The sequence below is a fragment of the Pseudomonas sp. NY15372 genome (genome assembly GCF_048068215.1).
Lineage (GTDB): Bacteria > Pseudomonadota > Gammaproteobacteria > Pseudomonadales > Pseudomonadaceae > Aquipseudomonas > Aquipseudomonas guariconensis_A.
The window spans coordinates 1-57671 of sequence record NZ_JBLUPY010000019.1; the positions used below are offsets into that span (position 1 = coordinate 1).

General features: G+C 62.2%; 37 protein-coding genes and 1 pseudogene (1 of these 38 running past the window's edge). 25 read left to right on the top strand and 13 right to left on the bottom strand.

Annotation, left to right across the window (positions count from 1 at the left end):
* Positions 1–467 precede the first annotated feature (467 nt).
* Together ACNFG0_RS14620 and ACNFG0_RS14625 are read left to right on the top strand one after the other, a co-directional pair.
* On the top strand, positions 468–1076 hold the full coding sequence (locus ACNFG0_RS14620; protein ID WP_196154206.1) for an SCO family protein: 609 nt from the start codon (positions 468–470) through the stop codon (positions 1074–1076).
* On the top strand, positions 1076–1558 hold the full coding sequence (locus ACNFG0_RS14625; protein ID WP_416765379.1) for a copper chaperone PCu(A)C: 483 nt from the start codon (positions 1076–1078) through the stop codon (positions 1556–1558). The genes ACNFG0_RS14620 and ACNFG0_RS14625 overlap by 1 nt, the downstream gene beginning before the upstream one ends.
* A gap of 146 nt (positions 1559–1704) precedes the next feature.
* On the opposite strand, the gene ACNFG0_RS14630 is transcribed toward ACNFG0_RS14625, so the two are convergent.
* The gene (locus ACNFG0_RS14630; protein WP_043206911.1) at positions 1705–1932 is read right to left on the bottom strand and encodes a hypothetical protein; all 228 of its coding nucleotides are present in this window, start codon (positions 1930–1932) and stop codon (positions 1705–1707) included.
* Between the two features lie 530 nt (positions 1933–2462).
* Between ACNFG0_RS14630 and speD the strand changes: the two genes are divergently transcribed.
* From speD to dinB, 5 genes are read left to right on the top strand one after another with little or no spacing between them, the layout of a single operon-like run.
* Positions 2463–2852 carry an adenosylmethionine decarboxylase gene (speD, locus tag ACNFG0_RS14635; protein ID WP_196166229.1) on the top strand — a complete coding sequence of 130 codons (390 nt, stop codon included), beginning with the start codon at positions 2463–2465 and terminating at the stop codon, positions 2850–2852.
* Positions 2830–4242, top strand: a complete 1413-nt coding sequence (locus ACNFG0_RS14640; protein WP_416765381.1) for a coproporphyrinogen-III oxidase family protein — start codon at positions 2830–2832, stop codon at positions 4240–4242. The genes speD and ACNFG0_RS14640 overlap by 23 nt, the downstream gene beginning before the upstream one ends.
* Before the next feature lie 15 nt (positions 4243–4257).
* The gene (locus ACNFG0_RS14645; RefSeq protein ID WP_416765382.1) at positions 4258–5475 is read left to right on the top strand and encodes an MFS transporter; all 1218 of its coding nucleotides are present in this window, start codon (positions 4258–4260) and stop codon (positions 5473–5475) included.
* Complete coding sequence (locus ACNFG0_RS14650) at positions 5453–7534, top strand: ornithine decarboxylase (protein ID WP_416765384.1); 2082 nt, start codon at positions 5453–5455, stop codon at positions 7532–7534. The genes ACNFG0_RS14645 and ACNFG0_RS14650 overlap by 23 nt, the downstream gene beginning before the upstream one ends.
* Positions 7527–8615 (top strand): DNA polymerase IV, encoded by a 1089-nt coding sequence (gene dinB, locus ACNFG0_RS14655; RefSeq protein WP_416765385.1) that lies wholly within the window; start codon positions 7527–7529, stop codon positions 8613–8615. The genes ACNFG0_RS14650 and dinB overlap by 8 nt, the downstream gene beginning before the upstream one ends.
* Positions 8616–8629: 14 nt before the next feature.
* Here dinB and ACNFG0_RS14660 read toward each other — a convergent pair whose 3' ends face one another.
* The 7 genes from ACNFG0_RS14660 to ACNFG0_RS14690 form a co-directional block, all read right to left on the bottom strand.
* Entirely contained in the window at positions 8630–9463 is an 834-nt protein-coding gene (locus ACNFG0_RS14660; RefSeq protein ID WP_416765387.1) for an AraC family ligand binding domain-containing protein, read from the bottom strand.
* Positions 9460–9774 carry an AzlD domain-containing protein gene (locus ACNFG0_RS14665; RefSeq protein WP_196143554.1) on the bottom strand — a complete coding sequence of 105 codons (315 nt, stop codon included), beginning with the start codon at positions 9772–9774 and terminating at the stop codon, positions 9460–9462. The genes ACNFG0_RS14660 and ACNFG0_RS14665 overlap by 4 nt, the downstream gene beginning before the upstream one ends.
* Positions 9771–10472: an AzlC family ABC transporter permease gene (locus ACNFG0_RS14670; RefSeq protein WP_196166234.1), complete on the bottom strand. Its 702-nt coding sequence runs from the start codon at positions 10470–10472 to the stop codon at positions 9771–9773. Before ACNFG0_RS14670 ends, ACNFG0_RS14665 begins: the two co-directional genes overlap by 4 nt.
* Before the next feature lie 176 nt (positions 10473–10648).
* A complete protein-coding gene (locus ACNFG0_RS14675; protein WP_230381093.1) occupies positions 10649–11326 on the bottom strand; it encodes a sel1 repeat family protein in 678 nt (225 codons plus the stop codon).
* Positions 11327–11503: 177 nt separating this feature from the next.
* A complete protein-coding gene (locus tag ACNFG0_RS14680; RefSeq protein WP_416765390.1) occupies positions 11504–12598 on the bottom strand; it encodes a hypothetical protein in 1095 nt (364 codons plus the stop codon).
* 41 nt (positions 12599–12639) lie between these two features.
* Positions 12640–13269 carry a LysE family translocator gene (locus ACNFG0_RS14685; protein WP_196143558.1) on the bottom strand — a complete coding sequence of 210 codons (630 nt, stop codon included), beginning with the start codon at positions 13267–13269 and terminating at the stop codon, positions 12640–12642.
* A gap of 2 nt (positions 13270–13271) precedes the next feature.
* On the bottom strand, positions 13272–14048 hold the full coding sequence (locus ACNFG0_RS14690; protein WP_416765392.1) for a YqcI/YcgG family protein: 777 nt from the start codon (positions 14046–14048) through the stop codon (positions 13272–13274).
* A 157-nt stretch (positions 14049–14205) separates the two neighbouring features.
* Here ACNFG0_RS14690 and ACNFG0_RS14695 point away from each other — a divergent pair, with 157 nt between their 5' ends.
* The 10 genes and pseudogenes from ACNFG0_RS14695 (at position 14206) to ACNFG0_RS14740 (ending at position 37445) form a co-directional block, all read left to right on the top strand.
* The gene (locus tag ACNFG0_RS14695) at positions 14206–15126 is read left to right on the top strand and encodes a LysR substrate-binding domain-containing protein (RefSeq protein WP_196154200.1); all 921 of its coding nucleotides are present in this window, start codon (positions 14206–14208) and stop codon (positions 15124–15126) included.
* A gap of 144 nt (positions 15127–15270) precedes the next feature.
* Entirely contained in the window at positions 15271–17631 is a 2361-nt protein-coding gene (locus ACNFG0_RS14700) for a DNA polymerase II (RefSeq protein ID WP_416765394.1), read from the top strand.
* Positions 17632–17713: 82 nt separating this feature from the next.
* Positions 17714–22279: an NEL-type E3 ubiquitin ligase domain-containing protein gene (locus ACNFG0_RS14705; protein WP_416765396.1), complete on the top strand. Its 4566-nt coding sequence runs from the start codon at positions 17714–17716 to the stop codon at positions 22277–22279.
* 128 nt (positions 22280–22407) lie between these two features.
* Positions 22408–27042, top strand: a complete 4635-nt coding sequence (locus tag ACNFG0_RS14710; RefSeq protein ID WP_416765398.1) for an NEL-type E3 ubiquitin ligase domain-containing protein — start codon at positions 22408–22410, stop codon at positions 27040–27042.
* 95 nt (positions 27043–27137) lie between these two features.
* The gene (locus ACNFG0_RS14715; protein WP_416765399.1) at positions 27138–31679 is read left to right on the top strand and encodes an NEL-type E3 ubiquitin ligase domain-containing protein; all 4542 of its coding nucleotides are present in this window, start codon (positions 27138–27140) and stop codon (positions 31677–31679) included.
* Positions 31680–31890: 211 nt separating this feature from the next.
* Positions 31891–32442, top strand: coding sequence for a DUF4174 domain-containing protein (locus ACNFG0_RS14720; protein WP_196143564.1), 552 nt, complete (start codon positions 31891–31893; stop codon positions 32440–32442).
* Positions 32443–32609: 167 nt separating this feature from the next.
* Positions 32610–32879, top strand: a pseudogene (locus tag ACNFG0_RS14725) (hypothetical protein); the annotation flags it as partial.
* Positions 32880–33012: 133 nt separating this feature from the next.
* A complete protein-coding gene (locus tag ACNFG0_RS14730; protein ID WP_196143565.1) occupies positions 33013–33846 on the top strand; it encodes a DUF692 domain-containing protein in 834 nt (277 codons plus the stop codon).
* A complete protein-coding gene (locus ACNFG0_RS14735) occupies positions 33839–34543 on the top strand; it encodes a DNA-binding domain-containing protein (protein WP_416765402.1) in 705 nt (234 codons plus the stop codon). Before ACNFG0_RS14730 ends, ACNFG0_RS14735 begins: the two co-directional genes overlap by 8 nt.
* Before the next feature lie 334 nt (positions 34544–34877).
* Positions 34878–37445: an EAL domain-containing protein gene (locus ACNFG0_RS14740; protein WP_416765403.1), complete on the top strand. Its 2568-nt coding sequence runs from the start codon at positions 34878–34880 to the stop codon at positions 37443–37445.
* Between the two features lie 54 nt (positions 37446–37499).
* On the opposite strand, the gene ACNFG0_RS14745 is transcribed toward ACNFG0_RS14740, so the two are convergent.
* Entirely contained in the window at positions 37500–38315 is an 816-nt protein-coding gene (locus ACNFG0_RS14745; RefSeq protein ID WP_416765405.1) for a protein phosphatase 2C domain-containing protein, read from the bottom strand.
* Between the two features lie 123 nt (positions 38316–38438).
* On the opposite strand from ACNFG0_RS14745, the gene ACNFG0_RS14750 reads away from it, so the two are divergent.
* The 4 genes from ACNFG0_RS14750 to ACNFG0_RS14765 all read left to right on the top strand — a co-directional run bounded on the left by ACNFG0_RS14750 (position 38439) and on the right by ACNFG0_RS14765 (position 40385).
* Complete coding sequence (locus ACNFG0_RS14750; RefSeq protein WP_416765406.1) at positions 38439–38924, top strand: VOC family protein; 486 nt, start codon at positions 38439–38441, stop codon at positions 38922–38924.
* A gap of 159 nt (positions 38925–39083) precedes the next feature.
* Entirely contained in the window at positions 39084–39440 is a 357-nt protein-coding gene (locus ACNFG0_RS14755) for a general stress protein (protein WP_196143570.1), read from the top strand.
* A 193-nt stretch (positions 39441–39633) separates the two neighbouring features.
* Complete coding sequence (locus ACNFG0_RS14760; RefSeq protein ID WP_196143572.1) at positions 39634–40098, top strand: hemerythrin domain-containing protein; 465 nt, start codon at positions 39634–39636, stop codon at positions 40096–40098.
* 68 nt (positions 40099–40166) lie between these two features.
* Positions 40167–40385 (top strand): hypothetical protein, encoded by a 219-nt coding sequence (locus tag ACNFG0_RS14765; RefSeq protein WP_196143573.1) that lies wholly within the window; start codon positions 40167–40169, stop codon positions 40383–40385.
* A gap of 171 nt (positions 40386–40556) precedes the next feature.
* On the opposite strand, the gene ACNFG0_RS14770 is transcribed toward ACNFG0_RS14765, so the two are convergent.
* Complete coding sequence (locus ACNFG0_RS14770) at positions 40557–41612, bottom strand: M42 family peptidase (RefSeq protein WP_416765409.1); 1056 nt, start codon at positions 41610–41612, stop codon at positions 40557–40559.
* 339 nt (positions 41613–41951) lie between these two features.
* Between ACNFG0_RS14770 and mqo the strand changes: the two genes are divergently transcribed.
* Both mqo and ACNFG0_RS14780 read left to right on the top strand, forming a co-directional pair.
* Entirely contained in the window at positions 41952–43535 is a 1584-nt protein-coding gene (mqo, locus tag ACNFG0_RS14775; protein WP_196154190.1) for a malate dehydrogenase (quinone), read from the top strand.
* A gap of 200 nt (positions 43536–43735) precedes the next feature.
* The gene (locus tag ACNFG0_RS14780) at positions 43736–44782 is read left to right on the top strand and encodes a class I SAM-dependent methyltransferase (protein WP_196154189.1); all 1047 of its coding nucleotides are present in this window, start codon (positions 43736–43738) and stop codon (positions 44780–44782) included.
* 66 nt (positions 44783–44848) lie between these two features.
* On the opposite strand, the gene ACNFG0_RS14785 is transcribed toward ACNFG0_RS14780, so the two are convergent.
* Positions 44849–46093, bottom strand: coding sequence for a saccharopine dehydrogenase family protein (locus ACNFG0_RS14785; protein ID WP_196143577.1), 1245 nt, complete (start codon positions 46091–46093; stop codon positions 44849–44851).
* A 33-nt stretch (positions 46094–46126) separates the two neighbouring features.
* Complete coding sequence (gene nspC / locus ACNFG0_RS14790) at positions 46127–47224, bottom strand: carboxynorspermidine decarboxylase (protein WP_196143578.1); 1098 nt, start codon at positions 47222–47224, stop codon at positions 46127–46129.
* Positions 47225–47750: 526 nt separating this feature from the next.
* Here nspC and ACNFG0_RS14795 point away from each other — a divergent pair.
* Positions 47751–55340 (top strand): neuraminidase-like domain-containing protein, encoded by a 7590-nt coding sequence (locus ACNFG0_RS14795; RefSeq protein WP_416765412.1) that lies wholly within the window; start codon positions 47751–47753, stop codon positions 55338–55340.
* A 117-nt stretch (positions 55341–55457) separates the two neighbouring features.
* Positions 55458–55628, top strand: a complete 171-nt coding sequence (locus ACNFG0_RS14800) for a KGG domain-containing protein (RefSeq protein ID WP_196154187.1) — start codon at positions 55458–55460, stop codon at positions 55626–55628.
* Positions 55629–56017: 389 nt separating this feature from the next.
* Here the strand turns inward: ACNFG0_RS14800 and ACNFG0_RS14805 are convergent, their stop codons facing one another.
* On the bottom strand, positions 56018–57671 hold the 3' portion of the coding sequence (locus tag ACNFG0_RS14805) for an amidase (RefSeq protein WP_196143583.1). It continues 50 nt past the right edge of the window; 1654 of the gene's 1704 nt are visible here — the last part of the coding sequence; its start codon lies beyond the right edge, outside the window — the gene reads right to left on this strand; its stop codon occupies positions 56018–56020.

A 57671-nucleotide genomic window follows, 5' to 3' on the forward strand; every position in this document is an offset into this window, starting at 1 on the left:
TGGCTTTGGGTAAAGGGTTGTCTTCATCGCCGGCAAGCCGGCTCCCACAGGGTGTGGTTGGCGCTGCACCAGTGGGAGCCGGCTTGCCCACAACCATAGAATCTCCCACAAGGACAGCGTTATTTCAGGATTGCGGTAATCCTGTAAGAGCGGGCTTGTCCCGCGATTGGGTCGGGCCAGATATCACCGTCGGCTGGCAAGGGCTTCGCCCTTGTTCGCGGGGGCGCAACGACCAGAGCGGCGCTGCGCTCCATCGGCGCTAGCAGGATATGTGCCGCACCCTGACGTGGAGCAACAAAGTGTTACGAGATCAACCCCTGCGACAACAAGACGCAGCCCGGAATTCAATGGCTTGCGCGGGGTTGGACCTCTGTCGGCTGGATGCCCGGGGGGTGTCATGCCAAAATGCCCCGGTTTTCAGCTGGCCCATCCCAGGGGCCGGCACCTTCCCTGTAAAGGATGGTTCCATGACTGATTTACTGACCCGGCGTGCTGTCGTCGCCGGGATGGGCGTGCTGGGGCTTGGCCTGCTGGCGGGCTGCAACCCGGCCCGGGGGCTCGAGTTCAAGTACGGCAAGAACATGAGCAACGAAATCCTCGGCCGCAAGTTCCGGCTCAAGGATACCCAAGGCAACGAACGCACCCTGTCGAGCTTCTATGGCTCGATGCCGATGATCTTCTTCGGGTTCACCCAGTGCCCCGCCGTCTGCCCGACCACCCTGGCGCGTGCCGCGCAGATCAGGAAACTGCTCAGGGGCCGCGACCGTGACCTGTTCCAGGTGGTGCTCATCACCCTGGACCCGGAGCGTGACACCCCGGAAGTGCTCGATGCCTACGTCAAGGCCTTCGACCCCTCGTTCACCGCGCTCACCGGCACCCCCGAGGAAATCGCCGAGGTGGCCAAGGAGTTCAAGGTGTTCTACGAAAAAGTCCCGGCGGGTGATACCTACACCATCTCTCATTCGTCCACCAGCTACGTCTACGATACACGTGGCACCCTGCGCCTGAGCCTCGGCCACTCCCTGACTGCCAAGGAATGCGCCGAAGACCTGGTCACCCTGATGGAGATCTGCTAATGGCTGTTTCACTGCAACCTGTCAAACGCGGCCTGGCCGCCCTGGCGCTGATGGGCCTGGCCCTGCCGGCACTGGCCCAGACCACCGTGAGTGATGCCTGGGTACGCGCCAGCGTGCCGCACCAGCAATCGACCGGGGCCTTCATGACCCTGACCGCCGATACCGACAGCAAGCTGGTGAGCGTTGCCTCGCCCGTGGCCAAGACCGCGCAGGTGCATGAAATGACCATGAACGGCGACGTGATGGGCATGCGTGAAGTGAAGGCTGTGGAGTTGCCGGCCGGCAAGGCCGTGAGCCTGGACCCGAGCGGCTACCACGTGATGCTCATGGGCCTGGCCAAGCAGGTCAAGGAAGGCGAACAGGTGCCGCTGACCCTGGTCATCGAAGACGCCAAGGGTGCCAAGCAGACCATAGAGGTGCAGGCACCCGTACGCCCGCTGGCCGCCGAAGCGGGGCATGACCACGGGCACATGCAACACTGATCGTTCAAGTACCGCTGGGTTTCCCGGCATGACGCAAGGCCGCACCTGCAGGCACCCGATGGGTGGCGTAGGGGCGGCCTTGTATCGTTTCAGGGGCGCGTAATGGCCCCATGTCACTTAGACCGGCGCTCAGCTACGACCGGCGCTCAGCTACGAAACCTGGGTAGCGGCCGTTCGATGGTCAACGACGTCAAGGTCTTGCGCACCTGGGCATCTTCGGCTTCCAGGGCCTTGAGGCTTGCGCGGATCTTGCCAGCAGCGGGCACATCGCCCTGCCGGTCGATCCAGTCTGCAATCTCCTTGCAAGCACTGCTCAAACAGGCTTGGCGCTGGTTCATCAGCGTCAGGAGGGTGGTGAGCTCTCTATCGGACATGGCAGGATCCTCCGTTCAGCCCACTCAGTTTAGCAGGGGTAGGGGGTTCTGCTCGGCGCAATGTCAGGCCTGCCAAACCGGTATGCGTTACAACCGTTCATCCGACGAATAGGCGGCAAAGGCTGTATGGGCCTGCGTGCGCTGCCTGTTTATTGAAGTTCGATATTTTGTAAGTAAAACGGTATTGATCTTGAAAGGCTTGAGGTTCTTGCGTTTAACTTTTTTCTTGTGAGTGGGAAGTTTCCTACTTGTTCGCGTGAAGCGTTTGTTGCAAAAGGTTTTGTTACAAGTAGTGGGTTGTTGGTGGTGCGTTGTACGTCTACCGTGGAGTTGCTCGCTCGTTGTGAGGGCGATTAACCAAGGAACACATCACTAAGTAGAGGGAGTTCGCTATGAAATCAGCTATCGAAATGTTCAAGGTCGATGTCGTGGGTGTAACAGGCAAGGGCGTATGCATGTGGTGAGGCGTATGCATAGGGGCGGTCATCGATCGCCCTCTCTTCTTTCTCCCGGGCGAAGGAGAGATACGCATGGAAGACGTCGGTTTCCATACACTGTGGGACATCACGGGTGCCAATACCGCCTTGCTACGTGATGAGCAGGTATTGCATCGGTTCTTTTATTCCGCGCTGCTGTCGTCCGGTTTCACGGTAATAGATGATCTGATGCATAAGTTTGAGCTAGGCGGCGAGGGTGTCACTGGGCTCTTCCTGCTTTCCGAATCGCACTTGTCCTATCACACGTATCCTGAAAATAACTATATCAGTATTGATGTCTATACCTGTGGCAGGAGCAATGACGCCATCAATAATGATATTCGGCGCTTTTTTGGCGAACAGGCGAACATCAACTGCCAAACATTCCGGCGCGGCAGCTGCCCGCCACGGCGCGAGGAGCATGGCTGTGAAACTTGTCGATAATGGGGTAGTTAAGTTTGATTATCAGTTTCCGCTTTATAATTTTTTCTTCCCGTCGCAGTCCTTGAACGTCTTCTCTCCCTCCAGGTCGCAGCTGGCAACGATACTCCAGGCCGGCAACGCGTCTGCGAGGTCGAGGGCGCTGTATTTTCATATCCCGTTCTGCGAGTCGATTTGCACGTTCTGCCCATTCACTCGTGGGCTATATAAAAACAGCGAGGTGATCGATCGGTATACCGAGGCGCTGCTGACGGAGATCGAGTACAAATCGAGCATCATGGACCTGCGTGCCGTCCCCGTTCGTGCCATTTTCTTTGGCGGTGGCACACCATCGTTGCTGTCGCCTCAGAACATTCATGCCATTGGCGAAGCGTTGCACCGTCATTTCGATATGGCGGGCGTCGAGGAGTTTTCCTTCGAGTGTCATGTCGGCAGCGTCACGCCCGAGCGCGTGGCGGCGCTTGGCGATATTGGCGTGAGCCACGCTCGCTTCGGTCTTCAGACGATTGACCCGCAGTGGCGTCGGCTGTTCAACCTCGAGCAAGACATCGGGCGGGTAGAAACTGCTGTGGAGTGTCTGGTTTCAGGATTTGAGCATGTCCCGTGCGACATCCTCTACGGCATGAATGGCAGCAGCGAACGCCAGACCCTGGCCGATATCGACAAAGCGATCACGTGGGGTGTCAGCAACATAGATATCTACCCGATCAACAATGTCGCCACCTCGGTCAAGCTGCACAAGCAGATCAGGGCCCGGTTCGCCGAAGTGATGCCGGCGCTACGCAAGCTGAACATGAGGCTGCTCTTCGACGAGCATCTGCGGCAAAAAGGGTATGTGCCTTACAACGGCCACGGCTACGTACATCTGCCTGGCGAGGCTGGGCGGCTGATCACTGATGAGTATTCGTTCATCTATCACGAACACGTTTACGGCTATGCCGACCATGACGTGCTGGGCTTCGGCGTCAATGCCATCTCGTCCCTGGCTGGCAACGTGATCACCAATACCCCGTTACGCGAGCAGTACATCCACCAGATGACCAGGGGCGAATGCCCCTGCCAGGTCAGCCAGCATGATCCTTTGCTAGATGCCGTCAAGCCGCTGGTACTGCGCCTGCCTTATCACGGCAAGGCCGAAAAAGGCCGGATCGCGCTCGATCGCATGCCTGCCGGTTTGATGGCGCGTCTGAACGGCCTGATCGAGGCCGGGCTCATCGTGGAGCACGCCGAGACTTATGAGCTGACCCACCTGGGCTGGCTCTGGTACAGCAACCTGATGTTCTACCTGACTCCCGAGAGCGAGCAGAACGTGCTCAAGCGCTTGGTCTACGAGCGTCTCGACACACCTGGGCGCGATATTACGGAAGACGAACTGATCTACTCGGCCGGCTAGGGAAGACGAAGCGACATGCAGGCTTTGAACTTGAACGCAGGCACCAGGGCGCTTGCGACCGGATACTGTTTCTCCAAATGTGGGGAGTTTGCCTTCGAGGCTGCCTTCGCTGTGGTGGTGGTAGCTATAGCCGAGGCGGATCTCCTGTTGATTGGCTTGGTCTACTTCTTTCGCTACTTGCCCAGCGCGGTCTTTTCGCCCATTGGAGGTTGGTTGGCGGATAACGGCGATCGCAAACGTACCCTGGTTTGGGTAGAACTGGGCAAGTGCCTCGTGGTGCTTTTGTTCTTCGGCGTGTTCAGTTTTACCGAGCCGGCCCTGGTGATGGTGACCGTGACGGCCATGTTCATGACCGCACTGGACTGTCTGTATGTCCCCACCTTCCGTGCTTATTTTCCCAGCATCGTCGAGCGGGACGTGCTCTGTTCGGTCAACAGTGGGCTTCAGGTGGTCGAAGATGCGGTGTCTATCGTCGGGCCGCTGGTGTTTTCCGCCATCGCGTTGCTGTACACCACCGAGGTGACCTTCCTGTTCTTTTCCGTCTGCCTGCTGTGTTCGGCTGTTGCCCTTGCCACGCTGTCACGGGTCGAAAAAGAGCAAATGGTAGCCTTCGATGGCATGAGCCTCGTGCGTGAGGCTGCGCATAGCGTCGGCCAGATGCGTGCCGGCAATGCGCCTCTGTTCGCCGTGATTTGTTGCACCACGTTTTGTGCAATGTTCGCGACCTCGGTGATTCGCTTCATCCTGCCGGCTTCGGTACTCGAGCATTTTTCTTCCGAAGCGGCGGTAGGCTACGTATTTTCCCTGTTGGCCACCGGGACCGTACTGGGAGGAGTGCTTTATACCCGGCTCAACAAGCGCACCACGGCGCGCTTGGTGATGCGCTACTGGGCGCTGTACGGTGCCTTGTTTTTCGCAGCCGCCGTAGCCCTGGAATACGCCAGCGGGCTGTTCCTGCTCATCCTGTTTTGCGTGGGGTTCGTGGGGGCGTTCGTGGATATCGCCATCGTGACCAATATCCAGTGCCTGTCTGGCGAGCACGAGGTCGGGCGCAACTTCTCGTTGTATTACTTCACCGCAGTAATCGGCGACGCTTTTTCAGGTTTGATCGCCAGCGTCGTCTATGTGCTGGTGGGGCCGGCGACCTTCATCGGGATGACACTCATGCTGGTCCTCGCGCCCTTACGTTGGATCACCCAAGGAGGTCTGGATGACCATCACGATCGTGCATAGTGCGGCCCTTTCCTCAAGCGAGTGGGGAGAGGCCGAAATGGTCGATTTCGCGCAATGCGCAAACCTTGCCCATGCCTCTGCGCTGGTACTCACTCCGCGGGATGCGGTCAGTGATCAGGTGGCTCAAGCCGTACGGCGCTGGAAGGTGCCCCTGTTCGTGATTGGCCAGGCGCACGAGCCGCTCCAGGCCAAGCATTGCTCGGAGCTGGGCGCCATCCGCTTGCCGAAGTCCCTGGGCAGCGATGAGCAGGCGCGGGTACAGGCCGCGGCCGAAGCGTACGAGCATCGCACGCTGCCGCCGTTCACGCGTGCTGTCGCCGCATTCAGCGCGCGTCGCAGGCCCACCTATGCCTGCCCGGGCCATCAGGGGGGACAATGCCTGGAGCTGCATCCGGCAGGGGTGCGCCTGCGACGCTTGCTGGGTGACGGAATCTATCGGGTGGACGTTCCACATGCCGCACCCGAGCTCGGTGATGTGCTGTGCCACCACGGGCCTGTCCGGGAGGCCGAGCAACTGGCCGCACAGGTATTTGGTGCCGATCGAACCTGGTTCGTGCTCAATGGCACGTCCACGGCCAACAAGGTGGTCACCAGCGCCCTGCTGACGGCGGGTGACCTGGTGTTGATGGACCGGAACAATCACAAGTCGGTGTTCCTCGGGGCCCTGGTGCAGTGTGGCGCGTTACCTGTCTACCTGGAGAACGTTCGCGACGAGCGCGGTATCCTAGGCGGCTATCGCCCCGGTGCATTGGATGAAGGCCGGTTGCGGCATAAGGCTGCACAACTCGATGAGCGCAGGGCTTGCCAGGCGCGGCCGTTTCGCCTGGCCATCGTTCAGCATGCAACGTGCGACGGGGTGATCGTAGACGCTGCGGCGCTACTCGACCGCATCGGTCATCTTTGCGACTACGTCCTGTTCGATGCGGCCTGGTCGGGATACGAGCCTTTCATTCAGCCATTGGCGCGGTTTTCACCACTGGCCGCGCCTTTGCACGAAGGGTCGCCCGGCATCTTCGTCACCCAGTCGGTGCACAAGCAGATGTCCGGGCTTTCGCAGGCTTCGCAGATCCACAAGAAGGACCGGCATGTGCAGGGGCAAACCAGGTATTGCCCAGGGCACGTGTTCAACAGCGCCTTCATGCAGCATGCATCGACCAGCCCGTCGTACCCGTTGTTCATGTCACTGGAGGTTAACGCGGCCATGCTCGTCGAGGGCGAGGGAGAGCGGCACTGGCAGGCGGTCGTTGGCCTGGCCGACGCATTTCGCCTCCAGGTCTTGCGTCAGTGCCGCTGTATAAAGCCGCTGCTGTGGCCGTCCAGCTGCGAAGGGCCGCAGGCGCACACGCTGATTGACGACGCAAGGGCGGTCGAACTGGAACCGGGCCTGCACTATCTGGACCCGTGCAAGGTAATCCTCCTGACCCGTGTGCAGCCCCTGAACCATGTCCCGGCATGCGTCGTGGCCCACTACCTGAGGGATCATGACTTCACCCCCGAGAAAGCGGACTTCTACAACTTCACCTTGCTGATCACGCCTTCTAGCACACAGGCCGGCCTGAGCAGGCTGGTGGACTGCCTTCAGGCCTTCGAAGCGGACCTGCGCGCGCATACCCCGGTATTGCAAGCCCTTCCGTCCTTACGCGATGCCGGTACACGCTATGAGGGCATGTCATTGGTCGAGCTGTGCCAGGAGATCAACGGCCTATACAGGTCATACGAAGTGGAGAGGCGACAAGCGGATATCTTCAGTGCCATCGATGTGTGCATTGCCGAGCTTAGCCCGCAGGCGGCGAACCAGCGTTTCATTCGCGGTGAGGCCAGATGGGTGAAGGTGGCGAATGTCATTGGCAAGGTGGCGGCGGAAGGTGTCATACCTTATCCGCCGGGCATCCTTTGCATTGCCCCCGGTGAGCGGTGGACACCAGCCCTGGTCGGTTATCTGCTGGCCATCGAAGCGATGGCCTCCCGGCATCCCGGCTTCGCGCCGCATATCCAGGGTGTGCACCCGGTCGACAATGACGATGGCACGGTTTCGTTCGGGGTGTTCGTGCTTGAATGACAACGTCGATAGCGATACCTGCCTTGAGCGCAAATACATCCATATCGACATGGACTCTTTTTTCGTCTCGGTGGAATTGTTGGATGCGCCCTGGCTGTGCTCACAACCCGTCGCGGTAGGAGGGCGAGCGAGCGAACGTGGCGTTATCAGCACGGCCAACTACATTGCCCGGCAGTTCGGGGTGAAGAGCGGCATGGCCACGGCTACGGCGCAACGGCTTTGCCCGGAGTTGGTCATGCTGCCGGTGCGTTTCGAGCGATATGAGGCTGTTACCCATGTCTTGGAAGGTATCTTTCGTCGATACACCCCGAGTGTAGAGTTTCTCTCCCTGGATGAAGCCACGCTCGATGTTTCCGGCCAACCCCACTGTGGCGGTTCAGCCACGTTCATGGCTCAGCAGATCAGGGCGAGTATCTGGCGCGAGTTGAGATTGACCGCCTCTGCAGGCGTCGCCCCGCTGAAATACCTGGCCAAGATTGCCTCCGAGGTCAACAAGCCCAATGGTCAATTCGTCATCGCGCCAGGCCAAGTGGGTGCGTTTCTCGCGACCCTGGATATCCGCAAAATCCCCGGAGTGGGGCCGAAGACCTGGGCGGTGCTGGAGAATCTCGGCTGTCGTCGCTGTGGAGACGTCACTGAAGAGCAGATCCCTTCGTTGTTGCACTATCTGGGCGTGCACGGTTTCTACGTATGGGAGCGGTGTCAGGGCAAGGAAGCCTACGAGGAGAAATCCAGTGACATACGCTCCCTGGGCGTAGAGCATACCTTGGCCCATGATTGTGTGGATTTCGAGACCTGCATCGACGAGCTCACGAACCTCTTGAGTGCTTTACGTACTCGTTTAGGCGAAATCGAGGACGGTGCATATATCGTCAGGAACCATGTCAAGCTCAAGTTTTCCGACTTTTCCATGGCCAGCGCCGAGGCCCCTGCGCGTGGCCTGGAACCGGACGTTTTTCAAGGGTTGTGCCGGATGCTGTGGGACACCAAGCGCCAGGGGCGAGGTGTGCGCCTGGTCGGAATTGCTGTCAAAGTCCGGCGCAAGACCAGAAATGGGCTGCAATTGGAACTGTCTTGGTGAGCAGTACGGGTAGCCTACGCAAAGCGGCACGCCTGCCGGTAGGCGCCGGGGGTGACGCCATAGGCCTGCTTGAACTGCCGGCTCAGGTGGCTCTGGTCGGCAAAGCCCAAGGAGAAGGCGACGTCCGAGGCGCTCAGGCCGCTCTTGAGGTATTCGCGGGCGCGGGCCAGGCGGCGTTGCTTGAGCCAGGCGTGGGGTGGCAGGCCGGTGGCCTGGCGGAATACTCGGGCGAAATGGAAGGGCGACAGGTTCACCGCTGCTGCCAAGGCCTCCAATGAGGGCGGGTCGGCCAGTTGGCTTTCCAATAGCTCACGGGCCCGTGCCACGGCCAGGGGTTCGTTGCCTGGCGCACGGGCCTGGGCGCAGTGGCCATGACGCTGGACCAAGGCCAGCACCGCCTGGCGCCAGGCGGTCTGCTGCTCCAGGGCGCTGGCGTCGGTTTCGGACAGTTGGTGCAACTGGCTGAACATGGCGGCTAGCGCCGGATCCTGGATGACGCTGTCCTTGAAGTGCGGCCTGCCATGCCGACCCAGCTCCAGTTCCTCCAGCACGCCGGTCACCCGCTCGTGCTCGGGGTAGAAGCCGCGGTAGCGCCAGCCTGCTTCGTGAGCGGTGGCCCCGGTGTGCAGTTCGTCCGGGTTGATCAGCACCATACTGCCCACCGGTGCCAGGTGTTCGCTGCCGCGATGCCAGAAGCGCTGGGCGCCGGACTCGATCACGGTGAACACATAGCCTTCATGCACGTGGGGGGCAAAGCGTTGTTGGAAATACCGCGCATGCAGCATCTCCACGTCGCCCAGCGCCGGGGCCTGCCAGAGGTGAGTCTGTTCGCGCAGGGGCGTGTTCATGCCAGCCAGCTGCGCAAAAGGAAGAAGATCAACATGCTGGCCAGCATGCTCAGCAACACGCTGCGGGTCAACAGCACCAGGGCGATCGCCACCAGCGAACCCAGCAGGTACGGGTTGGCCAGGCTCAGGTCGAGCTGGTGACCGGGCAGGAAAATGATCGGCCCACAGATGGCCGTCAGCATGCCTGGCACGGCGAAGCCCAGGAATTGGCGGGCATTGGAGCTCAGGCGCAAGGGCAGGCGTGGTTCGAGGAAGGCGTAGCGGTTGAGAAATACCACCAGGCCCATGGCGAAGATCAGCAACCACGTCATGGGCGGCCTCCGCCGAGCTTCTGGCAGGCGAAGCCGGCGCTCATGCCCAGCAGGCCCGCAACCACCAGGGCGGTTTCCCACTGCCAGTGACTGAACAGCACCGAGCAGAACAGCGAGACGGCCACGCACACCACAGTGGGCAGGTTACGCACCAGGGGTGCGATCAGCGCGACGAAGGTGGCGACGATGGAAAAATCCAGGCCAAGCTGGTCCAAATGCGGGATGTTCTGGCCAAGCAGGATGCCGGCTAGGGTGAACAGGTTCCAGGCCACATAGAACGTCAGGCCGACCCCCAAGGCATACCACCGGTTGAAGTGTTGCTGGTCATAGCGGCTGGTCAGGGCGAAGAACTCATCGGTCAGCAAAAAGCCCAATCCCAGGCGCCAGCGCAGCGGTTGGTTGGAAAGCACCGGGCGCATGGACAGGCCATAAAGCAGGTGTTGGGAAGTCAGCAGCAAGGTGGTGAGCAGGATCGAGAACAGGTTCGCACCGCCCTTGAGCATGCCGATTGCCACCAGTTGCGCGGCGCCGGCGAAGACGATAGCAGACAGCCCCTGGCCCTCCCAGGCGCTGAGGTTGGCCTCGATGGCCATGGAACCGGCCAGCAAGCCCCATGGGGCGACAGCCAGGGACAGGGGCATGATGGCGAGGGCGCCGTGGAGAAACGCTTGACGGGCGACGGGTGGGCTGCAGGACATGATGGTGACTATGAATCGACTGGGACAACCAGCATGCCAGAGGACGAGAGGGGAGGCTTGAACGTTCTTGCTACCCTAGTGTGGTGTTTTACCAACAACAACCCTGAATCGCGGCGCTTTTTGCGCTCATGCGGCGTTGTCACGCCTCGCCGTGGCTGGGCTACGACGCGTCTCGATCAGCGATGGCTGGTCAGGCGCTGTTGGGCAGCCGCGCAACCGTTGATCTCTACGGCCTTTTGCAGCAGTAGCTGCCGACGCTGCGGATCAAGGTCGCCGAGCAGGCGGTACACCTCGGCCTGATAGTCGCGCTGGCGCCCCCATTGCATTTCCAGGCCTTGCGGCTGGCTGCGGTTGCAGGCCAGGCGAACCGCAGGCTGTGGGTAGTAAGGCGCATACAGGGTGGCCATGCTGGGGATGGCCTCCAGTGCCTGGCGGTACGCGGGGCTGGCGTTATACGGTGGGCACCAAGTGGCGATCGCCGGCGCTGGCGGGGCGAAACCCTGTTGCAGGCTGGCTTCCAGCAACGGGCAGGCGGCATCTGGAATCTGCGTGGCAGGCAGGTACGTCATGTAGTACAAGGCCAGCCGGTACTGGGCTACGGGGTGGCCAAGTGCCACTGATTTCTTCAGCAAGGCCACTGCCGTGGGCAATGTGCGGGCCAGGGCCTGACCTTGGCGGCTGAGCTCCGGGTCGCCGCCTATCGCAGTGCGCAGGGGGCTGGGGGTGTCATCCTGGCTATCGGCCTGCTCGAGCAGGGGCAGGGCCTGGCGATAGAGCAGGTCGGCGTGTGGGTCGATCTGCACGTCCAGCGCCTGGGCAGTGTGCGCAAGCACGCCCAGGAGCAATGGCGACAAGAAGACAGCACGATTCACGGGCGGGTCTCGCAGGCAGGCCGGCCAAGGCAGGCGGCCAGGTGCAGCGGGGCAGCTTCGATGGTCATGGCGTTACACACGTGCCTCAAGCGAATCGGGAGCGACGACGTCGTATTCTAGCCACCCCGAAGGGCAGTCTGAAAGACCATTCCTACTTTGTCAGACGAGCTTGATGGTCGTCGCCTTGCGATTGGCCTGTTTTTCCTGGGCCAGCCCGAGTTTCGCGGTGATCACCTTGGCCAGGGCATTGTTGCCCCGATCATTGAAATGCAGGCGGTCGACGAACAACGGCTCGCTGAACACCGGGGAACTGCTCAACATGCAGTTCATGTCGTAGCATGGCACGGCCTCGGCCTGGGCCTTGATACGGCGGAAGAAGGCCATGTGCAGTTCGCTGTCGAACACGTCGGCCAGCAGCCGATCGAAATTGGTCGGCTGTTGTTGCAGGGTATCGAGCATGTCTTGCTCGGCGACAGGCAGGCTGTCGCGGCACCAGGGCAACAAGGGCTGGAGAATGAAGGTGAGGGTTGCGTGGCCATCGGCCAGCAGACGATCCCACTGCCGTAGGGTACGGCCGATCGTTTCGGCCGCGCGGGCCAGGCGCTTGTCGGGTGCCGACAGCGTCCAACTGGGCATGGGAGCCGTCCTGCGAGGCGCCAGGGCCTGGCCCAGGCGCTGCCAGAACGATGCGTTGCGAGGGCCTTCGGTGTGCTGCACGCCTTCGTTGAAACTGTTGAGCAGGCCCAGGTACGACAAAGCCTGCTCCGGGCCATGCTCGCAGGCCAGGACTTCATCCAAGGCTTCGTGGGCCAGGGTGTTCAGGCCGCTGAGCACCACTACATGGCCTATTTCGCCAAATCGATGCTGGTGGGTCAGGAACATCAACAACTCCTGGGTGGCGTTCAGCCCGCAGCCGGCCAGGCTCAGCCAGACTTCGCCGGTGAGTGCCGACAGGTACGAGGCCACTGTGTGTTCGTCGGAGCTGGCGCCGATGCCCAGGGTGGTGGAACCGCCCACCAACAGGTTGACCCGCTTCGTACCGTGGTGCTCGGCCACCGAGAAGCGCTTTCCGAGACAGTGGCTGTAGCGCATGCCCAAGCTGTCGGTATTGATGGTGCCGGAGCGATAGCCGCGCTCATGCATGTACAGCGTGTGCGGCGCGCGGCGGCTGCCCAGCAGCAGGAAGCGTTGGTAGTCCTGCTGCAGCGGAACAGGGTTGCCCGGAACGTTCGTAGCGTGGTCGATCGGTCTCATGGGCGCTCCTTTTGGCACACCAGGCTCGGCAGTGGCCCGGCTCAGCCGGCCAGTTCCTTGATGTTGTAGGCAAGGCCGGCGATGGCGATCAGCAACAAGGCGACGCCGGAGGCCAGGGTGATCAGGCGGTTGCTGCGCTGCGAGGCGATCTTGCCGATGGCGAAGATGTACAGGCTGAGCACGGCGAAATCGATGATGATCCACAGCAGCGACAACACCACCATGCTCTTGCCGAAGGATTCGGTGATCTGGATGAACTGCGGGAAGAAGGAAATGAAGAAGATGATGTCCTTGGGGTTGGAAATACCCACCATGAACCCTTGCAGCAAGCCACCTCGGCCGGGTTGTTCGGGCGTATCCGCCGGGGTTTGCACAGCGGGTGCCTGCAGCGCCTCGCGCAGGGTGGCGACGGCGATATAGCCGATGAACAGGCAGCCCAGCAGGCTCAGACCGCTGAGCCAGGCCTTGTCCACCGCGGCGCTGGTCATGATGATCCAGGCGGCGGCACCGATGAGTACCAGCGAAGCCCAATTGGTGCCGAGCGCGGTGAACAGGGCCTTACGCGGGCCGGAGGCGGCCGCGGTGTTGACGATCAATGCCACGACCGGGCCGGGTGTGGCGATCAGCAGCAGGACGGTGAGGGCATAGGTGGCGGCGAGTGCGGTATTCACGTTCAGTTCTCGATCAGGGTATCGGCTGGTGCATGGACATGGAACGGGCAGCGCGCTGGGTTCAGCGAGCCAGGTTCCTGAAGTTGGTATTGGCGCCATTCGAAATTGTCGCCCTGGCCGAAGAAGCCCAGGGTGTCCGGGACGACGCCGTCGTTGTAGTGGCGCACCCGCTCGCGGATCCGTGAACGGATGCGTCGCCCGCTTTCGGTGGCGGCGCTGGCCACCTCGTCGAAGCTTTCCCGGGGGTTGATGACGAAGGCGATGTGCTCGCCCAGGTTGCGGCTTCTCATTTGCCGGTGGGCAGGGAAGTTCATGTTGATGAACAACGGCATGCCCGCGAAGCAGAACGACCAGTGGGGGTCATGGGGGTCGTGGGGGACCTCGGCGGGCCAGGGACGCGGGTCGAGGCGGTGCACGTCCTGCAGCACTGCCCAGGCCAGGGCCTGTTGCTCGGCCAAGGTGCTGTTGGCATCGGTCTCGAGGAACGCCAGCAGCGGCATGCCGATACGTTGTTTCAGAGGGATCGGCTCGAGGGTGCGGACATAGTCGGCAAGGCCCTGGGCGATGTCGCTGGCCAGCGTTTGCGCCTGGGCGAAGACGATATGGCAGCTCTCGGCAGACACCGCCTTGCGCCCGAACAGGCAGGGGAAATCGGGAGCGGCGAGGAGGGTACGAAAGTGTTCGATGGTTACCTGTGTCCAATGTCGGTGTGTCTGGATATGTTCAGCGGCCAGCTCTAGCGCATCCAGGCGATAGCAGTTTCCATAACCTGTAAACATGAGTTCCCCAGGTGTTCAATGAACTTGACCGCGAGATCCACGCGGTTTCCCTTGATATTTATTCTTTAAGGGCATTTTCAGAGAACGATCCCACGTTGTAAAACGGGTGGAACTATGACCTACTATTAGTCTCACTCATGTTCTACTGGATGGCTCGATGACGGAAAGGATCCCCGCGCTGCACGCCCTGCGTGCCTTCGAAGTGGCGTCGCGCTACGAATCCTTCACCCGTGCGGCCGAAGAGCTGGCACTGACCCAAGGCGCGATCAGCCACCACGTCAAGACCCTCGAAGCCATGTTCGGCTGCGACCTGTTCGAACGGCGCGGGCCCAAGTTGCGCCTCACCGAGCACGGCCGGCTGTTGGCTCAGGAGCTCAAGGTCGGCTTCAAGATCATCGAAAATGCATGCTCGCTGCTGCGCCAGGACCGCTATGGGCTGCGTCTGAAGGCCCCTTCGACGCTGACCGTGCGCTGGTTGCTCAAGGCGCTGGACGGATTCAAGAAGGTCGACAACAGCTGCAGTGTGCAGCTGTCGAGCGTCTGGATGGACATCGACACGGTGGATTTCTATTCAGAGCCCTACGACTGCGCGATTCTGCTGGGCAGTGGGCGGTTCCCGGCCGATGTCGAGAGCCTGAAGCTGTTCGATGAATGGTTGATCCCGGTGTGTCATCCCGACTACCTGCAGGATCAAGCCACGGACCTGTCGGTGCTGCAGCGCTGCGAACTGCTGCATCCCTCGCCGGACCGCCGTGACTGGCGCCGCTGGCTGGCGCGGATGGACGCACTGGATATCAGTATTGGCCAGGGCCAGGTGTTCGATACCCTCGACCAGGGAATTTCCGCGGCCCAGCAGGGCCTGGGCATTTCCGTGGTCGACCTGGTGCTGGCCAGCAACGACTTGGCCGCCGGCCGCCTGGTGACGCCGTTCAAGCATGCCGTAGCCACCGGTGATGGCTACTACATGACCTGGCTCAAGGCCAGCCCCAAGGCGCGCCAGATGCAACGGCTGCGCGAGTTCCTGCTCGGCCAGGTGCCGCCACTGGCGTACAAGGATATCGACTATCTCTACGGTTGATGGGGCTGCTTTGCAGCCGATCGCTCAGGCCGGCTGCATCTTCTTTGTGCCACGGCGCAACCCTTCGCCGGCCTGGCCAGCGACGAAGTGCCATACAGCGGTAGAATGCACATTCGCTGATGAAAAACGATTCGAGGTCGACGCGTGGAGTTGCAGCAGGGCTTTGTCCTCACCCGGCATTGGCATGACACGCCAGAAGGCACCTGCGTGGAGTTCTGGCTCGCCACCGATCAGGGGCCGCGGCAGATACGCCTGGCGCCACAGGTGTCGGTGGCGTTCATCCCGGCGCAGCAAGGGGAGCATGCCCAGGTACTGTTGGCCAAGGAGCAGGGCGTCGAACTCAGACCCCTGGGCCTGCAGGATTTCGACCAGCGTCCGGTGCTGGGCCTGTACTGCCGGCAACACCGGCAATTGATGCAGCTCGAGCAGCGCCTGCGCAGTGCGGGTATCGAGGTGTTCGAAGCCGATATCCGCCCACCCGAGCGCTACCTGATGGAGCGGTTCATCACCGCCCCGGTGCTGTTCAGCGGCCAGCCGGATGACCACGGCGTGTACTGCGATGCCCAGCTCAAACCTCAGCCCGAATACCGACCGACGCTACGTCTGGTCTCGCTGGATATCGAGACCACCGAGCGTGGCGAACTCTACAGCATCGCCCTGGAAGGCTGTGGCCAGCGCCGGGTCTACATGCTCGGGCCCGCCAACGGTGATGCCAGCGAAGTGGATTTCGATCTCGAATACTGCGACGACCGTCGCCAGTTGATCGAGCGCCTGAACCAGTGGTTCGCCCTGCACGACCCGGACGCGATCATCGGCTGGAGCCTGGTGCAGTTCGACCTGCGCCTGCTGCACGAGCATGCCGCGCGCCTGCAGGTGCCGCTGGCCCTTGGACGCAAGGGTGCCCCACTGACCTTGCGCGCCCATGGCAGTCGTAGCCACGTGTTCGCCGACGCCCCGGGGCGCTTGCTGATCGACGGTATCGAGGCGCTGCGCTCGGCCACCTGGAGTTTCCCTTCGTTCAGCCTGGAAAGCGTCGCGCAAACCTTGCTCGGCGAAGGCAAGGCCATCGATACGCCCTACCAGCGCATGGATGAAATCAACCGCATGTTCGCCGAGGACAAGCCCGCCCTGGCGCGTTACAACCTCAAGGACTGCGAGCTGGTCACGCGCATCTTCGCCCATACCAAACTGCTGGAGTTCCTGCTCGAACGCAGCACCGTCACCGGTCTTGCGGTGGACCGCAGTGGTGGTTCGGTGGCTGCGTTCTGCCACTTGTACATCCCTTCGATGCACCGGCTGGGGTACGTTGCGCCCAACCTGGGCAGTCGGCCGGACGAAGCCAGCCCTGGCGGCTTCGTCATGGATTCACGCCCCGGCTTGTATGACTCGGTGCTGGTGCTCGACTACAAGAGCTTGTACCCCTCGATCATCCGGACGTTCCTGATCGACCCGGTGGGGCTGGTGGAAGGCCTGCGCCAACCCGATGACGCGCATTCGGTCGAAGGTTTTCGTGGTGCGCGGTTCTCCCGTAGCCGGCACGGCCTGCCGGCGATCGTCGAGCGGGTCTGGCAGGGCAGGGAGGCTGCCAAGCGAGCGGGCAACGCGCCGTTGTCCCAGGCCCTCAAGATCATCATGAACGCCTTTTACGGCGTACTCGGCTCCAGCGGTTGCCGGTTCTTCGACCCGCGCCTGGCCTCGTCCATCACCCTGCGCGGCCATCAGATCATGCGCCAGACCCGGCAACTGATCGAAGCCCAGGGCTACGACGTGATCTACGGCGACACCGATTCCACGTTCGTCTGGCTCAAGGGCCCCCATGACGAAGAGGCGGCGGCACGCATCGGGCACGCTCTGGTGGCCGAGGTCAACCGTTGGTGGCGCGAACACCTGCAGGTGGAAATGGGGCTCCAGAGCGCTCTGGAGCTGCAATTCGAAACCCACTACCGGCGATTCCTCATGCCCACGATCCGCGGCACCGATGAAGGCAGCAAGAAGCGTTATGCGGGCCTGGTCCGGCGCGCGAACGGCCAGGAGGATATGGTCTACAAGGGCCTGGAGTCGGTGCGCACCGATTGGTCGCCGCTGGCCAGGCAGTTCCAGCAGGCGCTGTACGGGCGCATTTTCCGGGGCCAACCCTATCGCGACTACGTGCGTGATTTCGTACGGCGCACCCTGGCTGGCGAGCAGAACGAGTTGCTGGTCTATCGCAAGCGCTTGCGCCGGCCGCTGGCCGAGTATCAGCGTAACGTGCCGCCCCATGTACGCGCTGCACGTCTGGCGGATGAATACAACACGCGGCTGGGGCGGCCACAGCAGTACCAGAACGGTGGCTGGATCAGTTACGTCATCACGACCTCGGGCCCTGAGCCACTGGAGAACCAGCAATCGCCGATCGATCACGAGCATTATCTGGCGCGCCAATTGCAGCCTGTGGCCGATGCCATCCTGCCCTTCGTCGGCGACGACTTCTGCGCACTGACCGATCGACAGCTGCTGCTGTTCTGAGCCGCTGGCAGTAGCTATCTACTGCTTGCGCCCGACGTTTTGTTCCTAGCCTCGCACGCTGTATTCCCGCAGAGGAAAGGACATGCAGGGTAATGATATCCAGGGCGGCAATAAGGCAGACCTGATCGCAGCCGAGCGCGCATTCCAGGACCACTTCATCCACGAGCGACTTCCGGCATGGCTGCGCCTGGCAAGCCCCGAACAACTGGCGACGATCACGCCTGCCTTGCGCGAAGGCCTGCGTCTGCGCAGGCAGATCGAACGTGTCCTGGCAGCGATCGAGCCACTGGACGGCTTTGTCCAGACGCGGCTGGAGCGAGCGCTGCACGAGCGTTTTGGCGTGGCGCTCGATGTACGCAGCAGCACGTTTCGCGTCGAAAGCCGGGAGCCTGTGATCAACCAGCAGCCGGTCGGCAGCCATCTGACCGAGGCGGTCTATCGGCAAATGCCATTGGTCGAAGCTGCGCTGCGCAACTTCACCCGTGACGAGGCCGAACCTGGGCGGCAACCGAAGGGCAATCGCCTGTCGGGCCCTGGCATTGACCTGGCGAGCTTGCCCTCGGCCACCGCGTTTGCCGCATTGTGCCGTGAACTCGATCTTGGGGCCCGATACCAGCAGCATCTACGCAATGTACTGCTGCAGCCTGACCCCGCGCAGTCGTTGCCATCGTTGCTGGCCAATGCCCGTAGGCAAAGCATGCTGGTGGATGCAGGCAAGGGATGCCTGGGCGGCGTCCTGACCCAGGGCGAGTTCGAATTGATCGCTCAATTGTGCACCCAGAACCAGCTGCGTTCCCTTGGCGGCGATCGGGTCGTGGCCAGACAACTGAGCCTGTTCGGTTGTACGCTCGAGCAGATCGTGGTGTTGGATGTCATCGACCGCGGCTGGCTCGGCGAGTACAGCAGGCGCCTGTTGATTCATGTACCGGATGATCCGTTTGGGGCCTGGAGCGTGTTCTCCAGCTTGCGCGAGCTGGCCTACGGATTGGGCCAGCGTTTGCGCGATCAGACGTACCAATATTTTTTCAGGCGCTTCGTACGTCGACGAGACAGCCAGGCGTTCTTCGACAAGGTGATCCCAGGCTATGCGGACCTGCCGCTGTGGGCCAATCTCGACATGCACGAACGGCTGAGTGCCCACCCCAAGCCGCTGTTCGTCTGGCTGGGGCATGCCCATGTCGAAAAGATCCAGGACGATGCTGCTGTGATTGCACCGCCTGTCGCGCAGCTCGACCGGGAAGTCCAGCGTGAGCATGACCTGCGACTGGCCGCCGAAGGTTGGTCGTTGGTCTATCTGGCGGGCATGTTCATCCCGACGCTGGGGGCCGTATTGCTGGCGGTCACGGCCTGGCAACTGCTGGGGGAGATTTTCCAGGCCATCGAGGATTGGCATGATGGCGATCACGAGCAAGCCTTGGACCATGTGATCAATGTCGCTACCGATCTTGCGTTGGTGGGTGTCACCTCGGTAGGCGTGGGGGCGGCGAGCCGGGCATGGCGGCGCTCGCCGCTGGTCGATGGCTTGGTGCCTGCCGAGCTTGAAGACGGCTCCAGACGGCTGTGGAACCAGGACCTGGCACCTTTTCGCAGTGCGCAACTACCGGCCCGGGCCGTTGCTGACGAGGCTGGCATCCTGCGTTTCGGGGAGGCGGCCTGGATCGACATGGAGGGTCATCGTTACCCGGTAAGCCTGCGCGATGGCCAATGGCGGCTCGATGCCCAGCGTCGCCCGGGCAAATGGCTGCAACCGCTAAAGCCCCGCCATGCTCCGCGGTTGCTCAACAATGGCGCCTTCGCTTGGCGACTGGAGACGCAGCAGCCGGTGTACTGGGACGATGTGTTGTATCTGTGGCACCGGCTGGGTGGGCGTTTTCGTGCGCTCGACAGGGAACAGGCCGAATGGGTGCTGATATTCCATGGCCTGGACGGCGACGACCTGAGGGCGCTGCATGTGTCTGGTCGAGCGCCGGATACGACGTTGGCGGACACGGTAGAACGCATCTTGCTGGAGCAGCGCATCCGCGACATGGTCAGCTGTTTGCGCTCCGGCATGCCAGTGAAGGACGTCATGGTTCGCCAGCACGCCGAATTGCTGGCCGGCGCGGTCCCGTTGCCTGACCAGGCGTTGGCCGAACTGGCCTGGGATCAGCGCAGGCGCTTGTTTCAACGCATCTACCAAAGCATCCAGGCGAGCGACGTCCCTGCGGTACGGGCATTGCGCAGGGCGTTTGCAAACCTGCCGCCGCGTGTTGCGCTGAACATAGTGGATTCGGCTAGCCAGGAAGATCAGGTACGCCTGCTCGAGCACGGCCGAGTGTCGCTGAACCTGGCCCAGGCCGGGCGGGCCGCATACTTGCGAATACGCACTGTCCGGGTCTATGAGGCGTTGCACCTGGACACACCGCAGGATGTCGACCTGGCCAGAGTCGTGCTAAGCCTGCTCGACCATCTGCCGGCGACAGGCATTCGCTGGCGCTTGTTCGACGAGGGCGTGCCGATCATGACGACGCAAGGGGAGCGCTCCTTCGACCTGATACACCTGAACGGCCGATTTCTGGTGCTCGATGCCGAGGGAGCGCCCGTTGGCGAGACCGGCGAGCTGTTCGAAACCATGGCTGGCGCCTATGGCGAGGCGCAACGTCATGCGTTGCAGATCAATGATCCCTTCGCCCATAACCTCAGGGTCCTGATATCGCGCCTGGCGGTGTCGCGGCGCCAGGACGTCGAGCGTCTGTTGCAGGCAACCGGGCCGCAAGACTGGTTCAAGGCCCCTCGCAGGCTTGGCGACGGTCGAATCGGTTACCCCTTGAGTGGGCGAGGCGCTGGCTGGCGTCCCGCACCTGCACCGTTCTCCTTGCGGGTGGAACTCAGGCGGTTCCATCCTCAATACACCGACGGCGAGGTAGCCGCCTGGGAGGCCCAGGTGCGCCAGGCAGGCAGGACGGTACAGGAGGCGTTGGCGCAGCTTGGCCGTGAGTTCGATGCGTTGAGACGGACACTCAACGACTGGGTGCTGGAAGGCCCAGCCGGTGAGACGCGGCGGGCCCGGACGCAGATCATGGACCAACTGCTGCGTCGCTGGCAGCGCATCACCGATGACATTCCTCAATTCAACCTGCGCGAAGGCCTTCACAGCGTGATCGTGCATTCGGTCAGGCCGGGTGTGTTACCGCGGCTTCCGGAACAGGTCAGTTTCGCCCACGTCGTGGAGCTTTCGCTGTGCGCCACGGATTTACGCAGCGTGCCAGCGGCCTTCGTCCGGGCGTTTCCGAATCTGCGCATCCTTCAGGTCGCACGTAACCGGCTGACCCGGATACCGCCATACCTGGAACAGCTGGCGCATCTGCGGGAACTGGACTTATACGATAACCAGATCGCGCTCAGTGGCACGCAAGGATGGAACCTTGAGCATTGCGAGCACCTGCGCCACCTCAACCTCTCCGGAAACCCGTTGGGCATGACCTTTTCCGTGAGCCGCATGGTAGGCCTGAAAAGACTGTTCCTGCGCGACACCGGCATCGATAGCTTACCCAGCGGCTTGCTCGAGGCAGAGGCCCTGGAGTTCGCCGACCTGAGCGGCAACCGGATCCGCCGCTTGCCGCCGGAATACTACCAGGCTAGCGTGCCGCTACGGCGTGTCCTGCGGTTGGACGGCAACCCGCTGAGGGACGAAGATTCGCAAGCCTCTAGGCTGTTTTTGAGGGCAGGGCAGCAGGATGTCGATGTCCAGCGCTGGAGCGATGCCCTTGAGGCGCACCAGCGCGGTCGCATGATGCAGGGCTGGGCTTTCGTTCAGGGGCAGGAAGGCGCCGCGGGTTTCATCGAGACGTTGCAACGGTTACTGGACACACGGGAATTCCAGATGCAGCCCCGAGCCCTGGCCGGGCGGGTAATGAGCATGTTGCAGAGCCTGCAGACCGATGCCAGCTTGCGCGAGGCGTTGTTCGCCCATGCGCAGGATGAACTGACCTGCCATGACAGCGCCATCCTGCGGTTCAGTAATCTAGAAGTGCGTGTGCTGGTTGCCAGGGCGCGACAGGATGCGCCGCCTGACCGACAGGGCGACGCTTTGCTTCGCCTGGGCCTGCGCTTGTGGCGGCTGGACCAGGTGGATTACCGGTTGCTTCAGGACACACAGATCTGGGAAGCGCAGGGCACGATGTTGGAGCCGCTCGAAGTGAACCTGGGTTATCGCCTGGCCTTGCGCGAGGCGCTGGACTTGCCGATCGAACCGGTGGAAATGGAGTACCTCCCGCAGGCCAACCTGAGTGCGGAGCGTGTCGCGCGAATCCGTGACTGGGTATTGGCCAAAGAGCAGCGGGAACAGGACGCGCTTGCCGACTGGATGATCAGCCAGTCGTTTTGGCGCGAATACCTCACGCAAACCTTTGCCGAGCGCTTCGAAACCTTGAATGCACCGTTCCATGAACGTGTCGCCAGCCTGCTGGCCTGGCGCGAAGATCTGCTGGCGTCCGCACCACGGCAGCCCCCCGGCAGCGATGCAGCCTATCAGGCACAGTTGGCGCGGATCGACGCGAGGGTGAGCACGGAGCACCAGGCCCAGCGAACAGCAGAACATGCGCTGTTGTTGCAACTGACCCAGGAGGCGATGAGCATCGGCCCGGCAGAACCGGCGATCGATGTGTGATCCGTCGTTGGGCACACTGTGTGCGGCCGACTTCCAACCCAGGAGGAGGGCACGGTAGTAGTTAAATAGCGTCGCTCGCCAGGACGCGCTGCTTAGGCTCGTATCTCCCCAAGCAGGAGATACGAGTCATGGATATTCCACACGTGCCGGTGGGCATCGCCGCGGCACAGGCCTTCCAGGATGGCATCATCGCCAAGCGCCTGCCTTCCTGGCTGCTGGCTGCAGACGAAAGCCATCGGGCCTCGCTGGAAGAGGCGTTGCAACTGAGCCTGTATTTCCAGCAACGCGTGCGCAACGTGCTGGAGCGTATCCAGCCGATCGATGCCTTTGCGGCACTGAAACTGCAGCAGGCCCTCGAGGCCCGCTATGGCGTGCGCTACCAGGTCGGTCACTGGCGCTTTCGTCATGGGCGCTGGGAGCCTGTAATCAATAGCCAACCTGTCGGTACCCACCTGAGCCAGGCCCGTTACGAGGATATTCCCCTGGTCGAGGCGGCACTGCGCAATTTCACTCACAACGAAGCCCAAGCCCGTGAAGCGCCTGCCGACACCGGTTTATGGTCGCGGATCGGGACAGCCCTGGAGGATCTGTTCTCAGGTCGGACCAAGGAAGATTTTCAGGCCAGGGACAATAGCCTGGTCAATCCCCAGGGGATACCCGAGGCCATCCCCTCGGCCATCGAGTTCGCCGCCCTGTGCCGAGCGCTCGACGTGGGCGGGCAGTACCAGCGCCACCTGGAGGCGGTCCTGCGTCCGAGCGCCAAGCATGACGAGCCATGGGAGAACGTCGCTTCACTCCTGGCGCGCAGTCACCGATACGCCATGCTGGTCGATGCCTACAGGGCCTGCAGCAGTGGTGCGCTAAGCGATGCAGAACTTCGCCTGGTGGTCATGTTGTGCCTGTTGCGCGGACCTCTGCGGCTTGATGGTGCGCCTGTGGTCGCCAAGCAATTGAAGCTGCTGGGCTGCTCGCTGGAGCAGATCGTCGTGCTCGATGTGATCGACCAAGGCACATTGCGCGATACCAGCCGGCGTGTGCTGGTGCATGTGCCTGGCGACCCCCAGGGGGCATGGCGCAGCTACCGCGACTTGCGCCATTTCGCCAACGACCTGGGCAAACGCTTGCGCACCCCGGAGTACCAGAAGTTTTTCAGCCGTTTCGTACGCCGCCGCGATGCCCAGGGCTTCTTCCAGACGGTGCGCGAGCGCTACCGTGGTTTGTCGGACCTGGCCAACGCGGCGCTGGACGAGCACGCGCTTGCCTATCCCCAGGACCTGTTCGGCAGCCTGGCGAGCGCACGCATCGAACACATCATGGACGACGCGGCGATGATCGCGGTGCCGGTGGCGCAATTGGACCGGGAGGTGCAGCGTGCCCACGACGAGCGCCTGAACGCCGAAGGTTGGGCATTGCTCAACCTGGCAGGTTTCTTCGTCCCAGGGATAGGCATGGCTTTGCTGGCGGTCAGTGCCTGGGAACTGCTGGGCGAGGCGTTTCATGGTATCGAGGCTTGGCATGAAGGGGACACCAGCGAGGCGTTGGACCACCTCCTGAATGTCGCTCGGGATGTCACCTTGGTGGGTGTCTCCGCCGTGGGCGCGACCGTGGCGAGCCGACTTTGGAACCGCTCAGCGGTGGTCGACAGTCTTGTACCGGCGCGGCTGGAGGGGGGCGCGACGAAGCTGTGGAACCAGGACCTGGCAGCCTACCGCAGTGAAGCCTTGCCGGCCGGGGCAGTGCGCGATGAGGCCGGTGTGCACCATCTGCAGGGACGCACGTGGGTCGAGATGGATGGCCATTACTACCCGGTGCGCCAGGGCACCGAGGACGGCCAGTGGCACTTGCTGCCGGCACGGAGCATGAGCCGATGGTGGCCGGGCGAAGCATATGCTCCGTTGTTGCGCCACAACGGTGTCGGCGCTTGGCGGCTGTGGTCGGAAAACCCGGGGCAGTGGGAGGACCCACGTTACCTGTTTCGTCGTCTGGGCGGGCGTTTCCGTGAGCTGGACGATGAACGGATCGGGCAGTTGCTGGCGTTTCATGACCTGGGGGCGGAGCATTTGAGAGGGCTGCATATCCAGGGGCGCGTCCCGGACGCCGAGTTGCTGGACAGCGTAATGCGCATTGGCCTGGATCTGCGTATTCGCAGGGCGGTACAGCGTTTACGTGCGGGGCAATCCTGCGATGACCTGGTGGTATTGCAGGGAGCCCGGCACCTGCCCGGCGCGCAGGCGCTACCAGACCATACGCTGGCGGAGCTGGCCTGGCGTGAGCGACGATTGTTGCTGCAACGTTTGTATGAGGGGCTCCAGGATAGCGACAGCCCGGGAACCGCTGCCTTGCGCCGGGTTTTCCCGAGCCTGCATCGGCGCGTGGCCCAGGCGCTTCTCGGCGCTGCAAGTGCGCAGGAGCGGCAGCGTCTGCTCGACAGCGGGCGAGTCTCGATGCGTCTGGCGAATGCGGCCAGGGCCGCGGTAATGCGCCTGCGCACGGTACGGGTCTACGAGGCGCTGTATTTCGATACGCCGCAAACAGTGGACCTGGCCCGTGTGGTATTGGGGTTGCTCAACGATTTGTCTTTCCGGGGCGCGAGGATCCGCTGGCGTTTGTTCGAGCGCTATGTCGGGGGGGCTTTGCTGTATGTCGGCGAAGCAGGTGACAGTGCCTTCGATCTGGTGCATGTCAACGGCAAGTTCATCCTGCTGAACGGGCATGGACACATACAAGGCGATGCCGGTGAGCTGTTCGAAGTAATCGCCAGTGCGTTTGACGAAAGCCAGCGTAATGCTTTGGCCGTAGGCGAGCCGTTGGCGCATAACCTCAGGGTCATGGTGGGGCGCGTGGCATTGCGTCAGCGCCAGGAGGTGCAGCGACTGCTGGGCGCGGGGGAACCGATGGGCTGGCTGCGGATGCCGCTGCGCCAGTCCGATGGCCGGATCGGTTACCCGCTGAGTGGACGCAGGCCTGGAACCAGCCGTGAGCAACCGGCACCGCAGGGGTTGATGGCCAGGGTTCGAGAGTTGTACCCCACGTTCACCGATGCGCAGGTGATCGCGTTCATAGAAGATATCCGCGGCTCGGTCGAGGGCGTGGAGATAAGGCTTGCCCAACTGGAAGCGGAACTGCGGTCACTGTCCAGGTCGTTGTCTTTTTGGGTCGGGGCCAGTCGCAATGCTGCGGAGCAGGACGACCGATTCGCGTTCGCCGAAGCGATGCTCGGGTGCTGGCAACGTCGGGTCATGATTGGCGGTGAGAATGACAGCCCGAATGCCCGCTATTGGTGGTCACAGGTGCAGATCGCACCAGGCATTCTTCCGGACTTGCCCGAAGGGGTCAGGTTCAATCATGTGGCGGTGCTTTCATTGCGAGGGCTTGGCCTGGAGCAGGTGCCCGATGGATTCCTGCGAGCATTTGCCAACCTGCAGACCCTGGAGCTGTCCGGAAACCGCCTGACCCGTCTGCCCGACTTCCTGATGTACATGGAGCACCTGGAATACCTGGATCTCTATGGCAATGGCATCACGCTGGACAACAGGCAGCGCCTGGCCCTGAGCCATTGTCGAAACCTGGTCTACTTGAACCTTTCCCATAATCCATTGGGGCAAGGCTTTCCTCTGCACGGCATGCCCAATCTTTGTGAACTGCACGTGCGCAATACGGGCCTGGTGGAAATACCTGACGGCGTTTCGAACTGCCAATGGCTGCGTACCCTGGACCTGCGCGACAACCAGATAACCGCTTTGCAGGACAGTTTCTTCCATACCAGGGTCTGGACAGCAGGTGTCGTGCGGATGGCGGGCAATCCATTGCCGGAGGCGCGGTTGCAGGTGCTGCAAACAGCGCGACAAGGCCTGGGGGTAGGCGCGGGATCTCCTATCCCTGCCCGTTTGCGCTGGATCGATGCGATCGGCAGTGAGCAACGGGACGACATGGCGGCACTGTGGGCCGAGGTCGAGGGGTTGCCGGGCGCAGAGGAGTTCATTGCGTTGCTGCAGGATCTGCTGGGTACTACCGAGTTCCAGCAGCGCATTGGCGCTCAGGCGCTGGCCAGCCGGGTATATGCCCTGTTGGATGCGGTCATCCGCGCCCCTGCGTTGCGCGAGGAGTTGTTCGCCAATGCCGGGGCCTTGACCTGCGTCGACAGCGTAGCGCTGCGGTTCAGTGATCTGGAAGTCCGGGCGCTGGTATGGCAAGCACAGCAGCATCCCGCCTCGGGTGACGTGCAGCATGGCTTGCTTCACCTGGGGCGACAGCTTTGGCGGCTGGAGACGCTCGATGGCATCGCCCGGCAGGATATCCAGGCGCGATTGGCCTCAGCAATCGCCCCTGACGAAATCGACGAAATCGAAATCGTCCTGGCCTACCGCCTTGCGCTGCGTAGCGACCTGGACTTGCCGGTGCAGACCAGCGAAGTACAGTTTCTGGAGCTTGCCTATGTCGGGGCTCGGCAAATCGAATCCGCCCGTGCCCGGGTGCTGGAGGCTGAGACGCCGGAATGCCTGGCAGCATCGCTCGTGGACCGCGACTTTTGGCAACTGCACCTGCGCCGGACCCAGAGCAGTCGATTCGATGAATTCAATGCACCGTTTCATCAACGGGTCGAAAGTTTGATGGAGGATGAGCAAGTTCCCGAGGCCGAACGCCTTGCCCGGATCAACCAGGTGAACCAGGAGCGTGCCCAAGGCGAGCGAGACCTGATGCTGGAACTGACCCGCGAAGCCATGGAACTGGCGCCCGCCGCCCAAGGCGCCCCCGGACGCTGATTTCGGCGAGCCTGCTTTGTGGCGGTAGGTATCTAGCGCCTCCTGGTGATCCCTGGTACCTAGGCTCACGCTCATGTTCACCAGGAGACCGGACAATGAGCGCGCGTAATGAACAGGCAATGAGGCAGTTCGATGCCCAAGCCCAGGCCTATCAGGATCACCTTGTGGGGGCACGGTTGCCTGGCTGGGTACGAGCCACGCAGACAGCCCGTCTGGATGACCTGGAGCAGGCGCTGGGCAAGAGCCTGGAATACCGGCAACGGGTACGTGATCTGCTGTCGAAGATCGAAGACATTCGGGCCTTCACCCGGCGGGCCCTGGAGTCGGCCTTGCAGCAGCGTTTCAACGCGCCGTTCGATACGGCGCGCTGGACGCTACGCGTTGGGCGTCATGAGGTAGTCATCAACCAACAGCCCGTCGGCGTGCACCTGACCGAAGTGGTCTACGAGCAGGTTCCCTTGCTTGAAGCTGCCCTGCGCAATTTCACCGCCCAGGAGGCTGCCGATGAAGGGCAGCCACGCGGCAACCGGTTGACGAGCCAGCAGCCAGGCGAGGCGTCTCCATTGTCGGCTGTCGAATTCGCGGCTTTGTGTCGAGCGCTTGATCTGGGGGGCTGCTATCAACGACACCTGCAGGCTGTGTTCGAGCCCCCGGATGACGATCGCGCGCAGGAAGCCCCGCTGTCGCAACTGGCCAATGCACAACGCTACGCGATGCTCGTGGATGCCTACCGGGCAGGGGCCGAAGGCCGCTTGACCGACGAAGAGCTACAGGTGGTCGTCGCCTTGTGCCAGAACCACGAACGACCACGTCTGGGAGGCGCGCCCGTCGTTGCCAAACAGTTGCAGGTGCTGGGCTGCCACCTGAGCCAGATCGTTGTCCTGGACATCATCGACGAGGGGCTTGTGTTCAACTCCAGCAAGCGGGTGCTGGTGTACATCCCCGGTGATCCCTTCGGCCCCTGGAGTGCTTTTCCAAGCTTGCAGCGTTTCGCCAGGAGCGTGCTGGGACAACGCTTGCGCAGCCCGGCCTATCAGCAATTCTTCAGCCGTTTCGTGCGCCGGCGCGACAGTCAACGGTTCTTCTCCACGATCATCACGGGTTATCGCGATTTGCCTGTCTGGGCGAACATCGACCTTTATGAATACACGCGTGCCTTCAGCGGGCCGCTGTTCGACAGCCTGGCGGCGTTGAGCATACGCCAGATCAAGGATGACGCGGCATTGATCGCGGCGCCTGTCGCGGCGTTGGACCGGCAAGCCCAGAGAGAGCATGACCAACGCCTGGCTGCACAAGGCTGGACATTGCTCACCCTGGCAGGGCTCTACGTGCCGGCCATAGGTTCGACGCTGTTGGCGTTGACGGTTTGGGAGTTGCTTGGCGAAGTATTTCAAGGCTTCGAGGATTGGCGCGAAGGCGACACGCGCGATGCCCTAGGGCACTTGATGAACGTTGCCCGGGACTTGGCCATCATGGGTTCGTTCGCCGCAGGCGGGGTCGCCGTTCAACGCGCGTGGCGCCGCTCGGCCAAGGTGGATGGCCTGGTGCCTGCGCGGCTGGAGGGTGGAACCCTCAAACTCTGGAACCAGGACCTGACACGCTACCGGCGCAAGGCGCCCCCGGCAATGGCGATTCCTGATCGAGCAGGTATCTTCCACCTGTCCGGGATGGCCTGGATCCGGATGGACGGCCACTATTACCGAGTCCGACAGCGGGCGGCGGACAGGCGCTGGCAATTATTGCCCGACACAACGCAAGGCGAAGATGCAGCCTTGCATGAGAACGATCACGCGCCCTTGTTGCGCAGCAACGGTGCTGGCGCCTGGCGCTTGGGGTCGGAGCAGCCGCTCGAATGGGAGGGGCCCCATTACCTGTTCCGCCGCCTCGGCGGCCAATTGGCGGAACTCGATGACGAGCAGATCGACCAGGTGCTGGCCATCCATGGTCTCGATGAGGACCAACTGCGGGCCCTGCACGTTCATGACCAGGCACCGGATGCCGCTTTGCTGGACACCGTCGAGCGCACCTTGCTGGACCAACGCATCCGCCATTTGGTTGGCAGCTTGCGTTCCGGCCGTGGCGGCGAGGACCCGGTGACCTTGCTGCAGGCCAAGCGTTTGCCTGGCGCGGCGACGTTGTCTGATCAGCAGCTGGCCGAGCGCGTATGGTGCGAGCGCCGCCTACTGTTGCAACGTCTCTATGATTCACAGCAGCACGAAGACGGCCCGTCGGGCGTATTGCGCCGGGCTTTTCCGAGCCTGCACCCACGTGCGGCGAGGGCGCTCCTGGACGCGGCGGGTAGCGCTGATCTGCAGCGCCTGCACGAAAGCGGGCGAATCGGCTTGCAGCTGGCCGAGGCGGGGGCCGCCCTGGCGCTGCACGTGCGCGTGGTGCGCGTCTATGAGGCCTTTTTCCTCGATACCCCGCAAACCCGCGATCTGGCCCGGGTCGCGATCGGCATGCTCAGGTATTTGCCCGGCGTGGCCGAGGGTGTGCGTTGGCGCCTGTTCGAGGCGCATGCACAGGGCCCGCAGCTGCTTAGGCTCGACCAAGGGCGTCAGGCATGGGACCTGGTCCATGTCGATGGCCGTTTCATGCTGCACGATGCGCAGGGCATCGCCTTGGGTGACCCTGGCGAGTTGTTCGAGGTGATGGCCCGTGCCTATGCCGACGACCAGCGCCAGGCCATGGGTATCGGTGAGCCCTTCGCGCACAACCTGCGTGTGCTGCTGGGTCGGCAAGCCCTGCGTAACCGCGTTGAAGTGGTGCGTTCGCTGCACGACTCCCAGGGTGGCCGTTACCGGCTGCCTTGGCGCCAGCCCGACGGTCGAGTCGGCTATCCGCTGAGTGGGCATGGCGCGGTGAGGCGGCAGTGGCGCCGAGGGCAGGCGCAGGCATTGCTCGCCAGGGTCCGTGAACTGTACCCGGGCTTCAGCGAACAGAACGTTACCCAGTGGATCGATACGGTACGTCAGTCGGGGCGTAGCGTGCACCGCGAGCTGGACAGGTTGGCCGAGGAGCTTGACGAGCTCGAGGACTGCTTGTTCCAGTGGGCGGAGCAACCGGCCAGTCGCGTTGTCCGGCAGGCTCGAGACAGCGTCCGTGTGGCATTCAACAACTGCTGGCGACGTGTGAGGATCGTCGGCCCCTATCCTGACCCGCTGTCCAACCACTTTCGCCTGACCATTCAAGGCATGCGGATCGGTCAACTGCCGGAATTGCCCGCGCAGGTGAGTTTTGGCCATGTCGTCGAACTGCTGCTCATGGACATGGATATGGAGCAGATACCGGCCAGCTTCTGGCGAGCCTTTCCTCGCTTGCAGGTCCTGGACCTGGGCGGCAACCGCTTGACCCGGGTCCCGCAGCAACTGATGCGCCTGGAGCATCTGCACGAGTTGATCCTGGTCGACAACCAGATCGTGCTCGATGGCCCCCAGGCGGTCACGTTGAGCCGGTGTGTCCATCTCGTGCTTCTGGACCTTTCCCACAACCCGTTGGGGCGTAGCTTTTCCCTGGCCAGGTTGGAGCAGCTGCTGCGGTTGGACATGCGCAACACCGGAATCACCCAGTTACCAGAGGCGCTGCTGGATCTTCCTCAACTGGTCTATGCCGACCTGCGCGACAACCGGATCAACGCCTTACCTGCGGCATATGACCTGGCGCCAATGGATGTGAGGCGCAGGTTGCGCTTGGCGGGCAACCCCTGTGACCAGCGACGCCTCGCCGGACAGCTGGACGATTGGCCGTACGTCGACGATCCCGATGAGCACCCGATAAGCCCTCGCCAGCTCTGGAGCGAGGCCATCGGCTCGCAGGGACGGGGCGGGCTGCTGGTCTGCTGGAGCGTACTGGAAAGCGAGGAAGGGGCCGAGCGGCTTTTCCGGGTATTGCGGCAATTGCTGCGCTCCGAAGGTTTCCGGCGTAACCCCCAGGCCATGGCCTACCGTGTGCTGGGGGTATTGCGCGCCATGGCCGACGACCCCGTGTTGCGGCGGCAGCTCTTAGATGTCGCGAACGACGAATGGGGATGCCAGGATGGTGCATCCTGGTGTTTCGATAACCTTGAGGTGAGCATGCTGGTGTATCGTGCGCAGGCCGATGCCCAGGGGCATCCGGAGCAGGCCTTGTTGCACCTGGGCCGTCGATTGTGGCGCCTGGAGGAGGTGGACCGGATCGCCCTGCTGGACGCTAGGGCTCGAGGCCTGGAGGCGGAGGGCAGCGAGGTGGGGCTGGCCTTTCGCATTGGCTTGCGCGAGCGCCTTGACTTGCCCATTGGCAGCGACGACATGAGCTATGCCCAGATCGCGGGTGTCGACGGCCCGATGCTGGACCGTGCCTACCAGCGCGTGCTGGCAGCCGAGACGCCGGGACGCTTGGCTGAGTCGCTGGTCGACAGACCCTTCTGGCAAGCTTGCCTGGAGCGCATCCACACTGACCGCCTGATGGCGCTCGATGCGCCATTCCAGCAACGCCTGGCTGCCGTGCTGGATGATGAAACGTTGTTGCTGGGCGAGCAGCTGGAACGCGCTTCCGGTATTCGTGACGAACAGCGCGCGGCGCGTCGTGCATTGATGCTCGAGCTGACACTGGCGGCGCTGGAAACGCCGCCGCCCAGGCCGGGTGGCACGGCGCCTTGATGCCAGGAGGGGCCACGGGCCTGGCAGCTTTGGGCTATGCTCACCTTGGTCGTCAGTATTTTCCGCGGATGCTGTAGGCCCGGTCTGGGGGAGCGAGTAATGGCAAGTTACCTTTCGCCTATCCACCTGTCTTGAGAGGTAGTTTAGGCTCGCACGTCGGATCTTTCTTCCTGACCTGTAGTCTTTGTTTCGAGAAAATAAGGAGATGCGCATGCTCGTTCGGTCACTGACCCTCGCCACCTTGCTCGCCTTCGCTGGCCCCCTGTTCGCCGCGGACAGCGACGCACCGCTGGCCAAGGAACTGGGCAAGGCCAGGCCCTTGGTCATCATCGCACCCAGCAGCGCCGACCCGACCTTGCGCGGGTTGAACGAGGCCCTCAAGGACCCGGCCACCCAGGCCGCTTTCAAGGAGCGCAGCCTGGTGCTCTACAGTGTCGCCAACATGATGGGCAAGCGTGAGGACAAGAACCTCGAGCAGCAGACCACCATGGCGCTGATCCGCGAGCTCAAGCTCGGGGCCAGCAAAGGCACCAAGGTGATCCTGGTGGGCAAGGACGGTGAACGGCATGTGCTCAAGGACGACGACAGTGGTGAAAAGCTCGATCCCCAGGTGATCTTCAAGGCCGTGGATGAATTACCCGCCACCGAGAAGGCGGTGACCGCACCGGAGCCTGTGGCGACGTCCAGCGAAGCCAAGCCCAAGGACAACAAGCCTGCCAAGCCCGCCAAACCGGCGGCCCCGCCCAAGCCGCTGGAGGATTGACCACCCCTTGGCCTGGGCCCAAGCGCCCAGGCCAAATTCATGTATCACACTGTATCAACCCCATGGCGTGAACCATTCCCATACAAAATCCCGCCGCTGCCGATACACCCTCGATACACCGCCGCGATGTAATGGCTCCACTTTCCAACCACAAGTGGAGCATCACCATGAAACAGTCGAAAAATACCCTTGGCCTGCTCGGCGCCGCTCTGATCGGCGGCATGGTACTTGGCAACACCGCGTTCGCGGCTGAACCTTTGACCCAGGGGTACCAACTGGCCGCAGCCAAGGTGGCTGGCGAGGGCAAGTGTGGCGAGGGCAAGTGCGGCGCCAGTGAAAAAGCCAGCAAAGGCGAAGGCAAGTGCGGTGAAGGCAAATGCGGTGCCGGTGAAAAAGCCACCAAGGCCGAGGGCAAGTGTGGCGAAGGCAAGTGCGGCGGTGATGGCAAGGCCCACGGCTGACGCCCTGGCGATCGATCAGTTGCACCGAGGCTTGTCGCAATAGCCGGCAAGCCTTGGTGCCACTGCCAAGGACAGGCCCGGACCTGTTCGATCAGTGGAGCTTACCTACATGAACGACACTCTTCTACAGGCAGGCCTCGGCCTTCGTCGCGGTCTGCTGCCCCAATTGCTGGCGATGGAGCAGGGCGCTGTCGATTTCCTGGAATGCGCACCGGAAAACTGGATCGGCATCGGTGGCGTCTACGGCCAAGGCCTGGACCAGCTGGCGGAACGTTTCGCCATCGCCTGCCACGGCCTGTCATTGTCCCTGGGGGGCAGCCAGCCATTGGACCAGGGCTTTCTGGCGCGCACGAAGCAATTTCTCGAGCGTTACCAGGTGCGCCTGTACAGCGAGCATCTAAGCTACTGCAGCGACGACGGACATCTTTATGACTTGATGCCGATCCCTTTCACCGATGAGGCGGTGCACCATGTCGCGGCGCGCATTCGCCAGGCCCAGGATCTGCTGGGGCGGCGCATCGCCGTGGAAAACATCAGCTACTACGCCGCACCTTACCAGGCCATGAGCGAGCTGGATTTCATACGTGCCGTGCTCGACGAGGCCGATTGCGACTTGCTGCTGGACGTCAACAACGTCTATGTCAATGCCTGCAACCATGGTTACGACGCCGGAAAGTTTCTCGACGGGCTGCCTCTGGAGCGCGTGGTCGGTATGCATGTGGCCGGCCATTACGACGAGGCGCCGGACCTGAAGATCGATACCCACGGCGCTGCGGTGAAGGATGCCGTGTGGTTGCTGTTCTCCCTCGCCGTCCAGCGTTTCGGCGTACAGCCGACAGTACTGGAGCGGGACTTCAACTACCCGCCGCTGGCCGAACTACTGGCCGAGACAGCGCGCATCCGTGCGCTGCAGGACGCGGTCAGGAGCGTACACAATGTCTGAGACCTTGCGCACCCAACAGTACGCCCTGGCCCGCCATATTCGCGATCCCCAAGGCAACCCGCCGCCGCCGGGGATCGAGGCACGACGCCTGAAAGTCTATCGCGAGCTGTTCTACAACTCGATCGAGGGCCTGTTGGCCGGCTGTTTCCCGGTCATGCGCCAGACGCTCGGCGACGCCCGCTGGCACGCACGGGTGCGGGCGTTCTATGCACACCACCGGTGCCAGACACCACTGTTCACCGAGATCGCCGAGACATTCATCGACTACTTGCAAGGCATCGAGCCCGACGCCCCCTGGCAGCTCGAACTGGCCCACTACGAGTGGATCGAAGCCTCGCTGTACCTGAGCGATGCCCAGGATCCGCCGCACCAGCCCGATGGTGATCTGCTCGAGGGCGAGCCCTTGTTGTCCTGTGTGGCTCGGGTGCTTGCCTATCGTTGGCCGGTGGAGTGCATCGGGCCTGATCACCAACCTGTCGAACCGCCTGAAGCCCCTACATTGTTGCTGGTGTATCGGGATGCGCAGCTTCAGGTGCGCTTTGCCCGGCTGACACCGATGGCTTATCAGTTATTGGCAGGGTTGCCGGGAACCGGACGCGAGCGCTTGCAGGCGTTGGGCGGGGAAGAGGTTCGGCGCCATGGGCTGGCGCTGCTGGAGGACCTGCGAAGACAACGCATCATCGTGGGGACCCGCTAGGCGGGTTGTGCATTCCACAGTAAAACAAGTCGTACCTTCGCATTTGCTGGCAAAGGCTTCGCCCTTGATCGCGGGACAAGCCCGCTCCCACAGGGGGGCGGCGTTAGCCGCTTGTTCTCTGCGCGACAGAGCAGCCCGGAAGGGCTGAGTGATCTCCCACAGAACAACGCATAACTATTTGATTTTGCAGGTCTTGTGGGAGCGGGCTTGTCCCGCGATCCTGCACCACCTCGACCCCAAGACCGGCACAATGGCATGCCGGTCGTCAGCTCCATTGATCGCCTGCATGGACCATTCGGTCAACCTTGGGAACCCCTGGCAGCTTGGTGAATGAATGGACGTGACGCCTGGCAATGAAATGTCGACCCGCAGCCACGTAGTGCGGCAGCTGATTCTGGTGTTTACCGGTGTGCTGGTAGTGGCCTTGACGCTTGGCCTGGTATCGCTCTACCGCCTCGCCGAGGCCCTGGATCGGCGTGAGGTGGAGCAGAGCCGCTTCTACGCCGCGTCCGCCCTGACCCAGCTGCAGAAAAACGAAAGGAGCTTCTTGTTGACCCATGCCCATTGGCAAGCTGCCTACGACCACTTGGCAGGGCCGGTCGACAGCCATTGGGCCTATGACGAAGACAACGTCGGGGCCACGCTCTACACCTCCGACGGTTATACCGGTGTCTATGTGCTGGACGACGACGGTACCCATTACGCCATCCTTGAAGGGCAGTTGAGCGACGAAGGCCTGGCGCGCCACAGCGCCAGTGCCGACCGTGTGCTGCAGCTGGCCCGTGTGGCCGACCAGACCGAGCAGGCCGCGTCGGGCTACCTGGTGTTTCGTGGCCAACCGGCGGTATTCGCTGCGGCGGTGATCCGCCCACCGAACTTGGCCCACCACCTGCCACAGCCCACCGCGGTGCTGGTGTTCATCCGCGTGCTTTCGCCCAGTGTACTCGAGCCTTTGGGCCGGTCGGTGGGGCTGTCCGGTTTCGTCATCAGCGATGTGGCCGCCGAAGTGCCCGGACGCGGGTTCCTGCCGCTGGAGGGCAGCGGCCATGCGCTGACCTGGGCGATCCCACAACCCGGCACGGCCCTGATCCATACGGTCATCCCGCCCTTGGCCGTGGCCCTGTTGCTCATCGCCCTGGCCATGGCGCTGTTTGCCCGCCACGCGATGCGCGCCAGTGCCGGCATCGACCGTAGCCACCGCCAGATGGCCGCCTCCAAAGCCGCACTGGAAACCAGCGAAGAACGCTTCAAGGCCGTTGCCGAAGCCGCCTCGGACTGGATCTGGGAAACCGATGCCCAACTGCACCTGACCTACCTGTCGGCACGCTTCGCGGAACTCACCGGGCATGCCGTACAGGCCTGGTTGCAGCGCCCGATCACCGAGTTGTTGTCCTGCGATACCAGCCACGTCGAGACCTGGTTGCACGGCCTGGCCGCCACGGGTGCCTCCGGCAGCTTGCGTTGCCAGTACAATGACCACCTGGGCCAGCAGCGGATCTGCAGAATCGCCGCACGCGCCATCGTCGAACAGGGCGTGTGTTCGGGCTTCAGGGGCACCTGCAGCGACATTACCGATGAGGTGGCCGCTCATGCGCAGATACAGCACTTATCGTTGCACGATGCGCTTACCGGGCTGCCCAATCGCAACAAGCTGTTCCGTTTCCTCGAACAAACAAGTCAAGGTCTGGATACGCCCCAGGTAGCGCTGCTGATGCTCGACCTGGACAACTTCAAGCCGATCAACGACAGCCTTGGCCACCCGGCGGGCGATGCCGTGCTGATCGAGGTGGCCGCACGCCTCGGCCAGGCCACTCGTGACAGCGACCTGGTGGCGCGGCTGGGCGGCGACGAGTTCATCATCGTGCTGGCCCGCCCGGGTGACCGTGACGACATGGACCGTTTCTGCCTGCGCGTGATCGAGGCGCTCAAGCGGCCGATGCAGGTGGAAGGGCATACCGTGCAGATCGGGGTCAGCCTCGGTGTGGTGCTGTCGGCGGAATACCCCGGTACGCCCAGCGACCTGATCCGCTACGCCGACGTGGCCCTGTACAGCGCCAAGCAGGCCGGCAAGAACACCTGGCGCTACTTCTCGGCGCAAATGAACGCGGCGCTGATGGACAAGCGCGTGCTTGAAGGTGAGTTGCGCGAGGGCATCCCACGTGGCGAACTGGTGCTGCATTTCCAACCTCGCTTCAAGGTCGATGGGGCCACGGTTGCCTCGGTCGAGGCCTTGGTGCGCTGGCAGCACCCCCGGCTCGGCCTGTTGCGCCCGGACCGGTTCATTGCCTTGGCCGAGGAGTCGGACCTAATCGTGCTGCTCGGCAACTGGGTGCTGCGCGAAGCCTGTGCCAGGGCCAAGGACTGGCCACAACCGATCATGGTCTCGGTCAACATGTCGCCGGCGCAGTTCAGCCGCAGCGACGTGGTTCGTGACGTGGGCGATGCACTGCGGGCCACGGGGTTGCCAGCCCACCGCCTGGAGCTGGAGATCACCGAGAACGTCATGCTCAACGACATCGAAGGCGCCCTGCATACCATGAATGCGCTCAAGGAGCTGGGTGTGCGCCTGAACATGGATGACTTCGGTACCGGCTATTCGTCGCTCGGTTACCTGCGCACGTACCCCTTCGACAGCATCAAGATCGACAAGCGTTTCGTCCAGTCGCTGGGCAAGAGCGGCAGTGACCGCAGCGTGGTGCAGGCGATCATCAACCTGGGCAACGCCATGGGCATGACGGTGACCGCCGAAGGGGTCGAGACCGCCGAGCAACTGGCATTGCTCAGTGACGACCAGTGCCATGAAGTGCAGGGCTTCTTGCTCAGCAGGCCGGTGGAGAACGAGGTGTTGGTACGGATGATGTCGGAGCAAGGGGGACCCCAGGTGCATTCGAAGGCGCGCTGAGGCTTCGCGAGGCAAGCCCGTTACAGAAATGGGGCGTGGCGACGCGGCCGCGGCTCAGCCTACCCGCAACCACATGGCCGAAGCATCATCGCTCATCTTGAAGCGCGGGTAGCGCATGCAGGCGGCATCGTCGTGCTCGATACGCCTGAGCAGCTGGGCGAGGGCGCCCAGGCCGTCAGCGAGCATCTGTGTCATGAACGAGGCGGGGGTGCAGGCTTCATAGGTGTCGAACAAGGCGGCAAAACCGTCGCTCATCAGCACCAGGTCATCGCCTCGGGCGACCGGGACACGGTTGTAGCAGGTGCCAGCCTTTGCCAGCCGCGCATCCACGCCAAGCACGGCTTTCGGGCGTTCGCGGGCTACGCGTCGGTCTGCGATCACCGCAGGTGTGCGCACGCCATGGGCACCGGTGCCGGGCCCCAGGGCTACCGCCTCGGCGCGTTCGGCCTCGCGATCCGGTTCGGGCGTCAGGAAGGCAATGCCCTGGGCACTGCGGTGGAGCACGACGCAGTCGGCCAGGTGGGTACAGACCAGCTCGTTCCCTTCAAGGCCCACCGCCGCAAAGGCGGCACGGGGCAGTTCCCATCCGGCGATGGGGTCACGCTGGCGGTCGCGGGCATAGGCCAAGGCCAGGTCGTCGAACACGTGCTCGCACACAGCTTGCAAAGGGCCCGTGGCCAGGGTGAAGGCGCGCTGGGCCTGTTGGGCGAGCCAGGCCGCGCCGCCACGTTCGCCCAACAGCCCCGCAGGCCCGAGGTCGGTGGCCCCGTCGATGACCCAGGCATGGCGTTCGGCGCTGCCGATACGATCATCGTTGGGCACATCGGCCTTGCCAGCCAGGCTCAGGCTCTGAATCAGGTCCAAATGCATGGTTCGTTAACGTCTCGTTGCAAGGGGAAGTGGTTCGACACGGACCAACGGCCCGAGGTTCGCTCGCCAGCCAAGGTCGAAGGGCTAGACTGCATCTGTCCAACATGATGGTGGAGAACTGCCATGATCGCCAAGAATACGATCTGCCTCTGGTTCGACGACGATGCGCTGGAGGCGGCGACCTTTTATGCAAACACCTTCCCCGACAGCGCCGTCGGTGCCGTGCACCATGCGCCAGGTGACTACCCGTCAGGCAAGGCGGGCGATGTGATCACCGTGGAGTTCACTGTGGCTGGTATCCCCTGTGTCGGCCTGAACGGTGGGAAGGCCTTCTCCCACAGCGAAGCCTTTTCCTTCCAGATCTGCACCGAGGACCAGGCCGAGACCGACCGTTTATGGAATGCCATCGTCAGCAACGGTGGCCAGGAAAGTGTCTGCGGCTGGTGCAAGGACAAGTGGGGGATTTCCTGGCAGATCTCGCCACGGGTGTTGCTCGAGGCCATGGACCATCCCGATCGGGCGGCGGCTAGGCGGGCATTCGAGGCCATGATGCAGATGGGCAAGATCGATGTTGCCAGGATCGAAGCCGCGCTCAGGGGCGCGCAATGATCGATGTCGAGCGGTGTATTGGCACGCAAGAAATCACCTGCTCCAGTGTTTAAGGCATTTCGTCAGCCGGTCGGTAAATTGACTGAGCGCAGCCAGGGCTACCTCGCGTCGTACATGAACACAGACTCAGCTGTGTGAAACTGACATGAGGTGAAAATCATGGCTAGCAATCAAGACGACCGTAAGAACCAAGGCGGCAGCGCGCAGAACAACCCAGGCAATTTCGCCAATGACCGGGAGAAGGCGTCCGAAGCTGGCCGCAAGGGCGGCCAGGCATCGGGCGGCAACTTCGCCAACGATCCTGAACGTGCCGCCGAAGCCGGCCAGAAGGGCGGGCAAGTGTCCGGTGGCAACTTCAAGAACGACCCCGAGCGTGCCGCCGAGGCTGGCCACAAGGGCGGTCAGATGTCCGGCGGTAACTTCAAGAACGATCCCGAACGGGCCTCCGAGGCCGGCCGCGTCGGTGGCCAGCACAGCCATGGCGGTGGTCGCAAGAGTGACGACGACAATCGCTGATCCGTGTTGAACCACGCCAGGGCGCGCCCGCGCCCTGGCTGCCAGTGGCGATACCCATGAGGGTCGATGCAATCGACAGGCAAAGCCGGATCGGCCGCTCGCACGGTCAGTGGTCAAGCGGATTGAACCCCGCTTCATGGGCATGACTCCACCTAAGGCAAACCGTGTTTTCGAGCAACTGACGAGGTGCTGAATGAACGCAATCGAGCTGTTGACCCATGACCACGAAACCGTGAAGAAGCTGCTGGCGGACCTGTCGGCGACCACCGAGCGTGCGGTGAAGAAGCGCAGTGAACTGCTGGCGCGCCTGGAGCAGGAACTGCAGATCCATACCACCATCGAAGAGGAGATCTTCTACCCCGCCCTCAGGAAAGTCGGCGGCAAGGAAGACGAGAAGATGTACTACGAAGCCAAGGAAGAGCATCGCACGGTCGATTCGCTGGTGCTGCCCGACCTGCTGCAGACCCAGCCGGATACCGTGGAGTTCGCCGGCCGGGTCAAGGTTCTCAAGGAGCTGCTTGAACACCATATCGAAGAAGAGGAGGGCGAGATGTTCCCGCGGGCGCAGGAGCTGTTCGACAAAGCAGCCCTCGACGAGCTCGGCCAGGCCATGCAGGCACAGAAAAAACTGCTCAAGGGCGATCGCCGCGCTGCCTGACCCTTCACCCACGGCTGGTATTGCCCAGCCGTGGGTTTCCTGCCGTGAACCTGCCGAGGTGACCGACCATGGCCCAGCACCTGTTTCTCATCAGCTACATCCTCGACAACCAGCCTGGCACCTGTGAAATGCGCAGCGATGACGAAACCGTCAGCCAGGAGCATGCCCGCAGCTACCTGCAAGGGCTTCATCGGACAGAGGCGTCATCATTCACCGACATCCAGGTCCAGCGTCTGGAGCATGACCACGAGCCGGGCACCTCGCCTGCGCATTACCAGCAACCCTGAACCCTTGCCGGGGCCGCTGTGCGGCCCATCGCGGGGCAAGCCCGCTTGGCCTACCGCTGCCCGTAGGCCCGTGAAGTCCCTGTAGGAGTGGGCTTGCCCCGCGATCAAGGGCGAAGCCCTTGCCATGCGGTCGCGTTTCCAGGTCCTTTCCCGCAGCGCGGACGCCAAAGATCACCCATCCGGCCCCAGCAGATATTCGACCAGGGTGGCCGCGCAGGCATCGATGCCTTCGTCGAGTACGATTTCGACGCCATGGGTATTTTCCGTCGGAATCGCCAGGCAGCCGGCTCGTGCCGCGATGCCGGAACTCATCACCGCGCTGGCATCGGAGGCGAAATCCACCAGCAGCGCGGCCTGAGCCTGATAGCCGGCGCGCTGGGCGGCGCGCATCAGCGCGCGGACCACCGACGGCGTGTAATAGCCTTTCTGATCGCCCGTATTGACGATCGGATCGGCGCAAAGGCGCGTGCCGTACTCCTCGAGCACTGGGCCGACTTCCAGGGCAATGATGGTATCGCCTGGCAGTCTGGATGCGGCGTACATGGCGCCGGCATTGGATTCTTCTTCCAGCGTGGTGCACACGAACCAGACGTCTTGCGCCAATTCATCGCGTCGCCTGCGCAACAGATGGGCCGCGGCGATGGCCGCCACCAGCGGCGCACGGTCGTCGAGAAAATGCGCGGCCACGGCATCGGGCAAGCGATACGGCTGGCGCCAGTGACGGCTGAGCACGACCCGGGTCCCCGGCCGCACCCCAAGGCGCGCAAGGTCGTCAGGCGAGCTGCGTGTCACCACATGCACGTCCTGCCAGTGCACCGCGCCTGAAGTCACATGCTGACCGACGGCCGAGCCGCTGCTGGCATGCATCGAGCCATACGACAGCACGCCCGGCAGGGTCTGGTGGTCAGCCAGGATCTCCACTGGGCAGACACCGAAGCTGATCGGCTGTGCGCCACCGAGAGCGGTGACCTCCAACGTGCCGTCCTGCTTCACCCGCTTCACGATCATGGCAATCTCGTCCATATGCGCCATGACCCGGATGCTGTCCTGCGGCTGGCTGGGCGTCGCGGCGCGCAACAGCCCCAGTACGTTGCCTGCGCGGTCGACCTGCACCTCATCGCAGCATTCGGCCAATGCGGCCCGGCAGATCTGCCGGACTTCGTCTTCCTGGCCGCCGGGGCCGTAGGCCAGGAGCAGAGCTTCGAGAAGTGTTCGGGTGGTTTGCATCGCTCGTCATCCTGAGGCGGGACATTAAAAAAAGCCCGTCCGAAGACGGGCCAAGACCTGATGTGGAGAGTCGAACCGACCCTACAGGGTTTCTGAGTGGCAAGCCGTGCGGATACTCCAGTCTGTTTTGCAACCTGGCGACGAATGGTGCCGTCGCCAGGCCAATGAACGTTCGCAATGCGCTGTTTCGAATGATAGGGCGCAATTCAACTGGAGGCCCTTGGAAAGTTGCGCTAACTATCTAAAAGGCTGACTTCGCTTGCGAGGCCGATTCCAGGGCATATGCCCCGGGCAATACATGGAGTACAGATCGAGGCGAGACGCCTCGCAGGAGAACACATGAAGATCACGGGAACCTTGAAATGGGCCTTGCTGGGCCTGACGTGCAGCGTGCTCAACGCCCAGGCCGCGGAGGCCAGGAAGGTCGATGTGCTGCTGGTCGGCGGCGGCATCATGAGCTCGACCCTGGCGGTGTGGCTCAATGAACTGGAGCCTGGCTGGTCCATGGAAATGGTCGAGCGCCTGGACAAGGTCGCCGAGGAGAGCTCCAACGGCTGGAACAATGCCGGCACCGGGCATTCGGCTCTGGCCGAGTTGAACTACACGCCGGAAAAGAACGGCAAGATCGATATCACCAAGGCCATCGACATCAACGAGTCGTTCCAGATTACCCGGCAGTTCCTCGCCTGGCAGGTCAAGCAAGGCGTGCTGAAGAACCCGCGCTCGTTCATCAACACCACGCCGCACATGAGTTTCGTCTGGGGCGACGACAATATCCGGTTTCTGAAGAAGCGCTACGAGGCGCTCCAGGCAAGCCCGCTGTTCAAACCCATGCAGTATTCCGAAGACCCCGAGCAGATCCGCAAATGGGTGCCGCTGATGATGGAGGGGCGCGACCCCAACCAGAAGCTTGCGGTGACCTGGACGCCCATCGGCACCGACGTCAATTTCGGCGAGATCACCCGTCAATACGTCGGCTACCTGCAGGGCAGGCCAAACTTTGACCTGAAGCTGTCCACGGAGGTCGAAGACATTACCCGCAACGACGACGGCTCCTGGCACGTCGAGTACAAGAACCTCAAGGACGGCACCAAGGCCGCGACCGACGCCAAGTTCCTGTTCATCGGCGCGGGTGGTGCCGCGTTGCCACTGCTGCAGAAGTCCGGTATCCCTGAGGCCAAGGACTACGCAGGCTTTCCAGTCGGTGGCTCGTTCCTGGTCACCGAGAACCCGGAGCTTGCCCAGCGCCACATGGCCAAGGCCTACGGCATTGCCGCCACCGGGGCACCGCCGATGTCGGTGCCGCACCTGGACACCCGCGTGCTCGACGGCAAGCGCATGATCCTGTTCGGCCCGTTTGCCACCTTCTCCACACGCTTTCTCAAGGAGGGCTCGCTGCTCGACCTGTTCGCCAGCATGTCGCTGCACAACACCTGGCCGATGGTGCGGGTGGGCGTGCGTGAGTTCGACCTGGTGCAATACCTGGTCGGCCAGCTCATGCAGTCCGACGACGACCGCTTCGAAGCGTTGCAGACGTACTTCCCGCACGCCAAGAAGGAAGACTGGCGCCTCTGGCAAGCAGGCCAGCGCGTGCAGATCATCAAGCAGGACGACGAGCTGGGTGGTGTATTGAAGCTCGGTACCGAGGTGGTCATGGCCCAGGACGGTAGCATCGCCGGTCTGCTGGGCGCCTCGCCGGGCGCTTCGACCGCACCGCCGATCATGCTCGACCTGCTGCACAAGGTATTCAAGGACAAAGCCGCCTCCGCGCCATGGCAAGAGAAGTTCCGGCAGATCATCCCGTCCTATGGCCTTCGCTTGAACGATCACCCGGACAAGCTTCACGAGGAGTGGGCCTACACCAACGAGACCTTGCAGCTGGCGCCACCGACGGAGGGTGAAACCCAGGTCGCGGCGCCATAAGGCGCTCAGCTGAGGCGTTGCGGTGCGATTTCCTGACGCATGGAACAGGGATGACATCAGAGGCGCCGCAGCCAACCTCGATGGCTCGTCTAGACTTAAATTCCGGGCCCGCTTCGCAAGGGGCCCGCACCATCCATCCGACCACCGCCCCCCGGACCGGACGTCGCCGACGGTGGCCTTCTTGCAGAGGAGGGCAGGTCATGGACGAGTCGAGGCTTCATGAATTCATGGGCAAACTGGTGGGCGACATGGGCGCTGCGGCGACCCTGGCCAATGTCATCCTGGGGGACGAGCTGGGGCTGTACCGGGCCATGGCCGACAGCCAACCGGTGACGCCCGAGGTGTTGGCGCAGCGCACCGGTTGCCATCCGCGGCTGTTGCGCGAATGGCTCAGCGCCCAGGTGGCGGCGGGCTACATGGTCCACCAGGACGGCGCGTTCAGCTTGCCCGAGGAGCAGGCCATGGCCTTGGCCATCGAGGAGTCCCCGGCCTATATGGCCGGCGGTGCGGCGGTGGTGGCGTCCCTGTTCCACGACAAAGACAAGCTGGTCGCGGCCATGCGCGGCGATGGCGGCCTGGCCTGGGGCGATCACCACCCGTGCATGTTCAGCGGTACCGAGCGGTTCTTCCGCCCCGGCTACCGGACGTTCCTGGTGGCAGACTGGTTGCCGGCGCTCGAGGGCGTTACCGCTAAGCTGCAGGCAGGGGCCAAGGTGGCCGATGTCGGTTGCGGCCATGGCGCCTCGACCATCGTCATGGCCCAGGCGTTTCCCGCCTCGCAGTTCATCGGCTACGACTACCACGGGCCCTCGATCGTCATTGCCAACCAACGTGCCGAACAAGCCGGCGTAGCCAGCCAGGTGCGCTTCGAGCAGGCGTCTGCCAAGGATTACCCGGGCAAAGACCACGACCTGGTGTGCTTCTTCGATTGCCTGCACGACATGGGCGACCCGGTGGGTGCGGCACGCCACGCCTACCAGGCGCTCAAGGATGACGGCACGGTGATGCTGGTCGAGCCCTATGCCGAGGACTCGCTGGAGGGCAACCTCAACCCGGTGGGGCGGCTGTTCTATGCGGCGTCGACGTTCATCTGCACGCCGAACTCACTGTCCCAGGAGGTGGGATTGGGCCTTGGGGCCCAGGCTGGGGAAGCGCGCTTGCGGGCGGTGTTCGAGGAGGCGGGGTTCAGCCGGTTCCGGCGGGCGACGCAGACGCCGTTCAACCTGATCCTGGAGGCGCGCAAGTAGATATTTTTCAGCGACAGCTTTGTGTATGCAGAAGGGGCGCCATCTGGCGCCCCTTCCGTTTGCTGCTTAGGCTTGTGCGTCCCAAGGACGGTCGCCTTTTTCGTCTTTCACGCGGGTCGGCAGGCCCATGACGTCCAGCGCCTTGAGGAACGGCTCGGCCGGCAGCTCCTCGACGTTGACCATGCGCTTGGCATCCCACTCGCCGCGTGCGACCAGCAGGGCCGCGGCCACCGGCGGTACACCGGCGGTATAGGAAATGCCCTGGCTATCGGTCTCGGCGAAGGCTTCTTCGTGGTCGGCCACGTTGTAGATGAACACTTCGCGCGGCTGGCCATCCTTGGTGCCTTTGACCAGGTCACCGATGCAGGTCTTGCCGGTGTAGCCCGGGGCCAGCGAGGATGGGTCGGGCAGGACGGCCTTGACGACCTTCAGCGGTACCACTTCCAGGCCTTCGGCGGTCTTGACCGGCTGTTCGGACAGCAGGCCCAGGTTCTTCAGCACGGTGAACACATTGATGTAGTGCTCGCCGAAACTCATCCAGAAGCGGATGTTCGGCACGTCGAGGTTCTTCGACAGCGAGTGCACTTCGTCGTGGCCGGTCAGGTAGAGGTTCTGTGAGCCCACTACCGGCAGGTCGTCGGTGCGCTTGACCTCGAACATCGTGTTGCTGGTCCACTGGCTGTTCTGCCAGCTCCAGACTTGCCCGGTGAATTCGCGGAAGTTGATTTCCGGGTCGAAGTTGGTGGCGAAATACTTGCCATGGGAGCCGGCATTGACGTCGAGAATGTCGATCGAGTCAATGCGGTCGAAATACTGTTGCTGCGCAAGCTTGGCGTAGCTGTTCACCACACCCGGGTCGAAACCGACGCCGAGAATGGCGGTGATATTCTTCTGCTGGCACTCTTCGAGGTGTTTCCACTCGTAGTTGCCATACCAGGGCGGCGTTTCGCAGATCTTGCCTGGTTCTTCGTGGATCGCGGTGTCCAGGTAGGCGGCACCGGTGTCGATGCAGGCGCGCAGCACCGACATATTGAGGAAGGCGGAGCCAACGTTGATCACGATCTGCGATTCGGTCTCGCGGATCAGTGCCTTGGTCGCCTCGACATCGAGGGCATTGAGCGCAAAGGCCTGGATGTCGGCGGGTACCTTCAGGCTACCCTTGGCCTTGACGCTGTCGATGATGGCCTGGCATTTGGAGATGTTCCGTGACGCAATGGCAATACGACCGAGCTCGTCGTTATGCTGCGCACACTTGTGGGCCACCACCTTGGCGACACCTCCTGCACCAATGATAAGAACGTTCTTCTTCAATTTACCTGTTGCTCCTTACTCAAAGGGCCTGCCTCAGGACAGGCTGGAAACGTAGTCTTCGAAACCGAACTCGCGCACCACCTCGACGCTGCCGTCGAGCTGCTTGACCACGATGGCCGGCATCTTCAGGCCGTTGAACCAGTTTTTCTTGACCATGGTATAGCCCGCCGCGTCGATGAACGACAGGCGATCACCGATGGCCAGGGGCTTGTCGAACTGGTACTCGCCGAAGATATCGCCGGCCAGGCACGACTTGCCGCAGACCATGTAGGTGTGCGCGCCATCGTTGGGCGCCATCTTGGCATTCAGGCGGTAGATCAGCAGGTCGAGCATGTGCGCTTCGATGGAGCTGTCCACCACGGCCAGGTGCTTGCCGTTGTACAAGGTGTCGAGCACGGTGACTTCCAGCGAGGCACTCTGGGTGATCGCCGCTTCGCCCGGTTCCAGGTACACCTGCACGCCGTAGGTTTCGGAGAAGGCCTTCAGGCGTGCGCAGAATGCATCCAGGGCATAGTCTTCGCCGGTGAAGTGGATGCCGCCACCCAGGCTCACCCACTCGACCTTGTGCAGCAGGTGGCCGAAGCGCTCCTCGATGTGCGTGAGCATCTTGTCGAACAGGCCGAAATCACCGTTCTCGCAGTTGTTGTGGAACATGAAGCCGGAGATCTGCTCGATCACTTGCTCGATCTTTTCCGGGTCCCACTCGCCCAGGCGGCTGAAGGGGCGTGCAGGGTCGGCCAGCAAGTAGTCTGAGCTGCTCACCTGCGGGTTGACGCGCAGGCCGCGGACCTTGCCTTCGGAGCGCTCGGCGAAGCGCTGCAACTGGCCGATGGAGTTGAAGATGATCTTGTCGCAGTTCTCGAGCATCTCCTCGATCTCGTCGTCGGCCCAGGCCACGCTGTAGGCGTGGGTTTCGCCGGCGAACTTCTGGCGGCCGAGCTTGAGCTCGTAGAGCGACGAGGAGGTGGTGCCATCCATGTATTGCTGCATCAGGTCGAACACCGACCAGGTGGCGAAGCACTTGAGTGCCAGCAGGGCCTTGGCCCCGGACTGCTCGCGCACGTAGGCGATCTTCTGCATGTTGCCCAGCAGCTTCTGTTTGTCGATGAGGTAGTACGGCGTCTTGATCATTTAAAGGCCCCCGGCCAGGCCGGCCAAAAAAAGGACACGCATTGTGCCTTCACTTGGCACAGATCGAAAGGGTGGAAGGCGCATTTCGTCCGACCTGCAAGCGCATTTACTACCCTGGGTGCCCCTCGAGGGCGCCAAGGTGCTGTTCTTCAGTAAAACAGCAGAATGTGACTGTCGTAATCACCCGGTAGGCATTGGTAGAAGGGCGTCTGGCAGCTTGCCTGGCCCGTGGCAAGCGCCTGGGATGGCCGATCACGCTGAAGTGCGAAGCATGGTTTGCAGTCATGTGTGTACTGGTACTTCTACCGGTTCATACCCCGAAAATAGGCCACTAAGATTTAAATAAGAAAATGGCTACATGTTGCAGTTGTCGCTGTTTCCTGGTGTTTGACGCCTTAAAACAGGCGGATACGCTGCCATTCCCTATATGCCGCTCTATTGTCGTCTGAATGATTAGCACCTTCGTTTGCCCTTTTAATCAATATGACGGGCGTACGCGCCTGTCCTATGCATGAGACCTGCTTCGATGCGAAAACAACTTGATACACATATTGCTACAGTTAAAAACGCAGGTTTTAGCTCACTTGCTTGTGCGGCGCACCTTTCCTGTGAAGAACTACATGCTCGTCTGGGGGACGATTTGTCGCAAGATGAGTTGGAAGACTTGCATACGGCTGCCCGGCAGGCGCACGACGATTCATTGATATTGGAAAAGAAAATCCTGACGCGGGCTTCGCCCTTGCTCCCCAATGCGGTGAAAGCAGAGATAGAGCAGCCCGACGTTTCGCTGCACGACTACGAGCAGTGGTTCGGCGGGCGGGCAGCGGAGTACGCCGCGCCTGGCGATGTAGCATCGATGTTTTCGCCAGCCGCTTATCTGGTGGCCATGTACCGTGAAGCCAAGGCGCTTTACAGCAAGGATTGCCCATGGCACATCGACAACCGCCGTCCAGACCTGAAGAGGCTCGTGTTGAGCCAGGAAAACCTGGACACACCGCGCAGCGCGTTGAGCCTTTCCAACGATATCCTGCTGGAGAAGGCCCAACAGGTGCTGGATCGGGAAAGGGAGGCAGGGGCTTCGGGAGAGAATGTGTTGGAGGTGCTCTCGCGTCACCTGGGGGGCGGTGGCACACCGTATCATCATAACCACGACCGCTTGCGCCAGGCATATGCCCAGCAGGATCCGAGCCATGCATGGATACAGGCGGCACCGCAGGTGACGAAGCATTTCAGTGGCGCGTCGCTTGCTGCCATTTCCTATGATATTCCACCTGCACTGCATGCCCTGCTGACTGACGAGGTCACCGAAGAAAACGCCGACAAAAAGTTCAGTAAATACTTCCCTGGCACAACACCCTCCGCGATGTTGCAGCCAATACGGATGCGTGACTACTTCAGTTTGTCGGATGCGGAGCTGCAAGGTTTCCTGAATATGCAAGATGCCGCGGACTACAGCGGTAGGACCTTGGTCAAACGGGTGGGGGGCGTCATAAACAGGGTGACGCTGAGCGCCCCATCTGCATTTATAAATTATGTTCGGCTGTACCCCCTGGAAGCTGGCAAGTGGTTGCTGAGTTTCAATCTGAAAGTATCCCGCGTTGATGTATTTACAGTGAGCGGTGCTTTTAATATGTCTCTCAGCGCCTCTGATTTTGGTGTGACTGAGCTACGGCCTAATACCGAGTACCGCAAGACTTTCGATTGGGCGGATGTGCCTGAGACGTTCGAGATTTCGACCTTTTGGCGTAAATCCCGCGGGGGAGGGTATGGCGGGCATCGGCATCCATTTGCGTGCTCGTGCCAGAAATTTTCTGCCGCCTCGTACGTACTCAAGCTGAACAAGGCCATTCGTCTCTACAAAGCGACCGGCCTGCCAGCGCAAGAACTGCAAGCTATTGTCGACAGCGTGGACCCGAACCAGATCAGCAACGAAACATTGGCAGTGCTGTTCCGCACCGCTGTGCTGGTGAAACGATACGGTATTTCCCACGAAGAGGCGCTGGTCATGGCCAGGGGGCTGATTTCGCAGTCGGTGCATGCCGGCCAGGCAAGCCAGTTCGACCGCCTGTTCAACGACCCTGCGTTGGTAGACGGCGGGCTGGGCATCGAGAACAAGCCCATAAAATTGCACCCATCGCATGCCGACAGGGACGCCGCTATCAAGGCAACCCTCAAGCGTGCTTGCCAAACGGACGACGAGGGCCTCTATCAGTTGGGGCGTACATTCGCGGCTGGGGAGGGCACCAATGTCACGCTGCGTCTCGTTCTGGCGCAGTTGTCAGGCATCTATACCTTGAGCCTCTGGGCGCGGCTGCACGGTCTCTCGCCCGTTGAGCTACGCCAACTGTTGAGCATGATCGGCCTGCCTAAAGCACTCCACAGTGCACCGGCCACCCAATGGCTGGCATTGCTCGAAGGGCTTGATGCGATCGTCAGCTGGTTGCGTGATCGCAATTGGACCGTGGGCGACCTGCTATTGATGACGCGTGATGTGGATGATCTTCCGGCCAGTACCGAAATCACCAATCTGCTCGGGGACATGCGGGCGGCAGTCGACAGTGCCGAGCTGCCGGAGAACCCTGCCACCCAGGACTGCATTCGAGCGTTGACGCCTTTGTTGGCCTCAGCTTTCAACCTGGGCGGAGAGACCGCGACTCAGGCATTGTTGATCTGGGCGGACCGGGCAAAGCCAGGCAACCTGACACTGGCGCAGGTTTGTAAAAACCTCAAGCTCACGGCGCCAAGCGTCGCCCAGGCCAAGGCAATGACAGCTTTCGCGTATGGGTTGGCACAACGAGCGCTGATCGCGCATGCCACTGCGGTGCCGGCCGATCTGTTGGCCCTGTTGATCGAGCAGCCTCGACTGCTGCTTGCCTCGGCCACCCAGGGCAGCGGTAGTACCGCCACCTTGAAGTGCAGCATCCAGGTCGTCATGGCGTTGGGTGATTTCAGTCAGTGGTTGAGCACCTTACCGGATCTGACGGGCGCCAGTGGCGCCTTGGTCGCAGCCCTGGAGACAGGCGTTGCCCCGTCGCTGCTCGCTAAGGCGTCAGGGCTTTCGGAGTCGATAGTGGCCCAGGCCGCCCGGCAAGCGGAGTTGAAGGCGGATGTGGCCGATTCTGCGAAACTCTCCAGTTGGCAGGAAATCGCCGTGGTGCGGCAATGGTTGGCACTGGCCTCTACATTCAATGTGATGCCAGAAACCGTGGGGCAGATGCTGGCCTTGGACTATGTTATCGGCAGCCCGGCGACATGGGACGATTGGCGCAAGGTGGCGGACGGCTTCATGGCGGGCTTGCGCCCGGTGCAGATGCAGGCGGTACAGGCCAACACCGAGAGGGCATTGAGCCTGGCGCTTGCAGGGTTCGTGGGTGAAAAGGAACACTTCACCATTGAGCAACTGAATCAGCATTTGTTGCTGGACAGTCTCAACAGCGCGCAGGTGGTGACTTCACGCATTGCCGAAGCCACTGCCGCTGTGCAGATGTATATCCATCGGACCCTCTCCCGACCTGAGGACAAGCGGGCGTTGCGCCAGGAGGTGGTGGATCGACAATTCTTCCGGGACTGGTCACGTTGGAACGCTCGCTACGCGACCTGGGCTGCCGGGCAGATGCTGAGGTACTACCCGGAAAACTACATCGACCCCACCATACGCCTGGGGCAGACCAAGGCGATGGACGACATGCTGCAGATGCTCGGCCAGGCACAGGTCAATGCCGACACCGTGGGCGATGCTTTTCACGGTTACCTGAGTGCGTTCGAAGAGGTGGCTAACCTCGAGACGGTCAGTGGCTACCATGACAGCCGCAATGAGAAATCTGGCAAATCCTGGTTCATTGGGCGTACTCGTGGTGAGTTGTGTGAATACTGGTGGCGCACGGTGGATGAAGGCAAGCGGAGCGCAGAGGGAGTACTGCCGGCCAATGCCTGGACGGGGTGGACGAAAATCGAGCTGGCGCCAACGGTGTGGGGTGACTTGATAAGGCCGGTGGTCTATCGCGAGCGTCTCTACCTGGGGTGGGTGGAGCGTTACGAACATATCACTGCCCGTGATGAGAATGGCAAGGTGACGGCTCGTGAATGGCGTTGGTCGTTCAAGCTTGCCTGGTTGCGCTACGACGGTACTTGGTGTGCTCCGATCGATTATCCACTGGCGCAGTCGGACGTGACGGAGCTGGAGAGCACATCATTGGAGAATTTGTCGCTATTCGTCGCTTCGCGACCAGCGCGCAGCGGGCTTTTGATCGGGCTCTATGACCGCAAAACCGTCAGTAGGGCAGAGATCACGAACTTTGCGGGTATGGAAATCTTCGAGGACTTGAGCAGCAAACCGATCTCTATCACCCCTCTGCTCAAGCAAGTTGCACATTGGCTTGACTCGTCGGCCAGCATCGGCATGTGTGCGGTGTTCGATGGAGAGGGAAGGCCGGTTGTAGACAACGCCATGCCTGTGAAAGCGGGGTCCGGGATACCCGCAGGGTTCCAGAAGTTTGATGTCTCGCTCAAGAGTGTGAAGATCGCGGATATCAACGAAACCCTTGACCGCTATAGCTTGGTACTCGATACCTTGTTGACGGTTGAGTCGAAGCAACCGGAGGTAGAGAACAAGTGGGTCACCGCCTTGGTTCACAAGTACCCAGCGCTGGGCCAGGAAAACCAGAAGGTACCGACCTTGGCGCGCTGTGGTTACGGCGCCTTCATGGTGCGCAAGGAGAATGATCAGTACTGGGGGTACTTGTGTGTAGGGCGTGAACAGTTCGAGCGATTCTTTTCCGCCGACCATGGGCAGATTCAACGGGTGTTCGATGTGCCCCTCGTGAACGAGAAATCGACTTTTCGCAAAGAGTCGACCGTTAGCGGAGATGCCTATGTCGGACGTTATAGGATCCAAACAGGGAAGTACCCATTACTCTCGATGAACATACGCTTCGAAGGGGCGGGCATGCTCATTCCTCAATGGGGCGAGGTCAATATCCGCGAACTGCTGGCCTACCCGAGTGGTAAAGGTCAGGAGAACGTCACGCCTAGCCGCTATGTGGACCCCCTCGGAAAAGTACCGGCCTCTGAAGTGCAGCGTTTGATCTATAGCGCGAACGAAAAGGCATTCACCGTTGAGACCGCGAAAACCGCATTCGATCTGAGCAAAGGCCCGCAGCAAGTGAGCTTTACCGGTATCTTCGATAAAGGCAACACGGCGGATTGGGGTGATAATGCACAAGCATTCCACCGGGTCGAATTTCGATTTGGCAAGGGTAAGGCTCGTCATTACCTCATCCGCGTCTACAAAGAAGCCGACACCCTGAAAACAGCGGTTATCGGTACCCTGTATAACAACGCCCAATACCTGGCACGCCGGGGTTGGGTCACCCGCCTCAATACGCTGTTTGCTCGCCAACTCACGGAGCGAGCAATCGCAGGCATCGACACGGTGCTGAGCTACGAGAGCCAGGAGATTCCCGAGCCTGAGATTGGCGTAGCGGTGCGTTTGACGTTGCCGTTATACGACAAAAGCTACCACGGTGAGGATAAATCCGCCCAGATATGGCTCAGTACCTCCAGCACGCAGAGCACCCTGCTATGGACAGGCGAGCTGAGCGACAAGGATAAAGTAGTGGTAGACGTAACGTTTGCGCCGGATGCCGTGTATAGCGGCCAAAGGTCCTATCACCTGGAGACGAGGTACCGAGCGAAGAAGCACACGGCACCCGGTGGCAAAAGCATCATGATCACCCAGGACACTCTCGCGATCACCCGCAGTTCCGATGTGGGCGCGAAGCTTTCCAAGAACAATGTGGACAGCGTGGAGGTAATTGGGAGGAACACGACCACGCTGATGGACTTCACTGGCGCCAATGCCCTCTACTTCTGGGAGTTGTTCTACTACACACCGATGATGGTGATGCAGCGTTTCCTGCAGGAGGAGCGCTTTGAGCTGGCCGAGCAGTGGCTCAAGTATGTCTTCAACCCGAACGGTTACACGGTAAGGAACCACTACACATCGCGTATGTGGAATGTGCGCCCCTTGCAGGAAGATACATCGTGGAACGACGAACCGTTGCAATCTTTCGATCCGGATGCCATCGCCCAGAACGACCCGATGCACTACAAGCTCAACGCATTCATGCGCCTGCTGGACATCACCATCGGGCAGGGCGATGCGGCTTACCGCAAACTGGAGCGCGATACGCTGACCGAGGCCAAGGTTTACTACCAGCGCGCCCTTGACCTGCTGGGTTCGGCCCCCTGGACGGCGCCGGGTACCAACTGGGGCGATCCGATGCTTGGCCAGGCAGCGTCGACATCGGTACACAGCGCTCGAATGGCGGGGCTGACAAGTCTGGCTCAGGGCATTCAGGTCGCCAGTACCAACGTTGCAGGTGGGCCAGGGTTCCTGCCGGAAGTCAACCGCGTGATGCTGGGTTATTGGGAAGCACTGCGTATCCGGATGTACAACCTGCGGCACAACCTGACCCTGGACGGCCAACCGTTGAACCTGCCGCTATACGCGGCGCCGGCCGATCCGAAGGCGTTGCTGGCCTCGGCCGTGGCAGCCGAGGCCGGGGGCGAGAACGCGCTGCCGGAAATAAACAACGTACCGGCATTGCGTTTCGTTCCACTGTTGGAAGGCGCACGGACCATGGCCTCGCAGCTCATCCAATTCGGCAGCACGATGCAAAATATCCTGGAGCGCCAGGATGCCGAGGCCTTGGCAGAGCTGCTCAATACCCAGGGCGTGGAGTTGGCTGTCAGCAGCGTGGCGTTGCAAAAGCAAACGCTCAACGAGTTGGCCGCCGAACGCGTGACGCTCGAGGCGTCGCTGCAAGGTGCCACGCTGCGCCGCGATCATTACCGTGACCTGTACGAAGAGAACGTCAATGCTCGCGAAATGCAGGCGTTGGATCTTTCCACCGCAGCCCAGACCTTCAACGCCATTGCGAAGGTGCCGTTCACGGCCGGGGCCTTCCTGGACGGACTGCCCAATATTTTCGGTCTGGCCAATGGCGGTCACCGGCCTGGTCAGGCAGTCAGCGCAGTCGGTACTGGCTACACCTTGTATGCCGACGCGCTCAATGTGGCCGCGTCGCGCATAGGCCAGGAGGAGAGCTACCGCCGACGCCGCCAGGAGTGGGAAATCCAGCACAAATCGGCGGAACAGGAAATGGCGGTCATCCAGGCCCAGCTCGACGCCCTGACTGTGCGCGAAACCTCGGCCAGCATGCAGATCGCCCACATGGAAACCCAGTCGGCCCATGCTCAGGCGCAACTGGCCCTGTTGCGCGGCAAGTTCACCGGCAAAAAGATGTACAGCTGGCTGCGGGCACGGCTGGCCACCATTTTCTACACCTACTACGACCTGACGGCCTCGCGCTGCATGATGGCGCAGAAGGCGTTGCAGTGGGAAAAAGGCGATACCACCCGCTATCTGCGCACCGGTACCTGGAACGGTGCCTGGGCTGGCCTGCTGTGCGGTGAGGGGCTGATGTTGGCCCTGGGCCAGATGGAAAACGCCTGGGTGAAATGGCAAAAACGCGAATTGGAAGTGACGCGCACCGTATCGCTGGCGAAACTCTTTGACGGGCGCCTGACAGTAAGGGACCAGGCCGTTTCCTTGAACGGTGCCGTCAAGGCGCTGATCGATGGTAAATCGGTTACGGTCGACAAGTTGCCGTTGAGCAGCCTGACGCTGGCCCAGACGGGTGACCTGTCCGTGCAGTTCGGCCTCAAGGAGCTGGGCCTGGTGGCGGGTTTCGAGAAGAACGCCATGCGCCGGATTCGACGCATCGCCGTTACCCTGCCGGCGCTGCTTGGGCCCTACCAGGATGTGCGAGCGCGGCTGCAGACCAGTGCCACGGGCTTGCCGGCAGGCTGCAACGAGAGCGCCATTTCCCACGGCATGCAGGACGGTGGTGTGTTCGCACCGGATGGGGCCGACTCGCATCCACGCTGGAGCGCCCAGTGGCTACCGTTCGAGGGGTTGAGCATCGCGAACGCCAGCGACACGGATGACAAGACAGTCATGACCCTGAATTTCGCCGAGGCCCAGGGCGAACAGAAGTCACTGTTGCAGAGCCTGAGCGACATCATCCTGCACGTCCAATACACCGTGCGTTGAAGGTGTGGGAGGGCGCGTTCGCGCCCTCTTTTTCCCTGACCGTCGGTCGCGGCAATGGACCCTGTGGCCTTGCGCAAGCTCGAACGTGAGGCAACCCAACCGATCAGGAGAGCTTCGATGAGCAAGCACCGTGACGCTGGCCATGGCTTCGCCGACGATCCACAGAAAGTCAGCGAGGCTGGCCGCAAGGGCAACACCAAGCAGGATGTGAAGACCGATCGAGCCGAGAAGGCCCGGGTCGGTGGTCAGCACAGCCATGGGGGTACCCCACGGCGTGGCGAGGGCTGACAGGCCGGAACCCAGTCCCTGTGGCAGCCCTGGCCAGGCGGGAGCAACTGTCTTGAGTGGCTTGCCCCGGCCCTATCGCTGGCAAGCCAGCTCCCACAAGTAGGGCGGTGTCTCTGAAAGCAGCTCAGGCCAGGCGGAATCGCCTGTCTTGAGTGGCTTGCTCCGGCCCTATCGCTGGCAAGCCAGCTCCCACAAGTAGGGCGGTGTCTCTGAAAGCAGCGCAGGCCAGGCGGGAGCAACTGTCTTGAGTGGCTTGCCCCGGCCCTATCGCTGGCAAGCCAGCTCCCACAGGTACGGCGGAGGCTCTGAAAAAGGTCTGAGAGCTGGCGCGATTCCTGTGGGAGCCGGCTTGCCGGCGATGAACATTGCAGTGCGGCCCTGCGTAGCGATCAGCCCAGCGGTGGCGTCCGCGGTGGGACCATGCGCCGCGAGCCGGTGGACTCGAACGCCGCGCCGAAGCGCAGCAGGTCGTTGTCGCTGTAGGCGCGGCCAGCGAAGGTCAGGCCGACCGGCATGCCGATATCCGCCATGACGCCCATGGGCACGGTCACGGTGGGCACGCCCAGGTGACGGATGGCCAGGTTGCCGTTGGCCACCCAGATACCGTTGCTCCAGGCGATATCCGCCGAGGCCGGGTTGACGTCGGCATCGGCCGGGCCCACGTCGGCGACAGTGGGGAACAGCACCGCATCGAGGCCCAGGTTGTCCATCCAGTCCTCGAGGTCGAGCTTGCGGGTCTTCTCCAGGCCACGCAGGCCGTCGGGCAGGGTTTCGATCTGGTCCCAGGTCTTCAGGCCGCGCTTGGCCATGTTGACGTACTCGTCCATGCCGGCTGCCAAATCATCCTCGCGGTTGGGCAGGGTGCCCGGGTCATGGGGGAAGATCTGTGGGCCATCGACATCGGCCAAGCGGTTGAGCTTCGGGTCGCCGTTGGCGCGCAGGAAGTCATCGAAGCCCCAGCCAGACAGCTCCCACAGCTCATCGTGCAGGAATTCCTTGGAAACGATACCGCGGTTGTACACGGTCGGAGCGCCTGGGCGATCCCCCTCGCAATTGGACACCAGCGGGAAGTCCACCTCGACCACCTCGGCGCCCGCCGCCTCCAGGGCCTGGCGTGCTTGCTTCCACAAGTCGATGACGCTGGCCCGGGTGTTGATGCGCTGGCCGGTGGGGCCGCCGATACCGGGTTTTTCCGAAGTGCCGGCCTCGGGGTCGGCATTGATGTACATCTTCGGCACGCCGAAACGCTTGCCTTTGAGTGCGCTGGCATCGGCTGCCAGGTCCAGGTAGGAAGCCGGGCGCACGGACGAGGCGGCCGGGATCGGTACCCAGGGCTGCAGGCGCCACAGGTCGCCGCGCTTGTCGGCATCGTCGGCTACGACCACGTCGAGGATTTCCAACAGGTCGGCCATGGTACGGGCGTACGGCACCACCACGTCCATGGTCGGGGTGAGTGGCCAGTTACCACGCACCGAGATCACGCCGCGCGAAGGAGTGTAGGCGCACAGGCCGTTGTTGGACGCCGGGCCGCGGCCGCTGGACCAGGTTTCCTCGGCCAGGCCGAAGGCTGCATAGCTGGCGGCAGTAGCGGTGCCGGCGCCATTGGACGAGCCAGAAGCGAACGGTGCGGTCAGATAGGCGGCGTTGTATGGGCTTTCAGCGCGGCCATAGACGCCACGCTGCATGCCCCCGTTGGCCATCGGCGGCATGTTGGTCTTGCCCAGGCAGATAGCCCCGGCGGCGCGCAGGCGCTCGATGGTGAAGGCGTCGCGCTGGGCGACCAGGTCCTTGAACGCCGGGCTGCCGGATGCGGCGGTCAGGCCTTTGACCAGGTAGCTGTCCTTGGCGGTGTAGGGGATGCCGTCCAGCGGGCCGAGGGTCTGGCCCTGTGCCCGGCGGGCATCGGAGGCTTCGGCCTCCTTGAGTGCATCAGGGTTGCGCACCACCACGGCGTTCAGAGCGGTGGCGGTGTCGGCTCCGTCATAGGCGTCGATGCGGGCCAGGTAGGCCTTGACCAGCTCGACCGCCGTCGTGCGGCCGGCC

Coding starts and splice junctions, on each gene's coding strand:
- ACNFG0_RS14690 (WP_416765392.1), bottom strand. CDS start 14,048: ATGTTTACAGGTTATGGAAACTGCTATCGCCTGGATGCGCTAGAGCTG.
- ACNFG0_RS14715 (WP_416765399.1), top strand. CDS start 27,138: ATGAGCGCGCGTAATGAACAGGCAATGAGGCAGTTCGATGCCCAAGCC.
- ACNFG0_RS14650 (WP_416765384.1), top strand. CDS start 5,453: ATGACCATCACGATCGTGCATAGTGCGGCCCTTTCCTCAAGCGAGTGG.
- ACNFG0_RS14770 (WP_416765409.1), bottom strand. CDS start 41,612: ATGCAAACCACCCGAACACTTCTCGAAGCTCTGCTCCTGGCCTACGGC.
- ACNFG0_RS14680 (WP_416765390.1), bottom strand. CDS start 12,598: ATGAGACCGATCGACCACGCTACGAACGTTCCGGGCAACCCTGTTCCG.
- speD (WP_196166229.1), top strand. CDS start 2,463: ATGGAAGACGTCGGTTTCCATACACTGTGGGACATCACGGGTGCCAAT.
- mqo (WP_196154190.1), top strand. CDS start 41,952: ATGAAGATCACGGGAACCTTGAAATGGGCCTTGCTGGGCCTGACGTGC.
- ACNFG0_RS14640 (WP_416765381.1), top strand. CDS start 2,830: ATGGCTGTGAAACTTGTCGATAATGGGGTAGTTAAGTTTGATTATCAG.
- ACNFG0_RS14630 (WP_043206911.1), bottom strand. CDS start 1,932: ATGTCCGATAGAGAGCTCACCACCCTCCTGACGCTGATGAACCAGCGC.
- ACNFG0_RS14750 (WP_416765406.1), top strand. CDS start 38,439: ATGATCGCCAAGAATACGATCTGCCTCTGGTTCGACGACGATGCGCTG.
- ACNFG0_RS14620 (WP_196154206.1), top strand. CDS start 468: ATGACTGATTTACTGACCCGGCGTGCTGTCGTCGCCGGGATGGGCGTG.
- ACNFG0_RS14670 (WP_196166234.1), bottom strand. CDS start 10,472: ATGTCCTGCAGCCCACCCGTCGCCCGTCAAGCGTTTCTCCACGGCGCC.
- ACNFG0_RS14695 (WP_196154200.1), top strand. CDS start 14,206: ATGACGGAAAGGATCCCCGCGCTGCACGCCCTGCGTGCCTTCGAAGTG.
- ACNFG0_RS14705 (WP_416765396.1), top strand. CDS start 17,714: ATGCAGGGTAATGATATCCAGGGCGGCAATAAGGCAGACCTGATCGCA.
- ACNFG0_RS14660 (WP_416765387.1), bottom strand. CDS start 9,463: ATGAACACGCCCCTGCGCGAACAGACTCACCTCTGGCAGGCCCCGGCG.
- ACNFG0_RS14730 (WP_196143565.1), top strand. CDS start 33,013: ATGAACGACACTCTTCTACAGGCAGGCCTCGGCCTTCGTCGCGGTCTG.
- ACNFG0_RS14665 (WP_196143554.1), bottom strand. CDS start 9,774: ATGACGTGGTTGCTGATCTTCGCCATGGGCCTGGTGGTATTTCTCAAC.
- ACNFG0_RS14755 (WP_196143570.1), top strand. CDS start 39,084: ATGGCTAGCAATCAAGACGACCGTAAGAACCAAGGCGGCAGCGCGCAG.
- ACNFG0_RS14740 (WP_416765403.1), top strand. CDS start 34,878: ATGGACGTGACGCCTGGCAATGAAATGTCGACCCGCAGCCACGTAGTG.
- ACNFG0_RS14645 (WP_416765382.1), top strand. CDS start 4,258: ATGCAGGCTTTGAACTTGAACGCAGGCACCAGGGCGCTTGCGACCGGA.
- ACNFG0_RS14745 (WP_416765405.1), bottom strand. CDS start 38,315: ATGCATTTGGACCTGATTCAGAGCCTGAGCCTGGCTGGCAAGGCCGAT.
- ACNFG0_RS14720 (WP_196143564.1), top strand. CDS start 31,891: ATGCTCGTTCGGTCACTGACCCTCGCCACCTTGCTCGCCTTCGCTGGC.
- ACNFG0_RS14795 (WP_416765412.1), top strand. CDS start 47,751: ATGCGAAAACAACTTGATACACATATTGCTACAGTTAAAAACGCAGGT.
- ACNFG0_RS14625 (WP_416765379.1), top strand. CDS start 1,076: ATGGCTGTTTCACTGCAACCTGTCAAACGCGGCCTGGCCGCCCTGGCG.
- ACNFG0_RS14710 (WP_416765398.1), top strand. CDS start 22,408: ATGGATATTCCACACGTGCCGGTGGGCATCGCCGCGGCACAGGCCTTC.
- ACNFG0_RS14765 (WP_196143573.1), top strand. CDS start 40,167: ATGGCCCAGCACCTGTTTCTCATCAGCTACATCCTCGACAACCAGCCT.
- ACNFG0_RS14800 (WP_196154187.1), top strand. CDS start 55,458: ATGAGCAAGCACCGTGACGCTGGCCATGGCTTCGCCGACGATCCACAG.
- ACNFG0_RS14760 (WP_196143572.1), top strand. CDS start 39,634: ATGAACGCAATCGAGCTGTTGACCCATGACCACGAAACCGTGAAGAAG.
- nspC (WP_196143578.1), bottom strand. CDS start 47,224: ATGATCAAGACGCCGTACTACCTCATCGACAAACAGAAGCTGCTGGGC.
- ACNFG0_RS14780 (WP_196154189.1), top strand. CDS start 43,736: ATGGACGAGTCGAGGCTTCATGAATTCATGGGCAAACTGGTGGGCGAC.
- ACNFG0_RS14735 (WP_416765402.1), top strand. CDS start 33,839: ATGTCTGAGACCTTGCGCACCCAACAGTACGCCCTGGCCCGCCATATT.